Source organism: Caldimicrobium sp. SLHALR3, assembly GCF_058692735.1.
The window spans coordinates 1,531,743-1,589,413 of sequence record NZ_CP182484.1 but is presented as its reverse complement, the minus strand read 5'-3'; the positions used below and the strand labels follow the sequence as shown (position 1 = coordinate 1,589,413).

The 57,671-nt window shown below is 33.3% G+C and carries 54 protein-coding genes and 2 pseudogenes (2 of these 56 cut by a window edge); 39 read left to right on the top strand and 17 right to left on the bottom strand.

Going from position 1 to position 57,671, the window contains the following annotated elements:
* The 4 genes from ACLGLP_RS08360 to zapB form a co-directional block, all read right to left on the bottom strand.
* Window positions 1–309, bottom strand: the 5' portion of a protein-coding gene (locus ACLGLP_RS08360) for a TIGR00282 family metallophosphoesterase (protein ID WP_492112824.1). 480 nt of this gene lie to the left of the window's left edge; the window shows 309 of its 789 coding nt (coding positions 1–309); it begins with the start codon at window positions 307–309; the stop codon falls past the left edge of the window.
* Window positions 299–1,861 (bottom strand): ribonuclease Y, encoded by a 1,563-nt coding sequence (gene rny, locus ACLGLP_RS08355; protein WP_492112823.1) that lies wholly within the window; start codon window positions 1,859–1,861, stop codon window positions 299–301. The genes ACLGLP_RS08360 and rny overlap by 11 nt, the downstream gene beginning before the upstream one ends.
* A gap of 230 nt (window positions 1,862–2,091) precedes the next feature.
* Window positions 2,092–2,415 carry a cell division protein ZapA gene (locus ACLGLP_RS08350; protein ID WP_492112822.1) on the bottom strand — a complete coding sequence of 108 codons (324 nt, stop codon included), beginning with the start codon at window positions 2,413–2,415 and terminating at the stop codon, window positions 2,092–2,094.
* A 10-nt stretch (window positions 2,416–2,425) separates the two neighbouring features.
* Entirely contained in the window at window positions 2,426–2,644 is a 219-nt protein-coding gene (gene zapB / locus ACLGLP_RS08345) for a cell division protein ZapB (RefSeq protein ID WP_492112821.1), read from the bottom strand.
* A 161-nt stretch (window positions 2,645–2,805) separates the two neighbouring features.
* On the opposite strand from zapB, the gene ACLGLP_RS08340 reads away from it, so the two are divergent.
* Window positions 2,806–3,489: a peroxiredoxin gene (locus ACLGLP_RS08340; RefSeq protein ID WP_492112820.1), complete on the top strand. Its 684-nt coding sequence runs from the start codon at window positions 2,806–2,808 to the stop codon at window positions 3,487–3,489.
* Window positions 3,490–3,502: 13 nt separating this feature from the next.
* The gene (locus ACLGLP_RS08335) at window positions 3,503–3,739 is read left to right on the top strand and encodes an HVO_A0114 family putative DNA-binding protein (RefSeq protein WP_492112819.1); all 237 of its coding nucleotides are present in this window, start codon (window positions 3,503–3,505) and stop codon (window positions 3,737–3,739) included.
* On the opposite strand, the gene nadA is transcribed toward ACLGLP_RS08335, so the two are convergent.
* The 8 genes from nadA to ispD are packed head-to-tail and all read right to left on the bottom strand — an operon-like array spanning window position 3,725 to window position 12,550.
* On the bottom strand, window positions 3,725–4,639 hold the full coding sequence (nadA, locus tag ACLGLP_RS08330; RefSeq protein ID WP_492112818.1) for a quinolinate synthase NadA: 915 nt from the start codon (window positions 4,637–4,639) through the stop codon (window positions 3,725–3,727). The two genes, ACLGLP_RS08335 and nadA, sit on opposite strands and share 15 nt — an antisense overlap.
* A gap of 18 nt (window positions 4,640–4,657) precedes the next feature.
* A complete protein-coding gene (locus ACLGLP_RS08325; protein WP_492112817.1) occupies window positions 4,658–5,503 on the bottom strand; it encodes a PHP domain-containing protein in 846 nt (281 codons plus the stop codon).
* Between the two features lie 6 nt (window positions 5,504–5,509).
* Window positions 5,510–7,183, bottom strand: a complete 1,674-nt coding sequence (pyrG, locus tag ACLGLP_RS08320; protein ID WP_492112816.1) for a CTP synthase — start codon at window positions 7,181–7,183, stop codon at window positions 5,510–5,512.
* Between the two features lie 21 nt (window positions 7,184–7,204).
* A complete protein-coding gene (locus ACLGLP_RS08315; RefSeq protein WP_492112815.1) occupies window positions 7,205–8,371 on the bottom strand; it encodes a M24 family metallopeptidase in 1,167 nt (388 codons plus the stop codon).
* The gene (locus ACLGLP_RS08310; protein WP_492112814.1) at window positions 8,358–9,233 is read right to left on the bottom strand and encodes a lytic murein transglycosylase; all 876 of its coding nucleotides are present in this window, start codon (window positions 9,231–9,233) and stop codon (window positions 8,358–8,360) included. Before ACLGLP_RS08310 ends, ACLGLP_RS08315 begins: the two co-directional genes overlap by 14 nt.
* 2 nt (window positions 9,234–9,235) lie before the next feature.
* Window positions 9,236–11,173 carry an aconitate hydratase gene (locus tag ACLGLP_RS08305; RefSeq protein ID WP_492112813.1) on the bottom strand — a complete coding sequence of 646 codons (1,938 nt, stop codon included), beginning with the start codon at window positions 11,171–11,173 and terminating at the stop codon, window positions 9,236–9,238.
* A 14-nt stretch (window positions 11,174–11,187) separates the two neighbouring features.
* On the bottom strand, window positions 11,188–11,862 hold the full coding sequence (locus ACLGLP_RS08300; protein WP_492112812.1) for a hypothetical protein: 675 nt from the start codon (window positions 11,860–11,862) through the stop codon (window positions 11,188–11,190).
* Window positions 11,849–12,550 (bottom strand): 2-C-methyl-D-erythritol 4-phosphate cytidylyltransferase, encoded by a 702-nt coding sequence (gene ispD / locus ACLGLP_RS08295; RefSeq protein WP_492112811.1) that lies wholly within the window; start codon window positions 12,548–12,550, stop codon window positions 11,849–11,851. The genes ACLGLP_RS08300 and ispD overlap by 14 nt, the downstream gene beginning before the upstream one ends.
* An 80-nt stretch (window positions 12,551–12,630) precedes the next feature.
* Here ispD and aroC point away from each other — a divergent pair, with 80 nt between their 5' ends.
* Window positions 12,631–13,728: a chorismate synthase gene (gene aroC / locus ACLGLP_RS08290; protein ID WP_492112810.1), complete on the top strand. Its 1,098-nt coding sequence runs from the start codon at window positions 12,631–12,633 to the stop codon at window positions 13,726–13,728.
* Here the strand turns inward: aroC and ppcA are convergent.
* The 3 genes and pseudogenes from ppcA to ACLGLP_RS08275 form a co-directional block, all read right to left on the bottom strand.
* Window positions 13,725–15,188, bottom strand: coding sequence for a phosphoenolpyruvate carboxylase (ppcA, locus tag ACLGLP_RS08285; RefSeq protein ID WP_492112809.1), 1,464 nt, complete (start codon window positions 15,186–15,188; stop codon window positions 13,725–13,727). The two genes, aroC and ppcA, sit on opposite strands and share 4 nt — an antisense overlap.
* Before the next feature lie 51 nt (window positions 15,189–15,239).
* The gene (locus tag ACLGLP_RS08280; protein ID WP_492112808.1) at window positions 15,240–15,452 is read right to left on the bottom strand and encodes a DUF4911 domain-containing protein; all 213 of its coding nucleotides are present in this window, start codon (window positions 15,450–15,452) and stop codon (window positions 15,240–15,242) included.
* Window positions 15,453–15,564: 112 nt separating this feature from the next.
* Window positions 15,565–15,765: pseudogene (locus ACLGLP_RS08275) on the bottom strand (cold-shock protein); the annotation flags it as partial.
* A gap of 116 nt (window positions 15,766–15,881) precedes the next feature.
* On the opposite strand from ACLGLP_RS08275, the gene ACLGLP_RS08270 reads away from it, so the two are divergent.
* The 16 genes and pseudogenes from ACLGLP_RS08270 to flgL all read left to right on the top strand — a co-directional run bounded on the left by ACLGLP_RS08270 (window position 15,882) and on the right by flgL (window position 34,762).
* On the top strand, window positions 15,882–17,108 hold the full coding sequence (locus ACLGLP_RS08270) for an MFS transporter (protein WP_492112807.1): 1,227 nt from the start codon (window positions 15,882–15,884) through the stop codon (window positions 17,106–17,108).
* Between the two features lie 64 nt (window positions 17,109–17,172).
* A complete protein-coding gene (locus ACLGLP_RS08265) occupies window positions 17,173–18,924 on the top strand; it encodes an ATP-binding protein (protein ID WP_492112806.1) in 1,752 nt (583 codons plus the stop codon).
* Window positions 18,921–19,826 (top strand): site-specific tyrosine recombinase/integron integrase, encoded by a 906-nt coding sequence (xerA, locus tag ACLGLP_RS08260; protein ID WP_492112805.1) that lies wholly within the window; start codon window positions 18,921–18,923, stop codon window positions 19,824–19,826. The genes ACLGLP_RS08265 and xerA overlap by 4 nt, the downstream gene beginning before the upstream one ends.
* 60 nt (window positions 19,827–19,886) lie before the next feature.
* Window positions 19,887–21,380 (top strand): lysine--tRNA ligase, encoded by a 1,494-nt coding sequence (lysS, locus tag ACLGLP_RS08255; protein WP_492112804.1) that lies wholly within the window; start codon window positions 19,887–19,889, stop codon window positions 21,378–21,380.
* A gap of 15 nt (window positions 21,381–21,395) precedes the next feature.
* Window positions 21,396–22,613, top strand: a complete 1,218-nt coding sequence (locus ACLGLP_RS08250) for an FtsX-like permease family protein (protein WP_492112803.1) — start codon at window positions 21,396–21,398, stop codon at window positions 22,611–22,613.
* Window positions 22,614–22,617: 4 nt separating this feature from the next.
* Window positions 22,618–23,157, top strand: a pseudogene (locus ACLGLP_RS08245) (ABC transporter ATP-binding protein); the annotation flags it as partial.
* 170 nt (window positions 23,158–23,327) lie between these two features.
* The gene (gene bamA / locus ACLGLP_RS08240) at window positions 23,328–25,973 is read left to right on the top strand and encodes an outer membrane protein assembly factor BamA (RefSeq protein WP_492112802.1); all 2,646 of its coding nucleotides are present in this window, start codon (window positions 23,328–23,330) and stop codon (window positions 25,971–25,973) included.
* Window positions 25,974–26,152: 179 nt separating this feature from the next.
* Window positions 26,153–26,917, top strand: a complete 765-nt coding sequence (gene flgF / locus ACLGLP_RS08235; protein WP_492112801.1) for a flagellar basal-body rod protein FlgF — start codon at window positions 26,153–26,155, stop codon at window positions 26,915–26,917.
* 8 nt (window positions 26,918–26,925) lie between these two features.
* Window positions 26,926–27,708: a flagellar basal-body rod protein FlgG gene (flgG, locus tag ACLGLP_RS08230; RefSeq protein WP_492112800.1), complete on the top strand. Its 783-nt coding sequence runs from the start codon at window positions 26,926–26,928 to the stop codon at window positions 27,706–27,708.
* Window positions 27,709–27,710: 2 nt separating this feature from the next.
* A complete protein-coding gene (flgA, locus tag ACLGLP_RS08225; RefSeq protein WP_492112799.1) occupies window positions 27,711–28,415 on the top strand; it encodes a flagellar basal body P-ring formation chaperone FlgA in 705 nt (234 codons plus the stop codon).
* Complete coding sequence (locus tag ACLGLP_RS08220) at window positions 28,415–29,116, top strand: flagellar basal body L-ring protein FlgH (protein ID WP_492112798.1); 702 nt, start codon at window positions 28,415–28,417, stop codon at window positions 29,114–29,116. Before flgA ends, ACLGLP_RS08220 begins: the two co-directional genes overlap by 1 nt.
* 12 nt (window positions 29,117–29,128) lie before the next feature.
* Entirely contained in the window at window positions 29,129–30,229 is a 1,101-nt protein-coding gene (locus ACLGLP_RS08215; RefSeq protein ID WP_492112797.1) for a flagellar basal body P-ring protein FlgI, read from the top strand.
* A gap of 10 nt (window positions 30,230–30,239) precedes the next feature.
* Window positions 30,240–30,563, top strand: a complete 324-nt coding sequence (locus ACLGLP_RS08210) for a hypothetical protein (protein ID WP_492112796.1) — start codon at window positions 30,240–30,242, stop codon at window positions 30,561–30,563.
* A gap of 15 nt (window positions 30,564–30,578) precedes the next feature.
* Entirely contained in the window at window positions 30,579–30,908 is a 330-nt protein-coding gene (locus ACLGLP_RS08205) for a hypothetical protein (protein ID WP_492112795.1), read from the top strand.
* Window positions 30,909–30,918: 10 nt separating this feature from the next.
* Window positions 30,919–33,804: a flagellar hook-associated protein FlgK gene (gene flgK / locus ACLGLP_RS08200; RefSeq protein ID WP_492112794.1), complete on the top strand. Its 2,886-nt coding sequence runs from the start codon at window positions 30,919–30,921 to the stop codon at window positions 33,802–33,804.
* A gap of 16 nt (window positions 33,805–33,820) precedes the next feature.
* Window positions 33,821–34,762: a flagellar hook-associated protein FlgL gene (gene flgL, locus ACLGLP_RS08195; RefSeq protein ID WP_492112793.1), complete on the top strand. Its 942-nt coding sequence runs from the start codon at window positions 33,821–33,823 to the stop codon at window positions 34,760–34,762.
* Here the strand turns inward: flgL and ACLGLP_RS08190 are convergent.
* Both ACLGLP_RS08190 and ACLGLP_RS08185 read right to left on the bottom strand, forming a co-directional pair.
* Window positions 34,757–35,986: a TolB family protein gene (locus ACLGLP_RS08190; RefSeq protein ID WP_492112792.1), complete on the bottom strand. Its 1,230-nt coding sequence runs from the start codon at window positions 35,984–35,986 to the stop codon at window positions 34,757–34,759. The genes flgL and ACLGLP_RS08190 overlap by 6 nt on opposite strands.
* A complete protein-coding gene (locus ACLGLP_RS08185) occupies window positions 35,976–37,778 on the bottom strand; it encodes a triose-phosphate isomerase (RefSeq protein ID WP_492112791.1) in 1,803 nt (600 codons plus the stop codon). Before ACLGLP_RS08185 ends, ACLGLP_RS08190 begins: the two co-directional genes overlap by 11 nt.
* A gap of 167 nt (window positions 37,779–37,945) precedes the next feature.
* On the opposite strand from ACLGLP_RS08185, the gene ACLGLP_RS08180 reads away from it, so the two are divergent.
* The 20 genes from ACLGLP_RS08180 to ACLGLP_RS08085 all read left to right on the top strand — a co-directional run.
* The gene (locus ACLGLP_RS08180; RefSeq protein ID WP_492112790.1) at window positions 37,946–39,148 is read left to right on the top strand and encodes an aminotransferase class I/II-fold pyridoxal phosphate-dependent enzyme; all 1,203 of its coding nucleotides are present in this window, start codon (window positions 37,946–37,948) and stop codon (window positions 39,146–39,148) included.
* Window positions 39,149–40,513 (top strand): L-seryl-tRNA(Sec) selenium transferase, encoded by a 1,365-nt coding sequence (selA, locus tag ACLGLP_RS08175; RefSeq protein ID WP_492112789.1) that lies wholly within the window; start codon window positions 39,149–39,151, stop codon window positions 40,511–40,513.
* Complete coding sequence (locus tag ACLGLP_RS08170) at window positions 40,510–42,054, top strand: tetratricopeptide repeat protein (RefSeq protein ID WP_492112788.1); 1,545 nt, start codon at window positions 40,510–40,512, stop codon at window positions 42,052–42,054. The genes selA and ACLGLP_RS08170 overlap by 4 nt, the downstream gene beginning before the upstream one ends.
* Window positions 42,051–42,809, top strand: coding sequence for an MBL fold metallo-hydrolase (locus ACLGLP_RS08165; protein WP_492112787.1), 759 nt, complete (start codon window positions 42,051–42,053; stop codon window positions 42,807–42,809). The genes ACLGLP_RS08170 and ACLGLP_RS08165 overlap by 4 nt, the downstream gene beginning before the upstream one ends.
* A 24-nt stretch (window positions 42,810–42,833) precedes the next feature.
* The gene (locus tag ACLGLP_RS08160; protein ID WP_492112786.1) at window positions 42,834–43,052 is read left to right on the top strand and encodes a hypothetical protein; all 219 of its coding nucleotides are present in this window, start codon (window positions 42,834–42,836) and stop codon (window positions 43,050–43,052) included.
* A gap of 2 nt (window positions 43,053–43,054) precedes the next feature.
* Window positions 43,055–44,446, top strand: coding sequence for a threonine synthase (gene thrC, locus ACLGLP_RS08155; protein WP_492112785.1), 1,392 nt, complete (start codon window positions 43,055–43,057; stop codon window positions 44,444–44,446).
* A 22-nt stretch (window positions 44,447–44,468) separates the two neighbouring features.
* Window positions 44,469–45,293: a rod shape-determining protein MreC gene (gene mreC, locus ACLGLP_RS08150; RefSeq protein WP_492112784.1), complete on the top strand. Its 825-nt coding sequence runs from the start codon at window positions 44,469–44,471 to the stop codon at window positions 45,291–45,293.
* Window position 45,294: 1 nt separating this feature from the next.
* Window positions 45,295–45,807 (top strand): hypothetical protein, encoded by a 513-nt coding sequence (locus ACLGLP_RS08145; RefSeq protein WP_492112783.1) that lies wholly within the window; start codon window positions 45,295–45,297, stop codon window positions 45,805–45,807.
* Complete coding sequence (gene mrdA, locus ACLGLP_RS08140; protein WP_492112782.1) at window positions 45,804–47,720, top strand: penicillin-binding protein 2; 1,917 nt, start codon at window positions 45,804–45,806, stop codon at window positions 47,718–47,720. Before ACLGLP_RS08145 ends, mrdA begins: the two co-directional genes overlap by 4 nt.
* The gene (locus tag ACLGLP_RS08135) at window positions 47,710–48,795 is read left to right on the top strand and encodes an FtsW/RodA/SpoVE family cell cycle protein (RefSeq protein WP_492112781.1); all 1,086 of its coding nucleotides are present in this window, start codon (window positions 47,710–47,712) and stop codon (window positions 48,793–48,795) included. The genes mrdA and ACLGLP_RS08135 overlap by 11 nt, the downstream gene beginning before the upstream one ends.
* Before the next feature lie 105 nt (window positions 48,796–48,900).
* Window positions 48,901–49,326, top strand: coding sequence for a F0F1 ATP synthase subunit B family protein (locus tag ACLGLP_RS08130; RefSeq protein WP_492112780.1), 426 nt, complete (start codon window positions 48,901–48,903; stop codon window positions 49,324–49,326).
* On the top strand, window positions 49,323–49,916 hold the full coding sequence (atpF, locus tag ACLGLP_RS08125) for a F0F1 ATP synthase subunit B (protein WP_492112779.1): 594 nt from the start codon (window positions 49,323–49,325) through the stop codon (window positions 49,914–49,916). Before ACLGLP_RS08130 ends, atpF begins: the two co-directional genes overlap by 4 nt.
* A 5-nt stretch (window positions 49,917–49,921) precedes the next feature.
* Complete coding sequence (atpH, locus tag ACLGLP_RS08120) at window positions 49,922–50,461, top strand: ATP synthase F1 subunit delta (protein WP_492112778.1); 540 nt, start codon at window positions 49,922–49,924, stop codon at window positions 50,459–50,461.
* Entirely contained in the window at window positions 50,462–52,006 is a 1,545-nt protein-coding gene (atpA, locus tag ACLGLP_RS08115) for a F0F1 ATP synthase subunit alpha (RefSeq protein ID WP_492112777.1), read from the top strand. It begins immediately after the preceding gene.
* Between the two features lie 33 nt (window positions 52,007–52,039).
* The gene (atpG, locus tag ACLGLP_RS08110) at window positions 52,040–52,921 is read left to right on the top strand and encodes an ATP synthase F1 subunit gamma (protein WP_492112776.1); all 882 of its coding nucleotides are present in this window, start codon (window positions 52,040–52,042) and stop codon (window positions 52,919–52,921) included.
* A gap of 44 nt (window positions 52,922–52,965) precedes the next feature.
* Window positions 52,966–54,387, top strand: a complete 1,422-nt coding sequence (gene atpD, locus ACLGLP_RS08105; RefSeq protein WP_492112775.1) for a F0F1 ATP synthase subunit beta — start codon at window positions 52,966–52,968, stop codon at window positions 54,385–54,387.
* A 13-nt stretch (window positions 54,388–54,400) separates the two neighbouring features.
* Entirely contained in the window at window positions 54,401–54,829 is a 429-nt protein-coding gene (locus ACLGLP_RS08100) for a F0F1 ATP synthase subunit epsilon (protein ID WP_492112774.1), read from the top strand.
* Between the two features lie 35 nt (window positions 54,830–54,864).
* Window positions 54,865–55,446 (top strand): 5-formyltetrahydrofolate cyclo-ligase, encoded by a 582-nt coding sequence (locus tag ACLGLP_RS08095; RefSeq protein ID WP_492112773.1) that lies wholly within the window; start codon window positions 54,865–54,867, stop codon window positions 55,444–55,446.
* Window positions 55,424–56,119 carry a YggS family pyridoxal phosphate-dependent enzyme gene (locus ACLGLP_RS08090; protein WP_492112772.1) on the top strand — a complete coding sequence of 232 codons (696 nt, stop codon included), beginning with the start codon at window positions 55,424–55,426 and terminating at the stop codon, window positions 56,117–56,119. The genes ACLGLP_RS08095 and ACLGLP_RS08090 overlap by 23 nt, the downstream gene beginning before the upstream one ends.
* A protein-coding gene (locus ACLGLP_RS08085) for a ComEC/Rec2 family competence protein (protein ID WP_492112771.1) crosses the window boundary here: on the top strand, window positions 56,103–57,671 show its 5' portion. 804 nt of this gene lie beyond the right edge of the window; 1,569 of the gene's 2,373 nt are visible here — the first part of the coding sequence; the start codon lies at window positions 56,103–56,105; its stop codon lies beyond the right edge, outside the window. The genes ACLGLP_RS08090 and ACLGLP_RS08085 overlap by 17 nt, the downstream gene beginning before the upstream one ends.

Sequence of the window (57,671 nt, the reverse complement as noted above, 5' to 3'; positions counted from 1 at the left end):
CCATCCTTTTCCTGGTGCTCCTTCTCCATAATTTGCCGGTCTTAAGACTTTATCGGTTTTTTGAAGGTAGGGAAAAAATTCCTTTTTCCAGATATGATTACCAGAGGTTAAGACATCTATTCCGTAAGAAAAAAGTTCTTCAGCAACCTTTTCAGTAAGACCATATCCACCTGCTGCATTTTCTGCGTTTGCAATTATAAAGTGGGGTTTATACTTCTTAATCAGTTCAGGTAAAAAGATTTTTATGGCTTTTCTTCCTGAGCTTCCTACAATATCTCCGAAAAAAAGTATTTTTACTTTATTTTGCATATTCAATAGCCCTCGTTTCTCTAATTACGGTAACTTTGATGATTCCTGGATAGGTTAATTCTTTTTCTATTTTTTGAGCAATTTCACGGGCAAGTATATAAGCTTCTTCATCGCTTATTTTTTTGTCATCTACAATAACCCTTATTTCTCTCCCAGCCTGTATGGCAAAGGCTTTTTCCACTCCTTCAAAAGAAGAAGCAATGGCTTCAAGTTCTTTTATTCTTTTAATATAGGCTTCAAGCAGTTCTCTTCTTGCTCCAGGTCTTGCACCTGAGATCGCATCAGAGATTTGAAGTATTATTCCCAAAATACTTGTTACAGGAATATCTTCATGATGTGAGGCTATGGCATTAACAATATCCTCTTCTTCTCCGTACTTTCTTGCTATTTCAGCTCCTATTAGTGCATGTGGACCTTCCATTTCATAGGAGGTTGCCTTTCCTATGTCATGTAGTAAGGCAGCTCTTTTTGCCTTTTTAACATCTATTCCAAGTTCTCCTGCCAGAGCTCCAGCAATTATAGCAGTTTCAATGGAATGCTGTAATACATTTTGACTGTAACTTGTTCTATATTTTAATTTTCCTATAAGCTTAATAAGTTCAGGATGAAGTCCGTAAATACCAAGTTCAAAGCAGGCTTTTTCTCCAACTTCCATTAGATGTTGTTCCATTTCTTCCTCAACCTGTTTTACAACCTCTTCAATTCTTGCAGGGTGTATTCTGCCATCTGCTATGAGTCTCTCTAAAGCAATACGAGCAATTTCCCTTCTTAAAGGATCAGCACAGGATAAAACAACAACCTCAGGAGTATCATCTATTAAAAGATCAACCCCTGTTAAGGTTTCAAAGGTTCTAATATTTCTTCCTTCCCTTCCAATTATTCTTCCTTTCATTTCTTCGTTTGGAAGCTGAACAACCGAAACAGTTTTTTCCGTAACAAATGGAACGGCAGCTTTTGCTACGGCATAAGCTAAAATTTCCTGAGACCTTCTTTTGGCTTCTTCTTTTACTTCGTTTTCAATTTTCATAATAAGTTTTGCCTTTTCTTCCCTAAGTTCTTCTTCCACTTTTTTGAGAATGAGTTCTTTAGCTTCCTTTTCAGAAAGACCAGAAATTCTTTCCAACTCCTCCTTAGTTTGCTTTAATATTTCTTCAATCTGCTTTTTTTCATTTTCAAGAATAGTTTTTATCTCTTCAATTTCCCTAAACTTTTTTTCCAAAATTTCTTCTTTCTTTATAAGATTTTCTTCTTTGTGAAGAATTCTTTCTTCTTTTAAGGAAACTTCTTTTAATCTCTTTTCAAAATCCTTTTCCAGAGCCTGTTTATGAGCCAGGATTTCCTCTTTTATTTGAATTTCTGCCTGTTGAAGTTTGAGTTTTGCTTCATTCTCAGCATTTTTAAGAATTTCCTTAGCCTTTTCCTCAGCTTCTTTTAAAATAGTTTCTGCTGTTTTTCTTGTTTCTATTTCTTTCTTTTTCAGAAAGTATATATAGCCTAATGCCAAAGTTATGCCAATTAAAATTCCTACAAGAATACCCCAGAGAAGACTCATGTTATTCCTCCCACAAAATAAAAATTTTTTATTAAAAATTTTGGGAGGGAGGAAGAAAGAAGAGGTTTTAAAATGATTTTTATAGAAAAAAAGAGATCCCGGGATGCCGTGAGGACTGCCTGCTCCAAGCTCTATTGAAAATACTTTTAGGGTGGGGTCTGGTCAGCCCTTGACGCCTTTTTACAGGCAAAAGAGCCCCAGAACCACCTTGCCCTTTCATTTCAATAGTGTCAGCTTGGCAGGTCCTTATCATCCTCACGCACACCCCAGGATATTATTTCCCTTTCTAAAAACTCTCCCACTTTATTAAGTTGTGTTTTAATACACCTTTCCAATGCCTCTTTCTCTTTTTTTACTTTTATATAATCGTGTGCAACTTGTAAAAGAAGCCATACAGCCAATTTAAAAGTAGGAACCTTTTTAAAACTTTCTACTTCTCTTTTTTTATCCTCTAAATATTCTAAAACTTCTTTAACCTCCTCTTCCGGAACAAAAGACCGGAAAAGGAAGGTTTGCCCTAAAAATTCAAAACTGATTTCCCTTACATTTTGCATTTTTACCATACTATATTTTGGAGAGTTTTTCTATTAAACTACCAATTCTTTCTTTTATTATTCTTCTTTCTTCCTCCCTCCTATTTATTTCTTCTAAAAGTTTTGTATTTTCTTCTTCTTTTTCCTTTAATTTATTAAGTAACTCTTCCTTTTCGTTTTTTAACTTTATTACCAAGGAAATAAGAGCATCTATTTTTTCCTCTAAACTTACAATTTCTTCAAAATCCATTATCATCCTCCTGCAAAAGTACTTAAAGATTCGTTTAATTTAATAAAATCTATTTTAGGACATTTGTCAAGGGTTAAATTTTGAAAAATTGTTCTTGACAAATAAAAAATTGGTATTAAAATTAATTTTCAGTTAAATAAAAATTAAAAAGGAGGGGGAAGATGGAGGAGGTAAGAGAAGTTCAGGCTATGCCAAGAATAGGGGATCAAGCACCAGCTTTTGAAGCGATGACTACTATGGGACCAATTTCTTTTCCAGAAGATTTCAAAGGTCAGTGGGTGGTGTTTTTTTCACATCCCGCTGATTTTACCCCTGTTTGTAGCACAGAATTTTTAGCCTTTGCTCAGATGAAAGAAGAGTTTGAGAAAAGAAATGTTCAGCTTCTTGGATTAAGTATTGACAGCAATTTTTCGCACATTGCCTGGGTAATGAATTTAAAAGAAAAGACAGGAATTGAAATTCCATTTCCAATTGTAGCAGATGTTGATGGCAAAGTTGCTAAGCTTTATGGAATGCTTCATCCTAAAGAAAGTAGCACAGCTACAGTAAGAGCGGTATTTATAATAGATCCCAATGGCAAGATAAGAGCAATTATTTACTATCCTTTAAGTTGTGGTAGAAACATGAGAGAAATTTTGAGACTTATTGATGCTTTGCAAACTGCAGACAAGTACGGTGTTGCAACTCCAGCCAACTGGGTGCCCAATCCGCAAACTTGGGAATTTACAGAGGAAAACACTAAAGTGATTGTGCCACCTCCCACAACATACGAGGAAGCAGTTAAGAGATTAAAAGAAGGATATGAATGCATTGACTGGTATTTTTGTAAAAAGTCTTTAAAATAATTAGGGAAAATTTATGTCTCAAGGATGCATTTCTCCAGATGGTAGACTTTCAGAAAGGGCTTTAGAGTTATTGAAATTGCTTTTAGAAAGGGGAGGTCTTCCGGATACAGAAATTGCTGAAGCTCTCGGAAGACCTCTCTTTCAGGTAAGAAGTAGCTTGAGAGAACTGCTAAATGCTGAGTTTTTAGAGAAAAAAGAAGAAAATTACTTTATCTCTGATAAAGGAAAAAATTATTTAAACAATCTCTAACATTCTCTTAACAGCGCTATAGGCTTTTTTAATAACCTCTTCAGGTAGTATTATTTCGTATTGCAAATTTTCAAGGGCATTGAGAATATCCTCCAAAGAGATTTTTTTCATAGAAGTACATATCATTTTTTCTGGAGATGGATGATAAAACCTTTTATTTGGGTTTTCCTTACTTAAGGGATAGAGAAGCCCGATCTCAGTTCCTATAATAAACTCTTTATTAGGAAGTTCTCTTGCAAGCCTTAACATTCCACTTGTTGAGGCTACATAATCTGCAAGGTCAATTACTTCGGGACGACATTCAGGATGGGCAATGAAAACTGCTTCTGGATACTTTCTTTTAGTTTCTAATACTTCCTCAGGAGTTAAAAGATGATGAAAGGGACAAAACCCTTCAAAGTATACTATTTTTTTATCGGGATAAAACCTTTGCGTATATTGAGCTAAATTCATATCTGGAAGCATGATTATAGTCTTTTCTTTAAGTGTTCCTGCAACCTTTACTGCATTTGCCGAGGTGCAACAGACATCGCTTAAAGCCTTTATCTCTGCATAAGAATTTACATAGGTTACTACAGGAGCACCGGGATACTTATTTTTTAAATTAATTACATCTTCAGGGGTTATCATGTCTGCCATATCACAGGGAACTTCTTTTACTGGAAGGAGAACCTTTTTTTGAGGAGAAACAATTTTGGCAGTTTCAGCCATAAAAATAACACCGCAAAAAACTATAACTTCTGCATCGGTTTTACTTGCCTTTAGACTGAGTTCCAGAGAATCTCCTCTTAAGTCTGCTATATCCTGTATTTCAGGAGGTTGATAATTGTGAGCAAGAATTATAGCCTTTCTTTTTTTCTTAAGCTCTAAAATTTTTTCTACAAGCTTTTTTTTATCCATATATACTTTTTAAACTTATTAAGCTAAATTTTCAAGAGAAATTCTCAATTTTTCGTAGCATTCAAAGGGCACATTAAGATTTCCAAAACCTCTTCCCAGCTTTATGTCAGGTTTATTTTTGCCGTGAAAGTCACTTCCACCAGTTATAAGAAAACCTAATTCTTTTGCACATTCAATCAAAAATCTGGTAAATTCAGGACTGTGTTCTGTATAATAGGCTTCAATCCCCATCAAGCCATATTCTTTAAGCTTTTTCAAATAGTTTTTCAGCTCAAAATAATTTAACTTAAGAGTTACAGGATGGGCAAGAACAGGGATTCCCTTTGCAGAAAGGATAAGTTTTATGGCTTCTTCAGGTAAAAGAAGTGCCTTTGGTACATAGGCAACCGCTCCCTTTTTTAAATACTTTTCAAAAGCCTCATCGAAAGATTTAACCACCCCTTTCTTAACCAGAAGATTTGCTATGTGGGGTCTTCCTATTTCTCCCTTGGCTATTTCTTTTAATTCTTCCATAGTAATTTCAATTCCGAGACTGTTTAATTTTTCAATCATTTTTTTATTTCTTTCTTCCCTTGCTTTTTTAAGTCTTTTGAGCGTATTATCTAATTCTGGAATTTCTGGTTTGAGGAAGTATCCTAAAAGATGAAAATGTCCAGGACCATCAAATTTTATACTTATTTCCACTCCACAGAGAAAAGGAAGTTTTTCTTCTTTTGCAGTTTGATAAGCGGTTTCCAGTCCATCGATGGTATCGTGATCAGTAAGGGCAAGTGCCTGTAAACCTTCTTTTTTGGCAAGGTATATCAATTCTTGAGGAGAAAAAGTTCCATCTGATGCCGTTGAATGGGTATGAAGATCTATCAACTTTAATTAACTCCTACGATTGAGTTTGTATTGATAAGAAGCTTTAATAAAAGATTTAAATAAAGGATGGGGATTTGTGGGTTTTGACTTAAATTCAGGATGGAACTGGACTCCTATAAACCAGGGATGATCTTCTAATTCTACTATTTCTACGAGTTTCCCATCAGGAGAACTTCCCACAACTTTAAGACCTGCTCTTTCTATGTCTTCTCTATAGGCATTATTGAATTCATAACGATGACGGTGTCTTTCAAAAACCTGATCTTTTTGATAAGCTTCCCATGCTTTAGAACCAATTTTTAGAACACAGGGATAGGCACCAAGACGCATAGTTCCTCCAAGATCACATTCTTCATCTCTTCTTTCAACTTTTCCTGTTCTATAGTTATACCACTCCTTCATCAAGTAAATTACGGGATAGGGTGTATTCTTGTCAAATTCCGTAGAATTAGCCTCTTTCCATCCAAGCACATTTTTTGCAAATTCAATTACAGCAAGTTGCATTCCAAGACATATTCCAAAAAAAGGGACTTTATTTCTTCTCGCATAGTTTATAGCAAGGATTTTACCCTCAATCCCTCTTATTCCAAATCCTCCAGGAACAAGGATACCATCTACATCTCCCAAATAGCTATCTATGTTTTCAGGAGTGAGTTCATCTGCATTTACAAATTTAAGATTAACCCTTAATTTATTTGCAAGCCCTCCGTGAACAAGGGCTTCGTTTAAAGACTTGTAGGAGTCTTTTAAACTAACATATTTTCCCACTATTCCTATGGTTACTTCGTCTTCAGGGTTTTTATAAATTCTTACTATTTCTTCCCATATGCGCAAATCCGGTTCCCTTGTCCACATATTGAGATATTCAATGATCTTAGCATCAAGCCCTTCTTTATGAAAGATAAGAGGGATTTCATAAATACAATCTACATCCTTTGCAGTAATCACTGCGGATTCTTCTACATTACAGAAAAGAGCAATTTTTTTCTTTATCTCCGGGGGTAGAAATCTATCTGTTCTGCAAAGAATTATATCAGGCTGTATTCCAATGGCTCTCAATTCTTTTACACTGTGCTGAGTAGGTTTAGTTTTGAGTTCTCCTGCAGTTTTGATGTAAGGAACATAGGTAAGATGAATGTAGAGGGCATTTTCTTTTCCAAGTTCGTATCCGAGCTGTCTAATAGCTTCTAAAAAGGGAAGACTTTCAATATCCCCTACAGTTCCTCCTATTTCTACTATAGCTACATCAACTTGAGGACTTGCAAGCTCAAGAATACTTGTTTTTATTTCATCTGTAACATGAGGAATTATTTGAACTGTTCCACCAAGATAAACCCCCTTCCTTTCCTTTGTGATAACAGAATAATAAATTTTCCCAGAGGTATAGTTATTTTTAGCAGACATTTGAGCTGAGGTAAAGCGTTCGTAGTGTCCAAGATCAAGGTCTGTCTCTGCTCCATCTTCTGTAACATAGACCTCCCCATGCTGAAAAGGGTTCATGGTTCCGGGATCGACATTTATGTAGGGATCAAGTTTCTGTAAGGTTACCCTTAATCCACGAGCTTCAAGGAGAGCACCTATTGAGGCTGCTGCAAGTCCTTTTCCTAAGGAGGAAAGAACTCCACCTGTTATGAAAATAAACTTGGTGTGTAACTTTCTGATGTTTCTGGGAGATCTCATTTTAAAATTTAATTTCTAATTTTAGCATTTATTTAAAAAAATCCAATCTCGCGATGTTGTGTTTAATTTTTTGAGTCCCTCTTTTGTTACTAAAAAGGTTTCTTCAATTCCTATAACTCCAAGCTCAGGCACATGAAATTTTGGTTCAAGGGCAATAACCATGTTTTCTTCTAAAGGAATTTTTTGTCCGTAAGCTAAGACAGGAGGTTCATCAATTTGAAGCCCTACTCCGTGTCCTACAAATTTTAACTTTTCTCCATGAGCCATAAAAAATTCCTCTAATCCCTCTTTTTCTGCTATAGATAAACTCATTTCGTAAAGCATTCCGCTTTCAACTCCTGGTTTAATTTCTTTTTCTAAAGTAGTTAGGATTTTTAAAGCAGTTTTAAAAAAGGGCTCTACTTTTTTAATAGGTCTAAAACTTGCCATTCTTGTCTGATCAATGTAATAACCCTCAAAATATCCTGAAAAGTCAAGCAAAATAGGGTCTGACTTTCTAATTTTTTTTGTGCTTGCTCCGTAAGGAAAACCAAAAACACCTTTTCCTCCCTGTCCTGTTAGAGCATGAGAAGGAGTTAAAGCCTCTTTTCCTGAAATAAGGTGCCCACAGGTTAATTCAAAACCGTGTAAAGACCTTGTCATTCCAGGATGACCAAGTATGCGAAGCTCTTTTTCAAGGATTGCACTTGCCTGAATTTCACTCATTCCAGGTTTTAAAAAAGAAAGCCCCCTTTTAAGAGCTTTATCAAGCATTTTTCCAGCTTTTTTAATGCACTCTATTTCATAAGAAGTTTTTATCATTCTCGTTTCCATCAAAAGACGGTCTACACTTTCTATTTTCCACTCAGAAAGAAGCTCTTTATAACGAAAGTAACTTTCAGGATTCAAAAAATTAAATTCTAACCCTATGTTTTTTGGGGATAAGATTTTTATTTCAGCAGGAAGCGCTTTTAAACTTTTCAGAGGTTCACAGTATACAAGACTTTCCTTTTTTGCTCTTTCTATAGGTCTATTTACCAGAAGTTTTGCCTCAGAAAGCCCTATTAGTAAAACACCTCTTACGAAGGTTCCTGCAAAATAAAAAATATTTATAGGTGAGAAAATTAAGGCAAGCTGAAGGTTATTTTCTCTTAGCTTTTTTCTAAACCTTTCAATTCTTTGATAAACTTCTTCCTTAGTTAGAGACATTTTTAAGTTTTTCAGCTATGGTAAGAACTGTTTCTGCATAGGGCTCACTTTTGTTATACTTCATTATTATCTTCTTTTTGTATTCCCGGTCTCCTTCTTTTTTGTATCCTTCTTTTTTTAAGTAATTTGCTATACTTGCAAGAGCGTCTGAGAGATTGTATAAATCAACCTTTCCGTCTTTATCCCAATCATAGCCATAAATCAAGTAGCTCTTAGGAACGAATTGAGGATAACCAAAGGCACCAAAAATAGACCCTTTTATGGAAAAGGGATCCCAATTATTATGATAAGCTATTTGAATAAAATAAAGTAGTTCTTTGTACCCCCAATTGCTTCTTTTTTCCCACCTTCTTTTAATAGCTTCATTCTCTAAGGATATTTCTGTGCCTTGAATAAACTTTTCAAAAAGTTCCTTTTCCCCAGATAAAGCAAGACTGTAAAATACATTTATAACTGGAAAATTTCCTGTTTTTTTACCGAGATCTGTTTCTATAAGAAAAATAGCAGTTATAATTTCTTTTTCAACACCGAAGACAAATTCAATGTCTTCCAAAAGTTCTTTGTTTTCTTTTATAAAGGCTTTTGCTCTTTCAATTTTTTCTTCTTCTAAAAATTGATAGTATGGGAGTTCAACTTCTTTCCAGGTTAAACTTTTTATCATTATATCAGGGAGATAGGTTAACTCAGAAGAGGAAAAGAGGGTTTCTATATAGTTTTCAGGAACAACTCCCTTTAAATCTTTTTTTACCTTAATTTTTAAATTTTCAACATAAGGACTGAGAGATGGATCATTTGCATAAATTTTAAAAGGCACCACGGTAAAGAAAAAAAATGCTAAAAAAATTTTAAAAACTAAATTCATTTTTATTCCTTAGCTAAGTTTAAAAGAGAACCAGAAAGAATACACTTCCTCTCTCTTTCGCTCAGTTCCAATATGGCAGTTATTTCTCCCTTGCCTTTTACAGTTATTTTTACTCTTTTTTCTCCTTCAGAGAGGGCTTTTCTTAGATTTTTTATGATAAAAGTATCTCCAGGTTCAATGCTATTGTAGTCCTCTTTATTTTCAAAGACAAGAGGAAGTATGCCAAAGTTAATGAGATTACTTCTATGAATTCTTGCAAAGCTTTTTGCAAGTTTTATTCTTACTCCAAGATATCTTGGAGCAAGAGCTGCATGTTCTCTTGAAGAACCTTGACCGTAATTTTCTCCTCCTACAATTCCCACAAAGAGCCCCTTAGATTTAATTTCTAAGGCCTTTTTTGAAAAATCGGGATCTACATTTTTATAAACATATTCACTTATAGCAGGAAGATTACTTCTTAAAGGAAGTATTTGTGCTCCTGCAGGCATAATGTGATCGGTGGTTATATTATCTCCCACTTTGAGGAGAAAGACCCCTTCAAGATTCTCAGGCAATGGATCAAAAGGGGGAAGAGGAACGATGTTTGGTCCTCTTACAATTTCTACCTTTTTAGCCTCATCTTCTGGTAAAGGGGGGATGAGTAAAGAGTCGTTTATGATAAATTTTTCGGGAAGTGTTATTTCAGGATAATCTCCCAGTTCTCTTGGATCAGTAATGACGCCTTTTACTGCAGAGGCAACAGCTGTTTCAGGTGAAACAAGGTATACAAAATCAGGTATAGTTCCTGATCTACCCGGAAAATTTCTGGTAAAAGTTCTAAGGGAAATGGAATTTGTTGGAGGAGCTTGTCCCATTCCTATGCATCCTAAGCATCCACATTGATGAATGCGGGTTCCACCCTGTAAAATGCTTTTTAAAGCTGAAAGAGAAAGCAAATTTTCTAAAACCTGAAGAGAACCAGGGTTGATTTCAAAAGATACATCAGGATGAACTTTATATCTTTCTAAAACCTTAGCAACGATTAAAAGATCTTTTAAAGAGGAATTAGCGCAAGATCCTATGATAACCTGAGAAACGGGTTTTCCTTCTTCTTCTGCAACCCTTTTTACATTATCAGGAGATGAAGGACAGGCACAGAGGGGTTCAATTTTTGAAAGGTCAATCTCAATAATTTCATCATACTTAGCATCCTCATCAGCCTTTAGTTCAATAAAGTCTTTTTCTCTATCCTGAGCCTTAAGCCAGGAAAGGGTTAATTCATCAGAGGGAAAAATACTTGTTGTTGCTCCCATTTCTGTTCCAAGATTGCAAATAGTTGCCCTTTCAGGTACAGTAAGATTTTTCACTCCTGGTCCGAAGTATTCAAAGATTTTCCCAAGACCTCCTTTAACGGTAAGTTTTGAAAGTAAAAAAAGTGCAACATCTCTTGCTGAAACCCAAGGCTGAAGCTTTCCATACAAATAAACTCCAACAATTTTAGGCATTCTCAAATAAAAAGGTTTACCTGCCATAGCCATGGCTACATCAAGTCCCCCTGCACCAATAGCAATCATTCCACATCCACCAGCTGTTGGAGTATGGCTATCAGAACCAAGAAGAGTTTTACCAGGTTTAGCAAATCTTTCTAAATGAACCTGATGGCATATTCCGTTTCCTGGTTTTGAAAACCAGATCCCATACCTTTTTGCTATACTTAAAAGAAACCTGTGATCATCTGCATTTTTAAAATCAGTCTGTAAAATGTTGTGGTCTACATATGAAACTGAAAGCTCAGTTTTTACTCTATCTATTCCTATAGCCTCAAATTCAAGATAAGTCATAGTTCCTGTTGCATCCTGAGTTAAGGTTTGATCAATTTTTATTGCTATTTCTTCTCCAGGAACGAGTCTTCCAGAAACTAAGTGAGCTTCAAGAATTTTGTGAGTAAGAGTTAACCCCATAATCCCCTCCACCCTTAAATTTCTCCAAAACAATCAGGGAAAAACACCTTTATAGACTCAAGAATATTTTCTGCCTGATCTTTCAAATCTTCTCTTTCTTTAAGTTTTAAAAGAAAAATCAGAGCCTCTGAAATAGAAAAAGAAGTGAAAACCTGATAGGGAGTTTCTTCTTTAATCACATAGTTATTTGGAAAAAGAGAGAAAAGGATTATGAGTTCTTCACAACTACCCTTTAAATGAAAAGTAAGGATAAAATGTTTTGCTTTTAAAAAAGAAGGAAGCTTTGCTTTTTTCTCTTGAGAGAGGAGTTCAAGTATTATATCCTGGGAAGCTAAAATAGAATGCTTAGGGGAAACATCCTTAAGAAAATCCTTGGGCAATTTCTTAGAAAGAAAGGTGTATAAGTTTTTCGTAATTTTTAAATCTAAGTGCTCTTTTATAAGTTCTCTTAAAGTATAAATAGAAAGAGTTAATAAATATTCTCTTTTATCAATTTCATCAAACTTTATACCTGGAATAGTTCTTTCCAAAAATTTATAAACAGGGCTGTCACTAAGGGCTTTAAATTTAAGAGTTATGTAAATTAGTTTAAAAACTTCATCCTTTGGCAAATTGTATTCCTTTTTAAAAAAGCTTAAAAAATCTTGAGGTTCAGCTGGAACACTATTTAACCATTTAATTTGCATCATTTAAGTCCTCTATTTTACAATCAATTAACTTTTCTGCAAGAAAAAGATCTTCGGGATAGGTTATTTTGAAATTGAGAAAAGAGCCTTCAACAAGTTTTACTCTGTATCCGTAATGTAGAAGAAGGGTGCTTTCATCAGAAAAGGTAAGATTTTCTTTTTTAGCTTTTTCAAGAAGTTTTTTTAGAAGATCAGCCTTTATTCCTTGGGGAGTCTGTATGCAAAAAAGATTTGTTCTATCAATATTTTCAATTATTTCATCATTTAAAGCTTTATTTAAGGTATCTCTTACTGGAATTGCAGGAACACTTGCTCCAAAAAACTTTGTAGCTTCAATAATTTTACTTATAAGCTCAAAGCTCACAAAGGGTCTTACAGCATCGTGAACAAGAAAGATTTGGGTATTCTCTGGAGCTACCTTTACACCTTTAAAAACAGATTCTTGTCTCGTTTCTCCACCCTCTGTAATTTTTATTATTTTTTTAAAATTGTAAGAGATTAAAATTTTTTCAGTATAATTTATAAAATCAGAGGGAACACTTAACACAATTCCATCTATTTGGGGATGTCTTTCAAACTTTAATAAGGTATAAACTAAAATAGGGATACCTTTGATTTCGAGAAATTGTTTTGGTTTTTCAGCTCCGATTCTTTTCCCCTTACCTGCTGAAGGAATAACAGCAACAATCATATTTCAAAAATATAGCATTTTTAAAAAATTTTGTCTATTTATGAATTTGAGTTTATAATTTAGACAAAAAGGGGAAAAGAATGAGTGGAAATACCATTGGCAGGCTTTTTAGGGTTACGACCTTTGGAGAATCTCATGGTAAGGCTCTTGGTGCAGTGGTAGATGGATGTCCTCCTGGACTATCTCTTACAGAAGAATACATTCAAAAAGAACTTGATAAAAGAAGACCTGGTAAGAGTTTAGGGCAGAGTCCAAGAAAAGAAAAAGATAAGGTAGAAATCTTATCAGGAGTTTTTAGGGGCTATACGATAGGAACTCCTATAGCCCTTGTTATTTACAATGTTGATGTTGACTCTTCAGCTTATGAAAGGCTTAAAGATGTTTTTAGACCAGGACATGCTGATTTTACTTATTTTGTAAAATATGGAGGTTTTAGAGATTACAGAGGAGGAGGAAGAAGTAGTGGAAGGGAAACAGTTGCAAGAGTTGCTGCAGGTGCCATAGCCAAAAGAATACTTGAAGAATACGGAATAGATGTTGTCGCCTATACCATAGCTCTTGGAGGTATTGAAGTAAGAGAAAGAAACTTAGAAGTAATTTATAGCAATCATCTTTTTTGTCCAGATATGAAAGCCTATGAAGAAATGTGTAAAAAAATTGAGGAGACAAAAAAGGAAGGAGATTCTTTGGGAGGAGTGGTTGAGGTTCTCGCAAGAGGAGTTCCTGCAGGTCTTGGTGAGCCAGTTTTTGATAAACTAAGTGCAGACTTAGCTAAAGCTGTCTGTAGTATAGGAGCAGTAAAAGGAATAGAAATAGGAGCAGGTTTTAAAGTGGCTCACATGAAGGGTTCTGAAAATAACGATCCTATAAGTCCTAAGGGTTTTATGAAAAATGACGCAGGAGGTATTCTTGGAGGTATTTCCTCAGGACAAGACATTATTATAAGAGTTGCTGTAAAACCTATTCCAAGTATAAGAAAAATTCAAAAAACTATAAATGAAAAAAAAGAGGAAGTTGAAATTTCAATTGGAGGAAGACACGACATTTCTGCCATTCCAAGAATTGTTCCTGTAATAGAAGCCATGGTAAGAATTGTGCTTGCAGATCATTTATTAAGACAACTTGCTAATCTTGCTTTTCAAAAAAGACTTAAATTTCCCGACTTTTTTGAAGGTTAACCCAAAAACCTTCTTAAGTGAGCCCCCTCAATGAGAAGCTCAGTTAAGTTTGAAGTAATTCCTCTTTTCAAGTTCTTCAAAATATTATTAGTAACTTCTTTGTGTTCCATATTGATTGTATATCTTATATCAAGAGAATTGAGAGTTTCTAAAGATTTGATTATCTTATTTTTCATTTCCTCATCTAATAGTTCTAAGCATTTGGGATTAAAATATTGTAAGGCTACGGAATAGTCATAATCAAGGTTTTTATAAATGTTTTTAAGCTCTTTTAATTCCTCCTTACTTAGACAATTTAAACCCAGTATTTCTGGAGGGAGTCCTATGGAATAGCAGGCAGCACAAAAGCTTATAACTCTTGGAAGTGTAACTCCTCCAATACTTCTTGAATATCCAAAAAGTCCTATATGGAGTTTTCTCATTCTTCTTTTTGGCACATACTTAGCAAGTTCATTAATAGCTGGAGCAAGAACAATTATTAGTGTATGATATTCTTTTACAAACTTTTCTATAATTTTTTTACAAAAATTTTCGTCAAAATCCTCTAAAGGATAACGAACAAAATTTTTAAGTTTTTTTATTCCTGTGATAACATCCTCAATGGGAAAGTCGTATTTAAAGGCAGACTGAACCGTAAAAGTTTCAACAGAGGGATATTCGTTAAGAACTTTATCCACTGTGTAAGGAGAAAGGTTTCCTCTAAAAGGAGGGGTTCCTGCACCCAAAATAGGATAAATTTCAATTTCTTTTTCTGCGGAAAGTTTTTCAAGTTTCTTAAGAGCAATTTTGAGAGCAAGCACAGCACTTATCATTCCGTAATTCATTGCAGGATCAGACCTTGCCAAAAAGACTCTTAAATAACTGAAGTTTTTATCTTTTAAATATTCAGATAAAATCTTATCCACATTAAAAAGGGTATTTATGTCTTCAAAGAGAGGAATTACGTTAATTGTTTCTGGTAGAAACTCTCCTACCCACTCAGCTAAGGTTATATCATTTTCATATATCTTTTGATATTGTTTGCCAGAAATAAAATTTTTGTAAAAGTAGTAAACTCTGTTTAATTCCTTTGCTGAGGTAGTCATGGGAAGAATTACTTCAAAAATTGGAGGATAAGGGTTTTCATAAAAAACTTTTGCAGCATCCATGGAACGAGGAATACTTTCTAAAGCCTCAACAAGAACCTTTGCTTCTTCCTTTTCTACTGAAGGATTGGGGATTCTAAGGGTTATGAAAAGGTCTTTTCCCAATTTTTTAGTTTTAAAAAAATTGGGATATTTAGTGAGAAGTTTTTTTACTACAAAATCGTCAACCTCTTTTCCTTCGCTATCACACATTTGTTCATCACATCCAAGATGAGAGAAAGCATAGTAAGCTTCCTGAATTTCGTCTTCTCCTGACATATCTGTATGTTCAGCAAAAAAGGGAATGGACACATTATCAGGATGTTGGGTTGACATAACTCTCGGAATCTTCATCAAGAAGTAATATATCAGTAGTTTTTTATTTATTCAAGAAATTAATTCAAAAGAGAGTTCACTTTTTAAATCTTCCAAAATTTCTTCAACTAAAGATTTTTCCTTTTCAAAAAAATAAATTTTTACTAAACCCTTTTCTGGCTCAAGAACACTTAATATCGCTAAATGATCATATCCTTCGAGCACGAATCTCAAATAGGCTAACTTTTGAGGATCAACCTTTAGCAAAATGAAGGAACTATTCATAAAGAAGGAAAAAATAAAAAGGGGAGGAAGCCTCCCCAATTAGTCTTAGTTGAGAAGCTTAACTCTTTTCTTTTCTGGGAGCTCTTCTCTGAGACCTTCTGGGATTTCCAGCATCTAAAACCCTAACCTTTGATGCTTGTTCACCCTTAGGACCCTGAACCACCTCAAACTCAACAATTTGCCCTTCTCTGAGAGTCTTAAAACCAGGCATGTCGATAGCGGAGTAATGCACAAAAACATCTCCGCCATCGTCCTTAGAAATGAAACCATAACCCTTCTTCTCATCAAACCACTTAACCTTACCTCTAAACATGTTACTAAAACCTCCTTAAAAGTTTTTTCTTATAACCTCAGCCTACACCTAAAAAAATTTTTGTAAAGAGGTAAAATTTAAATTTTTATAAAAATTTAAAAATTGAAGTTAAAAACATGAAAGAACTTAAACTAAATCTACATTTAGAAGATAATCCTTTAAAAATTAGAAACTTCAGGCTTTTTATTATAGGGCACTTTCTTTCCTTTACAGGTTCTTGGATTCAAAATACGGCACAGATCTGGTTAGTTTATGAGTTAACTCTTTCTTCTCTTTATTTGGGAATTTTCAGTTTTCTTAGTTCCTTTCCCACAATTGTTTTAACTTTTATCTCAGGAATACTTACAGATCTTTTTGATAGAAAAAAACTACTCAGCCTAATTGCTTTTTTCTCCATTTTTCCGCCTTTGGTTTTAGGAATTTTAACCCAATTTAAACTGGTTACCTTCTGGCAGGTTACTTTACTTGCCTTTTTGTCTGGATGTCTTTCAGCTTTAGATACACCTTTTAGGCAAGTATTTATTGCAGAAATAGTTCCCGTAAAGTTTTTGACTAAAGCCATCTCTTTTCAATCTTTATCCTTTAATATGGCTCGAGTTCTTGGCCCATTTCTTGCTGGCTTAATTATTTCTTACGGAAATTTATATCAATGCTTCTATATTAATGCTTTTAGTTTTCTACCTTTTTTTGTATTCCTAACCTTTTTTATAGAAACGCAGAAAAAAAGAGAAATCAAGAAAGTAGAAAAAAAAGAAATTAGCAGATCCCTTGGAGAAACCTTTAAATTTCTAAAAGAAGAAAAAAAGATTCTTATTGTTATTTTTTCTGTTTCTATTTTTACTATTTTTGGTGCCTCTGTAATGGTTCTTTTACCCATAATTGTGCATAAATTTCACGGAGGTGGAGGGAAGGAGTTCGCCTTTTTATCTTCAGTTCTTGGCATGGGTGCAATATTTGGAGCATCTTTCATAATTTTTAGGAGACCAATAGAAGATAAGGTAAAACATCTTTTTAAAACAACTTTTATTTTAGGAGCAGGACTTTTAGGATTAGAACTTTTTAAAAATTGGTATCTTACTTTAGTTTTTTGTTTCTTAATAGGATTTTCTTTTACCAACTTTTTCCCTGTTGCAAATAGCTATCTCTTAGAAAATACACCTGATTGTTTAAGAGGAAGAATAATAAGTCTTTTTACCCTTTCTTTTTTAGGAATGCATCCAGTTGGGAGTTTTATAGCAGGATTTTTAGCAAGTAAGATCAGTTTAGATGCGATTCTCCCTTTTTATGTTATACTTCTGGTTTCTCTTAACTCATATTTGCTTTTCTTTAAGTTTAAAAGCTAAAACTTAAAAATTTCTAAACTTTTTAGCTCTTTGGACGATATATATAGTGTGAGGAGTTTTGTGTATGGAAATAAGGTTTGATCACATATTAGATAAATTAGATTTAGGGGTATTAATTTTTGATAAAAACTATTTAATAATTTATGCTAATAAAAAAGCAAAAGAACTCTTTAACTTAGATCTAAGTTCAGCTCCTACTTGTTACTCCCTTTTTTATCAATACCCTGATCCCTGCTCAGGATGTATAAAAGAATTTTTAGGACCTGAAAAACCAAAGGTTAAATTAACCCTTCCTTTTGACAAAAAACTATTTCTTATTGAATACTGCTACTTTTCTGAGGATAAAGTTCTTGTTATTGTTAAAGATACTGAAGAAGAGACCTATTATAAAAATTCTTATTTTACTCTGCTTGAAAACTTGCCAATCCTTGTATTCTTTATTAAAAAGGGAAAAATCAAATATTTAAACAGATTTTCTGAGAAAAATCTTGGTTATGCTAAACAAGAACTTCTTGAGAGAGCTTTTACAGAGGTTTTAGTGCCTCCAGAAGAAAAATTTGGTACAGAAAAGATTTTAAATGAAGTTTTGATGAAGGAAAAAGAAGAAGAGATAATGCTAACGCTTATTAATAGAGAAGGAAAGAAAAAAAGCTACTTAGGAAGATGCTTTGTCTTAAGAGATCTTGACAAAGAAAAGGGTCTTATTTTAACTGGTATAGACATTACAGAATTTTTAGACTTAAGGCAGAGATTAGATAGTATACACAAAACACAAAGTTTTGGGAGTTTTTTAAGAAGCTTGGTTCACGATTTTAACAATGTATTGCAACAAGTTAAAGATTACTTAGGGGAAATAGAAAAAAATTTAGATAGTCCGCAGAAAATAAAAAAGTATCTTAACCTAACAGAAAAAACCCTTTCTTCTTGGATTGATTTAAATAAGCTTCTTTTAGATTATACAAAAGAATTTAAAGAAATAGAGGCTAAAAGAACAGAAATTATAGGATTTTTAAAAAATAACTTAGAGCTATTTCAGCTTATAGCTGGCTCGCACATATTTATTCAGCTTGACTTTAATTATCTTTCTTCAGCCTGGGTTCCTGGTGATGAATCGTTTTGGAGGTATATTTTTCTCAACTTTATAAGCAATGCAAAAGATGCTATAGAAGGAGAGGGAATTATTTCTATTATCCTTAGATCAAAGATGGAAGAAGGGAAAAAATACCTGACTATTTTCGTTAAAGATACAGGGTGTGGAATTCCGGAAGAATATCTTGATAAGATTTTTCAACCCTTTTTTACTACTAAAGAAAAGAGTAGCGGTTTGGGTCTATTTTTGGTAAAAAGCCACATAAACAATATTGGAGGAAAAATAGAGGTTGAAAGTAAAGTAGGTAAAGGAACTACTTTTAAATTAATCGTTCCTTTGATTGAGGTTAAAAAAGTTGAAAAAGAAAAGAAAAAACCAGAAGAAACTTATATAATATTAGTTGAAGATGAAGAGGAAATAAGAGAAAATTTAAGAAAGGTTCTTGAAGAAGAGGGTTACAAAGTTTATGCTTTTTCATCTGGCAAAGAAGTGAAAGAAAATCTTGAAAAAATAAAGAAGGCAGACCTTTTAATAAGTGATTTTCATCTTCCCGATATTAAAGGTGGGGAACTTTATCAAATGTTAAAACAAAAATTTCCCAATATTGATGTAATTTTTCTAACAGGTGATATATTTGGATTAGCAGAACTTCCAACAAATAGAGTAATATTAAAGCCGTTTAGCATACATGACCTTTTCTTAAAGATAAAAGAACTTTTGCAGTGATTGAGAGCCTTTTAAAGGATTTTTTAAATTACTTAGCCTTTGAGAAGAACTATTCAGCTAATACTTTAAGAAGTTATAAAAAAGACTTAGAAGAGTTTTTAAAATTTTTAAAAGATCAAAAGATTAATTCCTTAGAGTTTTTGGAACCTTTCCATTTAAGAGTCTATCTTTTTTCTTTAAAAAGCAAAAAGAGGGAAGCAACCACTATTGCAAGAAAATTAAGTAGTATTCGTAGTTTTTTAAAATATCTTTTAAAAAAGAAAAAGATTAAAAAAAATTTATTAAGTTATCTTTCCAGTCCAAAAGTTTCTAAGAAAATCCCTTTGGTTCCAACAGAAGAAGAGCTCAATAATTTTATAGATAATTTAGAGGAAGATAAAAACAAATTCTTATTTCTCAGAGACAAAGCTCTATTTGAAATTGCCTATGGATGCGGTTTAAGAGTTAGTGAAATAGCTAATCTTACCCTTGATCAGGTCAATTTAGGATTGCAAATTTTAAGGGTTATGGGTAAGGGGAAAAAGGAAAGAATCGTTCCCTTTGGCAAGAAAGCCTTAAAAGCTTTGAAAGGATATTTAGAGATAAGAAGTTTTCTTCTTTATAAATTAAAAAAAGAGAGCCCCTATGTATTTTTAAACTTAAGAGGTGAAAAGTTAACTGAAAGAGGAATAAGGTATGTGATTAAAAAAAGAGGAGAGAAAAGGGGATTGCCCTATCTTCATCCTCATGTTTTAAGACATGCCTTTGCTACTCATCTTTTAAATGCAGGAGTTGATTTAAGAAGTATACAGGAGATGCTTGGGCATTCTTCACTTACCACAACAGAGATTTACACCAAAGTCAATTATGAATACCTTCTGAAAACCTATCTCAAGGCTCATCCAAGAGCTAAAGAAGATTAAGAGTTGGAAAAAGGTATTTTCGTAATAAAATAGGAAAGAAATTTTTTGGAAGGAGGTTCTATGGTGGAGGAGCATCAAGTTATTAAGGTGAGATACGAAAAACTTTCCGCTATAGAAAAGATGGGTATAAAAAGTTATCCTAATGATTTTCGCCCGAAGGATAAAGCCAAATACCTAAAAGACCTTTATAAAGATTTTTCTCCTGAAGAACTTGAAAAAAGAGAGCTTGAATTTAGTCTTGCTGGCAGAGTTATGGCAAAAAGAGAAATGGGAAAGCTTATCTTTTCCCATATTCAGGACGAAACCGATAAGATACAGATTTTGATAGCTAAAAATGAGATTTCAGAAGAAGATTTTAACTTTTTTAAAAAATACATAGATATAGGAGATATTATAGGAGTTAGGGGAAAACTTATCAAAACAAAAACTGGAGAAATAACCGTTCTGGTAAAGTTTTTCAAACTTCTTACCAAGGCATTAAGACCCCTTCCTGAGAAATATCACGGTTTGAGAGATACAGAACTAAGATACAGGATGAGATATTTAGACCTTATAATGAATCAGAGAGTAAGGGAAATTTTTAAGACAAGAACTCAGATTATTCAGTATATCAGGGATTACTTTATCTCAGAGGGTTTTTTGGAAGTGGAAACTCCTATGATGCATCCCATTGCAGGAGGTGCATTGGCTAAACCTTTTGTTACTTATCATAATGCCCTTGGTATGAATCTTTACCTAAGAATTGCACCTGAGCTTTACTTAAAAAGACTTATTGTGGGAGGATTTGAAAAGGTCTTTGAGTTAAATAGGAATTTCAGAAACGAAGGAGTTTCAAGCACGCACAATCCGGAATTTACTATGCTTGAATTTTATGAAGCCTATGCTACTTATGAAGACCTTATGAAAAGGACAGAAGAGCTATTTTATGGTTTAGCCTTAGAAATTAAGGGAAATCCTGTTATAACTTATCAGGGAAAAGAAATTGACCTTACTCCTCCTTGGAAAAGAATAGAATTTCTCAAAGCCTTGGTAGAACTTGGAGGAGTTCCAGAAGAAATATTGAGGGATAGAGAAAAACTTTTGAACTTTGCCAGAGAAAAGGGAATTGAGCTTAATCTTAAAGATCCTAGAATTGGTAAGTGGTGGACAAAACTCTTTGAGGAACTTGTTGAACCAAAGCTAATTCAGCCAACTTTCGTAATCAAATTTCCTATAGAAGTTTCTCCACTTGCAAGAAGGTCTGACGAAGATCCAGAATTTGCGGATAGATTTGAACTCTATATTGCAGGGAAAGAAGTTGCTAATGCCTTTTCCGAATTAAACGATCCAAGAGATCAAAGAAAGCGTTTTGAAGAACAAATAAAATTAAGAGAAATTGATGAAGAAATCCCTCCAGAAATAGACGAAGATTTTATAAGAGCTCTTGAATATGGTATGCCTCCGTGTGCAGGAGAGGGAATAGGGATAGATAGAGTAGTAATGATATTTACGGATAACCCATCCATTAGAGAGGTTATATTGTTTCCTCATTTGAGAAGAAAAGAAGACCTTTGAAGAAGGACTTTAGAAGTGTCTAATCTTAATTGGGAACTTTGGATAGCTCTTAAATATGTTTTTTCTTCTAAAAGAGAAAAATTTACAAGTATAATTTCTCTAATTGCTCTTGTCGGAGTAGCCTTAAGTGTGGGAGCCTTAACAGTTGTTAATTCAGTAATAACAGGTTTTAAAGAAGCAGTCTCAGAAAAAATTTTAAGCCTAAACCCTCACCTAAGTATAACCTTTAGTAATCCAGAGGATAAAAAGAAAATTTTGGAAATTATTAAAAAAGAGATACCCTCTGAGGAGATTTTAAGCCTTCAAGAAGTTTCAACTTTACAAGGTTTAATAATGCTTCCAGAACAGCCTGTAGGAATTATTTTAAAAGCAACAAACTTAGAAAACCTGAAAAAAGAAAAAGGATTTAAAAAGTTTGAAGTTGACAACATATATCTAAACAATAGAGACCTACCTATAGTAATTGGAGAGAAATTAAAAGAAAGATTAGGTTTAAGTCTTGGAGAAAGAATAAGGTTTATAAGTGCAGAAGGGATTTACACTCCCTTTGGATTTTTTCCTAAGATTACCACATTTGTGGTGGCAGGAAGCTTTGAAACAGGAGTTTATGACTACGATTTAAACCTTGTTTTCACATCCTTTGATGCTTTTTTGCGGAAGTTTAATCCTAATAATTATTCCCTGGAAATTAAGTTGAAAGATCCTTTTAAGTCCCGTGAATTTAAAAGAAAACTTCTTTCTCATCTTGGTTTTGGTATAAATATATTTGACTGGCAGGAGTGGAACAGAAACCTTTTTGCTGCTTTAAAAATGGAAAAATTCGGGCTCTTTGTAGTTTTAACTCTTATGATCATAGTTTCTCTTTTTACTATAATTGCAGCTATGATTATGCTCGTTTCTGAGAAAAAGATGGACATTGCTATAATGAGAGCTTTGGGGTGTTCTCCCCAGAGTATTTTAAAGATATTTTTCTTTTGTGGCTTAATACTTTCTCTATTAGGAGTTTTGATAGGTTTAATATTGGGTAGTTCTCTTTGCCTTATACTTTCACATTATCCCATAATTAAACTTCCCAGCGAGGTTTATCCAGTAGAGTATATGCCTGTTAAATTAAAAATTTTTGATATCTTTATAATAAGTTTAGTTGCGGTTTTTATAAGTATTCTTGCATGCTTGTATCCAGCTAAGAAAGCTTCAGAAATTGTTCCAGCAGAAATCTTGAGACAAGGATAATTTTATGGAAAAAGATGCAGTTGTAGAGCTTAGGGGTATTACTAAAAAGTATTTTTATCCTCAAGGAGAGGTTGAAGTATTAAAAGGAATAGATTTAAAAGTTGAAAAAGGAGAAAAAATAGCTGTAGTTGGTCCTTCTGGAGTTGGTAAAACCACTTTGCTTAATATTATAGGAACTCTTGATTATCCCACATCTGGAGAAATTTATCTCTTCGGGGAAAAACTTGATTATAGAAATGATGCCACTCTTACGAAACTAAGAAGAGAAAAAATAGGATTTATTTTTCAGCTTCATTATTTGATGCCAGAATTTACAGTCTTAGAAAATGTCATTTTGCCTGGTTTGATTTCTCAATGGAAAAAAGAAGATTGTTTGAGAAGAGCCTATGAGCTTCTTGAGAAGCTTAATCTTTCTGGAAAAGAAAATTACAAACCTTTCAGACTTTCTGGAGGAGAAAGACAAAAAGTAGCTATTGCAAGAGCTCTGTTTTCAAACCCAGCTCTTCTTCTTGCTGATGAACCTACAGGAAATCTTGATCAAGACAGCGCCAGAGAAGTGGTTGACCTATTTTTAAAAATAAGTAAAGAAATGGGAGTTACAGTAATTATGGTTACCCACAACTGGGAGCTGGCAAAAAAAATGGATAAGATTTTTTTGCTAAAAAACGGTTCTTTGGTAAAATTAAAAAATACTTAAAAATGAGAGACCTCTTTTTGAAAAGAGCTATATCCTTTTTTATTTTTCTTTTATTGGGATTTTTAAGTTTTTCTGACTTTCTTTTTGCTCAAAGTAATTCTTTCCTTATTTATTCAACCAAAACTTACGGAGATTACTTACCAGAAAGCATTTTAAAAACCTATTTTGAAGGCTTAAAAAAGCAATTTACAGAGGAAAAGAAAAATCTCGAAATAAAGAGTTTTAGAAAAGAGGAAGCACTTGATTTTCTTAAAGCAGGAGCCTACATCGGAATTGCAGAACTTAAAATAATAACCATTAAAAATAACTTAAGCATAGAGTGGAAACTTTATCAGTCTGGAAAAAAGGAACCACATTATTTTTATGTTACTGGGGAAAAAGAAAAGATAGACGACTTAGTAAAGGAAACCATAAAATTGGTAAAAAGTATTTTAGAAGAAAAAAAGATAATTGAAAAAATTAGAATTGCCGGGAATTTAAGAATAGGAGAAGATGTCATTTTACCTAACATAAAAACCAAGGAAGGAGATATCTTTGATCCACGAAAGCTCAATGAAGATTTAAAAGCTATTTATAAAATGGGATATTTTGAGAATGTTGAGGTAAAGGTTGAGGAAGGAACAAAAGGATTAATTGTAACTTTTGAAGTTAAGGAAAATCCGTCAGTTAAAGAAATTGTGTTTAAAGGAAATAAAAAAATTAAAAAGGAAGATCTTCTAAAGATTGTTGAAATTAAAGAAGGACAGATTGTTACTGTAAAAGAGCTTGATAAGGCAATAGAGAACATAAAAATGTATTACGAGCAATCAGGATATTCAGGAACTCAGGTTTCTGTAGAAACTGAAAAAGCACCTCCTGCACAGATAAGACTTGTTTTTCACATTAAAGAAGGAGAAAAGAAATACATTAAAAGGATTGAATTTACAGGAAACAAAGCCTTTTCTGAAAAAGAACTTAAAAGTTACCTTTCTATCTCAGAAAAAACGGTTTTTTCACCAGTTAAGAAAGTAACTCAATACTTAAGAGCTTTTATTCGTCCTGAACCCTTAGCAGAGCCAGGGGTTTATAATACTGCCTTTCTTTATAGAGATATTGGAAAGATAGAAACAGCTTATAAAAATAAAGGTTACATTGATGTAAAGATAGGAGATCCCATAGTAAAAGAAGAGGAAGATGGAGTGGTTATAACTATCCCTATAGAGGAGGGAGCCCAATATAAAGTTGGAACTGTGAAAATTAATCAAGATCTTTTCCCGCAGGAAAAAGTTTATAAAAAAATTCAAACTGCTCCTGGAAAAGTTTTTAGTCTTAAAACTTTAAAAGAGGATGAATCCATTCTTACTCACCTTTTTGCTGATTATGGTTATGCCTATACAAAATTAGATACCAAGATAGATAAAGATCCTGAGAAAAAACAGGTTAATGTTACCTTTAATGTTGATAAAGGACCGGTTGTTTATATAGGAAGAATAGAGATTGAAGGAAATACTAAAACGAGGGATAAGGTAATAAGAAGGGAACTTAAAGTAGCAGAAGGCTGGCCATATAGTGCTTCTCGTTTAGAGGAGAGTGAAAATAGACTTAGAAGACTTGGATATTTTGAAGAAATAAACATTGACAAAGAAAAAGGAGCAAAAGAAGAAGAACTCAATTTAAAAGTTAAAGTAAAAGAAATGCTTACAGGTTCTTTTGCCATAGGAGGTGGTTACAGCTCTTATGATAAGTTTGTTATCATGGGAGACATTACTGAGAGAAACTTTTTAGGAAAAGGTCAAAGGCTCACCCTTTCTGCAAGGTTGGGAGCAAGAACTACAAGGTATGCTTTAACCTTTTTTGATCCCTATTTCAGAGACTCCCGTTATTCTTTGTGGACTTCCCTTTATAACTACGAGTTTGTATATGATGCCTTTACCAAAGATAGTACAGGCGGATCTATAAGATTTGGATATAGCTTTACTTCCGAATTTTCAGCCTATGTAGGATACAGATATGATGACACAAAGTTAAAAGATCTTTCTGAAAATGTAGCTCAGATAATTCTTGAATCAAAAGATATAAACATTACCAGCGCAGTTCTACTTGGGGCAACTTATGATTCTCGTAATAGATACTTTTTGCCAACAAAGGGATGGTATCACAGAATTGAGGGAGAATACGCTGGAGAATACTTAGGAGGAGAAAGTAATTTTTTTAAGATAGAAGGTGAGCATCAGGTTTACTTTCCTATTTTTAAACTTACAGGACACATAGGTCTTGGTTATGGTTACATAACTGAAGGAGGAGCAAGAAAGGTTCCAGTTTATGAAAGATTTTTCCTTGGGGGTTTAAGATCTGTTAGAGGATTTAAATACGGAGATATATCTCCTAAGGATCCCAAAACAGGTGATAAGATTGGCGGAACAAGGATGTTTTATCTTCAGACAGAAACCATATTTCCCCTTATAAAGAATATTAATCTTAACGGGGTTGTCTTTTTTGATATGGGTAATGTTTGGGACTTAAAAACAGGTTTTCAAAGTTCGGATTTGAGAAAAAGTGTGGGATTTGGTTTGAGATGGCTTTCTCCCTTCGGACCTTTAAGAATTGAATGGGGATATAACATAGATAGAAAACCAGGCGAAGATTCAAGTAACTTTAACTTCCAAATTGGCGGAGAATTTTAATTACCAATTAGTTGACTTTTAGTCAAATTTTTGACAGGGAAATTTCTTCATCTTTTCTCATTTTCAAATAGGAATTTATTTCCTACGGGTTTTTTAAAATTTATTTCGTAGGTCCTTTTTTATAAAAGTTAAGAATTAAAAACTTTTAGGCACAATTTTTGATAATTTAATGAATGAATATGAGTGGAATAAAAATAAATCCTCATCTTGGATTGCTTGAAGCACTTGAGGCAGCTCAATTGATGGATAGATGGCTAACTATTACTGCTAATAATTTGGCAAATGTTGATACTCCTGGTTATAAATCAGATGGGATAGCCTTTATAGAGGTTTTAATGAAGAAAATAGGACCTAAATATATGAAAGCTTACAAGGAAACTCAAACCTTTATTAAAAAAGATCAGGGAATTTTAGAATATACAGGAAATCCCTTAAATCTTGCTATAGTTGGGGAGGGATTTTTTAAAGTGCAAACGCCAAATGGAATTGCTTATACTAGGGCTGGAAATTTTACTTTAGACAAAGAAAGAAGACTTGTAACCCCTGAGGGATATCCTGTTCTTGCCAACGGAACTCCTGTAGTTGTAGATCCTGGTATGACAAGAGAGGGTTATATCACTATGGAAAATTCAAAACTTCAAGTTTCACCAGAAGGTATCCTTTCTATAGATATGACTGAGATTGGAAGACTTGATGTAGTGACTTTTGACGATTACAGCAAATTAAAAAAAATAGGAGAAAATCTTTACATTTCAGAAGGTGCTCAAGAGCTAAGGGCTGAAAATTATGAAATAAAACAGGGTTATGTTGAAAAATCTAATGTAAACCCTATAAGAGAAATGGTTGATCTTATTGAGATTCACAGAACTTTTGAGGCAATACAGAGATCAATTAGAAGTTTGGATGAAGAAACAGAAAGGTTGATTACAACTATACAGAGATAGGAGGAAGTATGATTAGAGCGCTTTGGAGTGCAGCAACAGGAATGCAAGGTCAACAGCTTCAGCTTGATGTTATTGCTAATAACCTTGCTAATGTAAATACTCCTGGATTTAAAAAAAGTAGGGTTGATTTTGAAGACCTCTTTTATCAAAATTTAAAACTTTCTGGTGCTTTAACCTCAGAGGGAACTTTAACCCCGGTTGGAATGCAGATTGGGCTCGGAGTAAGACCAGTTGCAGTGGCTAAGCTTTTTACCCAAGGAGAATATCAACTTACCAATCAGGAATTAGACCTTGCTATAGAAGGAAGGGGATTTTTTAAAGTAACTCTTGGTGGAGAAGAATATTATACCAGAGCAGGAAACTTTAAAATTGATAGAGACGGATATATAGTAACTGCAGACGGAGCAAGACTTTATCCAGAGTTTACCGTTCCCACCGGAACTGTAAAGATTGAGGTTACAAGGGATGGAATTATTACAGCTCTTGATTCCAATGGAAAGGTTTTGGCTCAAAGTCAAATACTTTTATACGACTTTCCAAATCCAGCTGGACTTTATGCAGTAGGAAGAAATCTTTTTAAAGCTTCAGACGCTGCAGGAGATGAGATAGAGGGAGTTCCTGCTCAGAATGGCTTTGGAACTATAGCTCAGGGATATCTTGAAATGTCAAATGTAGATGTTGTTGAGGAGATGGTAAAGATGATCATCACTCAGAGGGCTTATGAGGCAAATTCTAAAGCAGTTCTTACCGCAGATAATCTCTTAGAAATGGCAAACAATCTCAAGAGGTAGAGATGAAAAAATTAGCTACTTTTGCTTTATTTTTCTTGCTAATATGTTTTAATGTGGATTTAAGTTTTGGAGAAAGTTTTTACACTTTAGAAGACTTTAAAAGTATTTTCCTTAAAGAAGTTAAAAATAAACTTTCCTGGGTAAATGGAGAGATTTATTTAAAAGAAATAAGAATAGAGCCAGAATTAGTATTAATTCCAAAAACAACTCCTTATAAAGCTAATTTTGTCGCTCCTCCCAAGATAGGCTCAAACCTCATTGTTCTTGACTTTAAAAAAGGGGATACTCTTGAAAGGGTAAAAATTTGGGGGTATGTGGAAGCTAATGTTCCGGTAGTAGTATTGAAAAGACCAGTCCTCAATAAAGCTATACTGAGCCAAGAGGATATAACCATAGAATTAAAACCACTTTCAAGGCTTCCCCAAGATGTAATTTTGGATAAAGATTTTGTGATAGGAAAAGAGGTAAGAATGAGCCTAAAGGCAGGAACTATCCTTAGATATTCTCATATTGAAAGACCAGTAGTGATTAAAAGGAATCAGATGGTTTATATAGTGGCAAGGGGTAAAAATTTTATTGTTAAGGCAAAGGGCATAGCTCTTCAAGATGGAAGAAGCGGAAGTAGCATTAAGGTTAAAAATATAAGCAGTAAAAAAATTTTATGGGGAAGAGTAATATCTTCTGAAGAAGTGGAGGTAACACTTTAATGAGAGTTAAAAAATTATTAATTTTTGCAATAATTTTAAATTTCCTTTATGGATGTTTTGAATATAATCCTAAAACTCCTCCACCTCCTCCACCGCCACCAAAGGTAGAAATTCCCTACGAAGAACCTAAAGCTTTAAGTAAGGGCTCTCTTTATAGAGAAGGTTCTCCAGCAATAAATTTTTCTGATCTAAGAGCAAGGAATGTAGGAGACATAGTTACTATTAAGATTGTTGAAACCTATCAAACCTCTAACACTGTAAAACAACAAAGTGGTAAAACGAGTTCTGCAAAGGCAGGTATAGATAAATTTTTGGGATTTGAAAATAGAATTGAAGGCGTATTTAAGGATGCTACACCTTCTGAGCTATTTAAAGGTGGAATGGAAAGTTCTACTTCAGGTCAGGGAAGTTCTTCAAGGGAAAGTAAAATCATAGCTACTATGACTGCAAGAGTAATAAAAGTTTTACCCAACGGAAATCTTGTTATTCAAGGCACAAGAGCTATCAAAAGAAACAAGGACTTGGAATATATAACTCTTACTGGAATAATAAGACCTGAAGACATAGCCTATGACAATTCGGTTCTTTCAACTCAAATTTCAGATGCTTATATAGAATACAGTGGCAAAGGACCAATAAGTGAGGTGGCAAGTGGTCCAGGGATTATTACGAGACTATTACATCTTTTCTGGTTATTTTAGGAGGATTTAAGTATGAAAAATACTAAAGCAATTATTTTAGTCATCTTTTTAATAATTTTTAATACTATTTCGGGCAATTCCGCAAGATTGAAAGACATAGTTGATGTAGAAGGCGTGAGGGGAAACTATCTCATAGGATATGGACTGGTTGTTGGGCTTAAGGGAACAGGAGACGGGGTTTTGAGTAAGTTTACGGTTCAGTCAGTAGTTAACATGCTTGAGAGATTTGGTATAAAAGTTCCCAAAGAGCAGATTATTCTTAAAAATGTAGCTGCTGTTCTTGTTACTGCCTATCTTCCTCCTTTTGCCGTTCCTGGTCAAAGAATAGATGTAGAGGTTTCTTCCCTTGGAGATGCTAAGAGTCTTCAAGGAGGAACACTTCTTTTAACACCTCTTTTAGGACCAGATGGAAAGGTTTATGCCCTTGCTCAGGGACCTCTTTCTCTTGGAGGTTTTGCAGCAGAAGGAGCAGGAGCAAGGATACAAACAGCTCATCCCACAGCAGGTAAAATACCAAATGGAGCAATAGTAGAAAGAACTGTAGAAGAGGGACTTAATCTTAATCCCAAAATAACTTTATCTTTAAAAGAAGCTGATTTTAACACAGCCTATCAGATTGTAGAAGCTATAAATACTTACTTAAAAGGAAATTATGCTAAGGCAAAGGATAGCAGAAATGTTGAAGTTATTATTCCCCCTTCTTACAAGGGAAAAGAAGTTAAGCTTCTTGCTGAGATCGGAAATTTAGAGATTTTTCCAGACACCACTGCTAAGGTAGTTATTGATGAAAGGACAGGAACAGTGGTTATGGGAGAAAATGTTAGGATTTCAAAAGTTGCTATTGCTCACGGAAATATCAGTATAGAGGTTAGAGAACAACCAGAGGTATATCAACCCTATCCGTTTTCCCCTGGAGAGACAACAGTTGTTCCGAGAACAGAGATAACTGCAAAAGAGAAAAAGGCAAAAGTTGTTATTTTGGAAGAGGGAGCAACCTTGGGAGAGCTTGTAAGAGCTCTTAATGCAGTTGGAGCAACTGCAACAGAGCTTATCTCAATTTTGCAAGCTATAAAAGCTGCTGGTGCACTACATGCTGAACTAATAATTATTTAGGAGAAAAGAAATGAAAAGCTACGCAATTAACTATCAGAACCTTAATGAGCTTATAGCTCTTAGCAAAAAAGATAAAGAATTGGCTTTAAGAAAAGCCTGTGCAGAATTTGAATCTCTTATATGGTATGAAATTTTAAAGGGTCTTGATAATACCATTATAAAGAGCAACTTCTTTCCAGAAACCTTAGAAAGAAAAATTTTTCAAGACTACCTATATCAAGAAATAGCAAGATCTGTTTCAGGAAGACCTGGTAGTTTGGGAGATTACTTATATCGGAGTCTGATAAAAAGTGCTTACTTTAAGAAAAATATTAATAATGCCGATAATAAATAAAAGAGGAGGAAATTTATGGTGAGAAAGGAACTTTTAGAATTAAGGGAAGTTTTAGAAAAGGAAAAAGATGCCCTTATTAATGGTGCAGTGGAAGAGATCTTAAAGTGGGCATCTTACAAAGCAAGACTGGCAAATTATCTAAAAGACCAAGAACTTTCTCCTGAGGAAGAACAGTTATTAAAGGAGATAGCAGTTATTAACGAAAGAAACAAAAAAATTATTGAAGCAGGACTAAACTTTGTAGAAGAAGCTTATAAGTTTTTAACCCAGATTCTCTATGAAAGAGATTTTTATGGCAAAAGAGTAGTTAAAATGGCTTCCCATCTCATTTCAAAATCAGCTTAAAAAAAGAGCTATGGCAGGTTTAACAGCAGCTTTAAACATAGCCAAAAATGCACTTCTTACTTTTCAAACCGCCACTCAGGTGGTGAGCCATAATATTGCCAATGTAAGCAATGAAGCTTACTGCAGGCAAAAGCCTATAGAAACCACCTATCCTCCGAGTCCCTCTCCTGTTGGTCCTATAGGAAGTGGTGTAAAAATAGAGATGATTCAGCGTTATTTTGACGCCTTTCTGGAAAAAAACATCAATCTAAAAAGAACTGATTATGGACTTTTTTCTGCTGAAGAAACAGGTCTTACCATTCTTGAAACCCTTTTTAATGAAGTTGCAGATGAAAGTGGGCTTATAAAGATAATGCAGGATTTTTGGACAGCCTGGCAAAATCTTTCAAGTTATCCAGAAAATCTTTCTGCAAGAACCCAAATTATAGAAACGGGAAAACTCATAACAGAGGCTTTAAAGGCAAAATTTAAAGGATTACAAGATTTAGAAACCCAAATAGGACTTAAACTCAAAACCATCGTTGATAGAATAAATTCTTTAAGTTCTCAAATAGCAGAACTTAATCTTCAAATAGCAGCTATGGAAACAGGTGGAAGACAAGCTAATGACCTCAGAGATCAAAGGGATAAACTCGTTGGGGAGCTTTCTCAGCTTGCAAACATCCAATACTTTGAAACCAAGGAAGGAGCTTATAATATAGTTCTTGGTAAAGGATTTAATCTTGTTGAGCTTGGAAGAACCTGGAGACTTGAAGTTTCAGGAACGGATGTTTACTGGGTAAATACCAATGGAGAAAGGATACCCATCACAAGCGAAAAAGTAAGCTCAGGAGAGCTTGGAGGCTGGTTAAGACTTCTTGAACAGCTCTCAGATGAGTTTAATTATGAGTATGTTTCAGGGAATAAAACGGTTTTTAATAATTCAGGAAAGCTGATAGGTGAAGGTGATAAATTAGTAAGTGATCTTGGTTTATCTGTAGGAGATACTTTTTCCTTTTCTGGAAAGGATCACTTTGGCAACTCTATTTCAGGAAGCTTTACTATTAATACGGGAAATGAAACGGTAAGGGATTTACTTAATGAAATAGAAAGAGCTTTTAATTATACAGTTGAAGCTTATATTAAGGATGGAAGACTTTTTGTTGAGGATAAATATAGAGGTCCTGGAAAGCTTAGCTTTTCTATTTCAGGACCTATAGATTTTGGCTCCTTTGACAATCCTGATTATCAGAGAAGGGTAACTGAGCTTAACCTTGCAGGAAGACTTAAACTTTTTGGAGAAGAACTTATAAAAGCTGTAAACGAACTTCATACCCAGGGAGTAGGCTTAAGTTTTTACGAAAAAGAATTAGAAGGAGCCTATTCAGTAAGTCAATACCTCAAAGAATTACCCTATTTTTTAGATCTCTCCAAAACCTCTGATGGCAAAGCACTTACAGGCTTTTTTTACCTTTGGATAAAAGATCCTACTGGTAAAATAACTCCTATAAAGATATCCTTAGAAGGATTGAGTGTTGACGCAACCTTAGACGATCTTAAAGATAAAATAAATTCAGCTTTAGATTCTTCTTCCTGGAATGTTAGGGCTTTGGTAAGAAATGGAAGGCTTGTTTTTCAAGCTCAAGATGGATATTCCTTTGCCTTTTCCAATGACACATCAGGCATCCTTCTGGCAACAGGAATAAACATTTTCTTTGTAGGTTCGGACCCTGCTAACTTTCAGGTAAATCAGCTTCTTGTTAACAAGCCAGAGCTAATTGCCTCAGGAAGAATGGATGTAACTGCCTTTAGAAGTGAAGAACCACTTTTTGGAATTTTTAAAAGCAAAAATACTGTTGATTCTTCTCAAACCTTTAACATAACAAGTTTTTATATAAGGTTTTATGATGATAAGGGAAAGGTAATAACTTCTCCTCCTGTTAATTTAACAAGTGAGGGAATAACCTGGGATGATAGCTTAAATGCCTATGTTATAAACATTGACAACAATTCTAACACTTTACAAAATATACTTGAAAAACTTAACAGTCTTCCCTTTTTAAGAGCTTACCTTGATGCAGATGGAAGAATGGTTTTAGCTCTTGAGCCGAATCAAACAACTGTTTACGGCTTTGAAATAGGAGAAAATTATGGAGCTGGTAATTGCTTTGTTGATTTATTAAAAAAAGAAGAAATGTATGTTCCTGCTTTTAGACTTAACGGAAGTTCTGAAGAAAGGGTTATAACTGGCTTTGAAAAATTTAAGCTTAATAAAACAAATAATTATCTATCCTTTTATCTATTTGATGAAAATGGAAATCTTATAAATGGGGAGCCCTTTAGAATAAATCTTGATCAAATAATAAATGATGGAGGAACTATTTTTACGCTTCTTCAGGAAATAAATTCTCCTTCCAATGCAGTTTACGGGCTTTCTGCAAGACTTGACAGAAGCGGAAGACTTATTATTGAGACAACAGGGCTTTATAACACAAAAACCTTTATTATTCAGGATGAACTCCTTGATGGAGGAACTTATACCCAAGCAACTTATAATTATGGATTTATTAATAATCTTAAAGGGTATGAACTTGATAGAGGGGACAACAGAACCGCTCAAGCAATTGCAGATTCAGCAAGAGTAACAAGATCCGCTTTAAATTATTCAACCCTTCAGGATTACTATTCCAGTATGGTTGGAGAAGTTGGTTCTGCTACCCAATCTGTTAAAGACAGTAAAAGCTTTTTAGAAACCCTTATTTCTCAGCTAAAGAGTATAAAAGAAAGTATATCAGGAGTTTCCTTAGATGAGGAGATGGCAAATCTCATAAAGTATCAGCAAGCATTTGTTGCCTCTGCTAAGGTTTTAACTACTGTGGAAGATATGTTTGAAGCCCTAATTTCTGCAAAAAGATAGTTTAAAGGAGTAAAGCATGAGAATAGGTTTTAACACGAAATTTAGAAATATTCTGGCAGATTTGAATCGCCTTTCTTCTGAAATAAACCTAACTCAGCTCAAAATTTCTTCTGGTAAAAATTATTCTCGTCCTTCTGACGATCCTTTATCTGTGGTGGTGAGTCTTAATTACAAACAGGGAATTTCCAATATAGAAAAATATCAGAGAGCTATAGATGATGCTTTGAGTGTTTTAAGATCTCAGGAATCAACTCTTGGAAATGTTCAGGATCTTATTGCCAGAGCAAAGGTGCTTGCTATTCAGGCAGCTAATGATACCCAGAACTCTCAGTCAAGGCAAGCTATTGCTAACGAAATAGACGGGATAATTTCTTCCATTTTGGCACTTGCTAATTCTCAGCTTGGAGAAAAGTACCTTTTTGCTGGAAAGAAAACCAGTGGATATTTACCAAAAGAAAAACCCTTTGAATTGACAAAAGAAACCCTACCAGATGGACAAATTATAGAAAAGGTTATTTACAATGGTTCTGTTGAAGACTTAGAGGTGGGATATGATGAAGGTATGACGATTAATCTTGGCGGAAGTGGTCAAAAAATCTTTATGGATTCTGGTCTTTTTGAAACACTTTTTGCCTTAAAACGCACTCTTCAGGCTAACAATACCGTAGATTACGAAAAAGAGCAGTATAATATTCAGGAGTTCATAGGTAAGCTTGACAGTATTTATAATTATATTTCTGCTGAAAGAGGAAAAATAGGCTCTCAGATTTCACACTTGGAGACCAAGAAAAATCTTTATCAGGACTTTAAAGAGACCCTTGAGACTAATCTCGGGAACATTGAAAGTGCAGACCTTGCAGAGCTGGCAACAAAGCTTCAGAGTCTTATCACAGCCTATGATGCAGCACTTAGAGCAACAGCCTTAGTAAGTGACCTGAGTTTGGCAAAGTATTTATAATTCAGCCCAATCAACGAATACAAAATTTTTACCGGGAAGATAAAGGTAAGTAAGTGAAGAGTCAAGATGAATGAGGTAAAGCCCCTTTCCTTGGTTTCCTTCTCCATGAGCCAAAATATAATCTCCTGTAGGAGAAAAGGCAGGATCCTCAAGTTTTCCTGGAAATTTTAGTTCTTTTTCACCTTTGGTTTTCAAATTATAGAGAAAAACAGAAGAAATTCCCCCGCTTCTTGAAAGAAAAAGCAATTCTTCTCCATTTGGAGAAAATCTTGGAGAAGTATTATAGGCTTTTCTCTGAGGAATTTTATAGGTTTTTAAGGTTTCAAGCTCAAGTAAGTAAATTTGTGGTTCTCCGGCTCTTTTTCCGTATACATAGGCTAAGAATACCCCTCCAGGTGAAACACTTCCTGCTTGAAGAATACCTTCTTGTTTAATTAAAGGGGTAAGTTCTTTGGTATCTAAATTTAGACGATAAAGAGCCATGGAATTTTTTTCTTCTACGGTTATGATTAACTCTCTTTCATTCGGTAACCATACGGGAGCAGAGCAGATTCCTTTAATAGGAAAGCTATCCTTAGCTGATTTTTTTAAATCATATACTTCAAGAAAATACTTGTTATTCTCATAAACAAGATAGGCAAGTTTATTTCCACTTTTAGAAAATTTTGGGAAAAGTATTAGAGGGGCAGTTCTTAAAAGATGAGGATTTTCTTTGGAAAAGTGAGCTATGTAAAGTTTGTCCCCTGTTGAGGTTCTTTTAACAAAAGCTATTTTTGTAGAGGCGATACCTTTATAGTTAGAAATACTTTCTACTAACTTGTCGCATAAGGCATAAATAACATTTTGAGAGTAACTTAAGGAGCCTGAAACTTTAAAAACTTTTAAAACCTTGTTTTCTAAAGTATCTATTAGTTCAGCTTTAATTAAAACCTCATCTCCGGTTTTCTCTATAACTCCCTTTAGGTAATATTCCTTAAAGGGAGAATTTGATAAGGGAGGGTTTTTTAAAGCTAAAATAAATAAATGATAATTTAAAAGTCTTCTCAAAAGAGGAGTAAGCTTTGCGGAAAGCTCGCTATTTCCCTCAAAGTCTGGAACCCTTATTACTGTTTTGCTGAAAGATGTAGGTTCTATAGTGATAGTAGGTATTTCTTCACATAAAGAGACCTTGAAAAAAATCCAAAAGAAAAGAAAGACCAATAAAAAGGATTTTTTATCTCTCATAAGATCCATTCTCCATCTTCACCACATCTTCAAATCTTATATCCATTCCAAGGATACCAATTATTTCCTCGTATTTATTTCTTATAGGAGTTGAAATAGTAATGCATAGATTGGAAGTGATTCTTGAGGTGTAAAATTTGGAGGTATAGGTTTTTCCAGTTTTCATAGGATTTATAAACCAATCTCTATTTTCAAAGGTTTCTTTTTCTAAGAGTTCATTAAATTTTTTGGCGTATTCAAAATCGTTGGTTAATCCTATAATTGGTTTTCCTTCAATATCCACTACATAAATAAATTGCACATAGGGATGATCTTCCAAAAATCTTTTTAAAACTTTTTTCATATTTTGTAAATCTAAAGAAACTATGGAAGAATCTTGAGCTAAATCTTCTATATATTTTGTCATAAGTTCTATTACATAATCTCTCAGATGATCAAGTTCAGATACAAAAAGTTCAGGGATATATTTTTTCACATAGGCAAGCATTTCTTCATTGGAAATAGGAGTAACCCTACCGTTTTCATATTCTTCCAAAATTTTTCTATAAATTCTTGCAACCCCGGGGTGTCTTTTATCAATTTTTTTATCTCCCTCAAGTCCAAAATGAGTATTGATCCAGTAGGCAATTCCTGCTGTTCCGCTTTTATCTGTAATAATGATTTGGATAGGTCTTTTAAGAAGTTTCCATGTGTCAAAGGGATTATAGATTTCTTCATTTTTAATGATTCCATCAATATGTATTCCTGCTTTTGTAGCATTGAATTCTTCACCTACAAAGGGTTGTCTAATAGGTATTTTTTCATGTAAGACATTTTTATAGTAATTTACTATTTCTGTAATTACCGTAGTATCCATTCCATCAGCAGTTCCTTTTAAACACATGTATTCAAAGACCATGGCTTCAAGCGGTGTATTTCCTGTTCTCTCACCTATTCCGAGAAGAGAGGTATTTACATAGGTGCATCCATATAACCAAGCGGTTGTAGCATTAATTACAGCTCTATAAAAGTCATTGTGTCCATGCCATTCAAGGAGTTCTTCAGGAACTCCTGCCTCTTCAATCATGGCTCTTATTAATTTGGGAACACTTATAGGAAGACATGCTTCTGAATAAGGAACTCCAACTCCCAAGGTATCACATAATCTAATTTTAATATCAATTCCACTTTCTTCTCTTAATTTCATTAATTCAATGGCAAAGGGTATGACAAATCCATAAATATCTGCACGAGTTACATCTTCAAAATGACATCTTGGTCTTATTCCCAAAGATAAAGCTTCTTTAACAATAGCAAGATAATCTTCCAAGGCTTCTTTCCTTGTCTTTTTTAGTTTCAAAAAGATGTGATAATCAGAGCAAGAGGTTAAAATACCTGTTTCTTTAAGCCCAGCTTCTTTAACCAGTTTCAAGTCTTCCTTTTTGGCTCTTATCCAGCCCGTAATTTCTGGATATTGATATCCAAGAGAAAGACATCTTTCCAGAGCTTCTCTATCTTTATTGGTATATAAAAAAAACTCAGTTTTCCTAATTATTCCCTTTGGTCCACTTAGTCTATGTAAAAATTTGAAAAGGGTTTCTATTTGTTCCGGTGTATAGGGAACTCTTGCTTGTTGTCCGTCTCTAAAAGTTGTATCTGTTATGTAAAAGTTTTTTGCAGGCTGAGGTGGTATGTATTTTCCATCAAAGAAAATTCTTGGAGGCTCAACATAAGGAAAAAAGTCTTTTAATAAATTGGGTTCTTCGGTTTCTATCAAAGTGTATGTTTTTTTTGAAGGTCTATATTTGAGCATTATTTTTGACCCTCCTTTTTGTTAATCAGTCTTAAAAATATTAATTGATTTTTAGGTAAAAACAAGTGAATAAAATACCTTTAAAAATTTCTGTAAAAGGATTGACAAATAGATTTTTAGGAGAATTATTAAACTTAATTAGCTTTTAGTTTGAGGGTTAAATCAAAATGGGATACTATAAAATTAAGCCAGCTTTTAGAACACTTCAAGTAGAGTATGCTATAAGGGATATAGTTGAAGCTTCAGAGGAAGCTAAAAAACGAGGAAAAGACTTAATTTATTTGAACATTGGTGATCCTGTAAAATATGGATTTAAAACCCCTGAACTTGTAGTTGAAGCAGTATGCCAAGCACTAAAGAAAAATTACAATTCCTATTCTGATTCTGTAGGAATACCTGAAGCCATAGAAGCAATTAAAGCTTATGCTATAAAAAAGGGTATAAAACCTATTGACATTTACATTACTCAGGGGGCAAGTGAAGCCATAGAATTTGCTATCTTAGCCTTAGTTAATTCAGAAGAAAATATTTTACTTCCCTGTCCTTGCTATCCTTTATATCAAGCTATTATTTCTAAATTTAGAATAGAACCGAGATATTATTTCCTTGATGAAAGCAAAAACTGGGAACCTGATGTTGATAGTATTGAAGCTTTAATAGACAAGAAAACCAAAGCCATTGTAATCATAAATCCAAATAATCCTACAGGGACAATTTATTCTAAAAAAACCTTAGAAAAAATAGTAGAAATAGCTAAAAAATACAATTTAGTAATTTTTTCAGACGAAATATATGATCAGTATATTTTGGAGGATGATTTAGAGCATGTTTCAATAGCATCTTTAAGTGATGAAGTTCCAGTTGTCACTTTTAATGGACTTTCAAAGAACTATTTTGCTCCTGGTTTTAGAATAGGTTGGGGAATTGTTTCAGGTCCAGAAGAAGTTTTGAAGGAGTATATAGAGGCAATTCATAAACTTGCAAGAATTCGTCTCTGTGCTCCCCATCCACTTCAATTTGCAATCCCAGTAGCATTAAATAACGAAAACTGTTATATAAAGGAAGTAATTGCAAAATTAAAAAAGAGAAGAGATATTTTGGTAAAAGGATTAAATCAGATACCATTTATTTCCTGTGTAAAACCTTTAGGAGCTTTTTATGCCTTTCCAAGGATAGAAATTCCAGATATAGATGATCTTGAATTTACTAAAAAACTTATTTTGGAAGAAGGTGTAGTAGTGGTTCATGGAAGTGGTTTTGGACAAAAACCCGGAACTAAACACTTTCGCATAATCTTCTTACCTGAAGAAAAAATCCTTGAAGAGGCTTTAAGAAGAATTGAAAGATTCGTAAGAAGACTTACTTCTTAAATGAGAATTCCTTCAGTAAACGAACTAAAAGAAAAATTTATAACACTTTATCCCTTGTATCCAGCCTCTTATTTTACTGAACCTGCAAGAAGGGTAACTCAGATTATAAGAGAAAAGTGGCAAAAAGGTGAACTTAAGGAGCTTGAAAGTTCTTATTTAGAATCTTTAATGAAAGAAGTTTTTGAGGAATACGAAACTCCTTCTTTAAAAAGAGTTATAAATGCTACAGGAGTTGTTATTCATACAAACTTGGGAAGGGCTCCACTTTCTAAAAAAGCTATAGAAGAAATAGTAAAGGTAGCAAAATACTATTCTAATTTAGAATATGATTTAAAGGAAGGAAAAAGGGGTAGCAGATATATTCATGTAGAAGAAATTTTAAAGGAAATCACTTCTGCCGAAGGTGCTCTTGTTGTAAACAATAATGCAGCGGCTGTTTTGATCTCTTTAAATACCCTTGCATATGGAAAGGAAGTTATAGTTTCCCGTGGAGAACTTGTGGAAATAGGAGGATCCTTTAGAATACCAGAGGTAATGAAGTGGGCTGGTTGTATTTTAAAAGAAGTGGGAACCACAAATAAAACCCGTCTTTCTGACTATGAAAATGCAATTACTGAAAACACTGCTTTGCTTTTAAAGGTTCACAAAAGTAATTTTGAGATAGTAGGATTTACTGAAGAGGTTTCCATTGAAGAGTTAGTAAATTTAGGTAGAAAATTCAATCTCCCTGTTATGAAAGATCTGGGAAGTGGTTGTTTTGTTGATTTTTCTAAGTATGGATTAAAAAAAGAACCTACAGTTCAGGAGGTTTTAAAAGCAGGAGTTGATATCGTTACATTTTCAGGAGATAAACTATTAGGAGGACCTCAAGCAGGAATAATTCTTGGGAAAAAAGAATATATAGAGAAAATAAGAAAAAATCCCTTAAACCGTGCTTTAAGAATTGATAAACTTACCTTAGCAGGATTGGAAGCTACTTTGAGATTATATAGAGATGAAATTCTTGCCATAGAACATATTCCAGTGCTCAAAATGATACTTACCTCAAGAGAAGAACTTAAAAAAAGAGCAAAAAATCTTTTGAAAAAATTGAAGGAACTTAAGTTAAAAGATTTTAAGTTTGATTTAGTTGAAACTATAAATAAAACTGGGGGAGGAGCACTTCCTACGCTTGATTTGATTTCCTATGCAGTTGCCGTAGAAGCACCTTTTTCTCCTCAAATCTTACAAAAAAAATTAAGAGAATATAAGCCTCCCATTATAACAAGAATAGAAGAAGATAGGGTCTTAATTGATGTTAGATGCCTTTTTGATGAGGATTATAAAATAATAGTTGAAGCCTTTGAAAGTTTAGAAAAACTATGAAAAACTTACCCCTTAACATAAATTGGTTTATCGAAAATTTAAAAGATTCTGAAATCTTTAAAAATGCACCTTTTGACCAAGTTTTTAAATACTCAACTGAGGAACTCACTAAAAACCTTCAAGATTCCAAAAAATTAACTTCCTTGCTTTTATTAGAAAGATTTTTTTGGGAAAATATAGAGGAAAATTTTTTTTCTTACAAATTACTAAGTCCTATTTTAGAAAAAAAAGATGTTTCAGGTTATTTATTTTATTTTCCAGAAAAAGGTTTTTTTAGAAAAAAACAAAAATTCTTTTCTGAATTTACATTTATAAAAATTGACGAAAATTATTACTTTTATCCTTTAGAATGGGGAAACATTTTTAAAATTTTTCTTACCTTATGGAAAAATAAGACAAAATTTTTTTCTGTAGAAATAAATTTAAGTAAAGAAATTTCTATAGAATTAATTAAAGAACATGTAGAGCTTGCTAAAATTTTAGACTTTACCTGTCTTTCTAAGAAGACTTTAGAAACTCTAAAAGAATATTTACCAACCTTAAGTATTAAAGCACTTTCAGAAATTACTCACAAATTTTTAAAAACACCTGACAGCACTTTAATTTTGTCTTCAAAAGATGGAATAGAGGATAATCTCAAAGAAAACGGAGCAAAAATAATAAAAGCAATTTCTAACGAAAAAAATAATCTATTTTTAGTTAAAGATCTTAATTTAGATAGATTTATCTCTTTATGTAAAAAATTTTTTGAGGAAATTAAAGTAGGTATTTTACCAAAAAAGATTTGGGAAAGATTTAAGAAGAAGGGATTATCTCCTATGATGTTTTTAATAGGTGCTTTTGAACATGCAAAAAGGGTTAATCACATAAAAATTAAAGTTTTTGAGGGGTTTACCTATCATGTAATAGGTGATCTTTATTATGAGTGGAAAGATTTTGGGAAAGCTCTAAAATATTATTTAATTGCTAAAGACTATACTATGCAACCTGTGGAGTTAATTTTGAGTGAATCAGCTATTTATTATACCTTTGGTGAAATTGATAAAGCTGAAAAAACTTTAAGGGAAGGTTTGTGTTCTTGTAAAAAAGAAGACCCTCTTATCCATTACAATCTTGCCCTGATTTATTTGAAAAAAGAAGAAAATGAAAAGGCAAAATATCATCTTTATAAAGCTCATCTTTTAGATCCTGAAAATAAAATTTTTAGTGAAACCCTTGCTAAGTGTCTTTGGGATTACGGAGAATACGAAGAACTGGAAGAATTTTTAAATTCTCTTAAAAATCTTTCTGTAAAAGAAAAGATATATCTTGGAAAATTACATTTTTTAAAAAAGGATTACAGAAAGGCATTCGAATATCTCAAAGAGATTCTCACTTTTAAAGAGAGAGATGGGGAGACCTTGATTTTTTTAGCGTGGTTATATCTTTATTTTAACAAAGAAAAGGAAATCTCTCAGGTATTGTTGAGGGAAGCAAAGGAAATTCTTTCTGCTGAAGAAATAGAAAAGATAAAAAGAAACTTTGGGTTAGTTATAGAATGAAGATTATTGTCCTCGGTTCCGGAACTGGATGGATTCGTTTAGAAAGAAACTCTCCTGGTTATTTACTTGAGATAGAGGATTTTTGCCTTCTTCTTGATCTTGGTCCAGGTGTTTTAAAACAAATTTTAAAAATAGGGAAAAAACTTGAGGATATTTCTGCTATATTTATATCTCACTTCCATCCTGATCATGTAACAGATCTTATCCCTTTCTTTTTTGCTACTCGCTACAATTTAGGATATAAAAGGGTATTACCCTTTAACCTTTATGCTGAGGAGAGTTTTTCTCAATTTTTTGAACTTTTAAAAATGGCTTTTAGAGGATGGGTTGAACCACCAGAAGGTCTGTTAAAAATAAATCTCCTTCCTAAACTTAAAAAATATGAATTTTTTATAGGACCCTTTAAAGCTTATACTTCTCCGGTTAAACATAATTCTGAAAGTTTAGCTATAAGACTTGAATATCAAAATAAGAGTCTTATTTATTCGGGAGATACAGGTTATTGTGAAGAACTGATAGAACTTGCAGAGGGTGCAGATTTACTGATTGTAGAATGTGCTAATTCAAAAGATATATATGTAGAACATCATTTATCTCCAGAGGATATTGCACTTATTTCAGAAAGGGCTAAAGTAAAACGAATAGTTCTTTCTCATTTTTACCCCCATAGTGAAAAGGTAGATGTAGATATAATAAAAATGAGATTTAAAGGAGAAATTATTTTAGCTGAAGATCTTATGGAAATTGAGATATAAAAGAAAACCTAAAGGAGGCAAGTTTTGGAGGGAATTGATCCAAAAATTTTAAATATTTTAAAAGAGAAAGTGCAAAAGGAACTCATACAGAAAGAAAAAGAAACCCTTGAATACTGGATGAATGAACTTATAAAGATTTATCAAAAAAATCATCAAACTTTGGCAGAATTTAAAGCTGATATAAGAAAATACATAGATAGAATGAAAAACAGACTGGAAGTAATTAAAACTAAAGGGTTTTGAGTATGAAGTATATAAGCACTCGTGGTGGGATGTCAAAGATTGATTTTAAGGATACTATTTTTGAAGGACTTGCTCCCGATGGTGGTTTAATCGTTCCTGAAAAAATTCCAATACTTTCAGAGGATGAAATAGAAAAATTAAGAAAACTAAGTTACCAGGATCTCGCTTTAAAGATTTTTAGCTATTATGTTTCTGATATAGAAGAAAGAGAACTTAAAGAGCTTATAAAAAAAGCTTACAAAAGTTTTAGAGCAAAGGACATAACTCCTGTAGTTAAAGTAGGAGACGTTTACATACTTGAACTTTTTCACGGTCCTACATGGGCTTTCAAAGATGTGGCACTTCAGTTTCTGGGAGTATTATTTGAAAAACTACTCTTAGAAGAAAATAAAAAGATTAACATTTTAGGAGCAACTTCAGGGGATACTGGTTCTGCTGCGATTTACGGAGTTAGAGGAAAAAAGAATATAGCTATTTTTATTTTACATCCCCACCAAAAAGTTTCAAAAATTCAAGCCTTAATGATGACAACTGTAACAGATCCCAATGTTTTTAATCTTGCTATAGAAGGGACTTTTGATGATTGTCAAGCTATAGTAAAAAGTATTTTTATGGATTTAGAATTTAAAAGAAGATTTAGATTAACCACGGTTAACTCAATAAATTGGGCAAGAATAATGGCACAAATGGTTTATTATTTTTGGGCTTATTTTAGAGTTTCAGAATTAGAAAACTGCAAAAGCGTTAGAATTTCAGTACCTACCGGAAATTTTGGAAATATATTTGCAGGATATTTAGCAAGGAGAATGCTGGGGGAAGAAAGGATAGAAAGGCTTATTCTTGCAACTAACGAAAATGATATACTTTGCAGATTCGTTAACCATGGGGACTATTCCTTAAAAGAAGTAAAACCAACTATAAGTCCTTCTATGGATATTCAAGTAGCAAGCAATTTTGAAAGGTATCTTTATTATTTTTATGGAGAAAATCCTAAAAAAACTAAAGAAATTATGGAAAAGTTTGCTAAGGAAAGGGCTATCAGATTTACAGAAGAGGAGGTTAAAAAAGTTCAGAAAGATTTCCTTTCGGCTTCAGTAAACCAAAAAGAAACACTTGAAACTATAAAGGAATTTTACGAAAAAACAGGTTATATTCTTGATCCGCATACTGCAGTAGGAGTAAGAGCAGGATTGAGGTTTAAAGATGAATATCCTCTTATCTGTCTTGCAACTGCCCATCCTGCAAAATTTCCCGAAACGGTAAATAAAGCTTTAGGAGTCCCTATTAAACTTCCTGAGGAAATTGAGAAACTTTTTGAGCTTCCTCAAAATTGTTGGAAATTTCCTGCTGAGGTAGAAAAAGTAAAAGAATTTATTTCTCAAAAAGCTATTTAAAATTTATTTTTAAACCACTTTAATGATAAAGGATAAAAAACTTTTTGGTATAGTTATTATAATAGTTTTTGTAAGTGGGTTATGGTATTTTATAAAAAGAACCAATCTTTTTAATGAAATTCTTGGCTTGATAGTTTCACCATTTTTAAAAGGATCTACCTATTCAGGAGCTAAGACAAGAAGTTTTTTTGAAAACTATTTGCTATTAGTGGACTTAAAAAAAGAAAATGAGAGATTAAAAAGGGAAAATTTGCTTTTAAAATCTCAACTTGCTTATTATAAAGAAAGAGAAAGGACTTACAGAGTATTAGAGGAGTTTTTTAAGCTTTCATCAGAGTTTAATTATCCCAAGGTTGCAGCTAAAATAATTTATAGACCTATGGATCCTTTTTCAAGAGTAATTTTTATAGATAAAGGAAGTAAAGATGGTATTTTACCTCAGATGCCTGTTCTTGCTGGTGTAGAAGAAGAAGGAGTAGCTTTAATAGGTCAGGTAGTTGAAGTTTACAGAAGCTGGAGCAAAGTAATACTTATTACGGATCCTTCATTTTCAGCAGATGTAAAAACAGAAAGGGAAGGAATAAGAGGAATTTTAGTAGGTAAGGCAGAGAAATACTGTAGCCTACAATATTTACCCTCTGCTTCTCAGATAAAACCAGGGGATGAAGTTTTAACTACTGGACAGGATGCTTTTTTCCCTCCAGGGTTACTGATAGGAAAAGTGGTTTCTGTAAGTCGTGATTCTATTCAGGGAATGTTTAAATCAGCAGAAGTTGCACCTATAGTTGATTTGGCAAATCTTGATTTAGTTTTTGTTTTGTTAAAACTGCCAGAAATTCCTCTCTGAAATGGAATCTGTTATAAGTGTAGAAGAATTCTTTAAAATTATTTTGCCCTTTTTATTTTTAATATTAATTTTTAAATCTTTTATCTCCAGCTCTTTTCTTATCTATCCTGGAGATGTAATACTTGCCTTTGCAATAGCAATTTTAACTTTCAGAAACTCTGGGTTCTTATTATATTTTCTACTATTTGTTTTGGGTTTATTAGAGGGCTTAGATTTTTTAGATAAAGAAATCTTTTTGGCAATCTATTTTGTGGTTTTAGGATTTACATGGAAACATCTAAGAAAATTCTTTGTTTTGGAAAAATTGGGGTCAAAGATAATAATTTGGGTCTTAAGCATCCTTTCCTTTCTTCTTCTTAGATACATATTCTTTTTTTACAAGCTTAATGTCCCTTTAAACTGGATGATAATTTTAAATCTTGCAGTTAAAAGTTTTTATTATATATGTACAACTCTTATTTGGGTTTTAATTTTTCACAAAGTTTTAGCTGTATTTTTTTATAAAGAAACATGAAAAACTTTAATGAAAACAGATTCTTTATAAGAGATTTTTTAAAGACAAAACAAAAAATTCTGAAAGTTTTTTTTTGGGAAAAAAGACTCTTTTGGGCTAAAATCATAATTATTTTTACCTTTGGGATTTTATGGTTAAGATTTTTTTATCTTCAAGTAATTAAACATTCTTATTACTATAAAAAAGCCAAAGAAAGATCTGTGGTAAGTTATGTGATAAAGGCACCAAGAGGAGAAATTATCACTTCAGATGGAGTGGTTGTTGCAACAAACAGAGCAGTTTTTCAGCTTTACTTAGATCCTGATTTGATAAAAGATAAGGAAGATGAAGTTTTATACAAATTAAGTAAAATCTTAGGAGAAAGTTTTGGAGCACTTAAAGAGAGATATTATTTAGCAAGGAAAACCTCTTTGGGAAGGGTTTTGATAAAAAGAAATCTCAATTGGGATGAAGTAGCCAAGATAATGGTTAGAAGGTATTATCTTCCAGGAGTAAAGATAGAGGTAGAAGCAGAAAGGTATTATCCTTATGGAGAGGCTTATTTTCATGCTTTAGGTTATATTTCAAAAATTACTCTTGAGGAATACAAAGAGCTTAAAGATGAAGGATATTCTATGGAAGATTATATTGGAAGAATCGGAATAGAAAGAGCGTTTGAAAAGGTTCTAAAAGGTAAAAACGGAGCTATAGAAATTGAAAGAGATGCTTATGGTCGCTTGGGTAAGGTTATTAATAGAATTGAACCAGTGCCGGGAGAGAGTTTAATTATTACTATTAATCATAATTTACAGGTTAAAGCTTATGAGCTTTTAAAAGAAAAGAGAGGAGCTATAATTGCTCTTTCTCCAAAAGACGGTTCTATTTTAGCTATGGTAAGTTCACCTTCTATAGATCCTCAGAAATTTATTGATGGGTTTACCAAAGAGGAATGGGAAGAAATAAATTTAAGTCCTGAAAGACCTTTTTTAAATCGAACTTTGCAAGCTTATCCACCTGGCTCTACTTACAAAGTAATTACAGCTATTGCTGGACTTAAATCAGGAATTATTAAAGATTTCAATTATACTGTTTATTGTCCTGGATATTTTAGATATGGCACCCGTGTTTTCAGATGTTGGGAACCAAAAGGACACGGATCAGTTAATCTCATTAAAGCTATAGCTTTTTCTTGCGATACCTATTTTTACACTGTTGCCTCTAAGCTTGATGTGGATTATTTAGCAAGCATTTCAAGAGAATGGGGACTTGGCAAACCTACAGGTTTGGGGTGGAAAGAAGAAAAAATAGGTTTAGTTCCAGACAAAAAATGGAAAGAAAAAACATTTAAACAACCCTGGTATCAAGGGGAAACAGTAGTTATGGGAATAGGTCAGGGATATTTGCTTGTAACTCCTTTACAGATGGCAAGGGTTTATATGGCAATAGCTAACGGAGGATATCTATATAAGCCTTACATAGTAAGAGGAATAAAAAAACTCAACGGAAATGTTATTGAGATAAATCCTCAGTTAGAGAAAAAATTGGTTTTAGATGAAAGACATTTAGAATGGATAAGAGAGGGTCTTTTAGAGGTTGTTAGAATAGGAACTGGAAAAGCAGCTTATATTCCAGAACTTACAGTTGCAGGGAAAACAGGAACAGCACAAGTGGTGAGTTTATCAGTTAAAAGAGGTAAATCCTTAGAACATCATGCTTGGTTTGTAAGTTATGCTGGTCGTTCTCAACCAGAAATAGTTTCAGCAATTTTGGTAGAACACGGAGGGCACGGAGGAGCTGTGGCAGCTCCCATTGCAAGAGAATTATATAGGAAATATTTTGGTATTGAAATACCTAAAATCACTCCTAAAAATGAAAAAGGAAGTGAAATTGGGAATGAAACCGGGAACGAAACGGGTTTAACAGATGAAAACTGAAAATGTAAGGAAAACTTTAAGAGAAGATTTAATAGGAATTTTAATAGTTTTTATTCTTGCTCTTTTGGGGATTTTGAATCAATGGATAATTGCAGAAACTTCTTCTTTATTTTGGAAAAATTTGTTTTGGCATCTTGTGGGATTAACTCTTTTTCTTTTTTTCTCTTTGTTTATGGATTATAGAAAAATTTCCTTTCAAATTGTTTGGTATTTGTATTTATTTTTGGTATTCGTTTTATTTGTGATGTTTATTTTTAAGAAGCGTTGGTTTAATTTGGGACTCATTGTTATTCAACCTTCTGAATTTGTCAAACCCGTGCTTGTTTTATTGATAAGTTTAATTGCTTCAAAGGATCCCCATCCTTATTTAAACTTAAAAACTTTAGCTAAGCTTTTCATAATAATAATCATTCCTATGATACTTATTCTTCCGACTGATTTTGATTATCCACTTATTATGACCACTATGTTTTTGAGTTTTCTTATTTTTATAGGAATCCCAAGAAAAGTATTTATTTCTGCAGTTCTTATAGGAATGATAGTAATTTTACTAATTTTTCCTGTTGTTTGGGAAAAATTAAAACCTCATCAAAAGGGTAGAATTTACGGATATTTATATCCAGAGAAATATGAAAAAACCTGGGGATATCAGTTAAACCAAGCACTTATTGCTATAGGTTCAGGAGGTATAAAAGGGCATGGATTTAAAAAAGGCTGGTCAACAAGGCTTTACTATCTTCCAGCTAAACATACTGACCTTGCTTTTGCAGTATGGGCAGAAACATGGGGTTTTATTGGAGTAAGTTTGATTCTCTTTTTATACGGGTATTTACTTTATTTTTGTGTAAAAATTTCTTCTGTGGCTAAAGACTGGCTTGGCAGGTATCTCAGCTTGGGAGTTGGAACAATCCTTTTCTGGCAGGCTTTGTTTAACATAGGTGGTTGTTCAGGCTTACTTCCCATGACAAGCATACCCTTTCCTTTTTTAAGTTACGGTGGATCTATGACGATTTCTGTTTATTTTTCACTTTCTTTGGTTTTTAATGTAGCTTTAAAAAGGCATTTCTTTAAATAATTGTAATTTTTGCAACTTTTTATAACTTGACTTTTTAAAAATTTATAATACAAAAGAGTGAATACTGAAAGGATATAAATAAAATTCTGAAAGTGAGGGATTAGTATGATTAAGTTTGACATTACTTTATTTATTCAAATTGTTGAAGCCTTAATAATGACTTTTGTGCTTTATTATATTCTTGTCAAACCTGTAATGTCGCATATAAGAGAAAGAGAAGCTCATTTTCAAAGTCTTGAAAAGGAAACCAGAGATTTAATTCTTTCAGCTGAAGAGGCAATTAGAAAATATCAAGAGGAATTAAATAAAGCAAGAGCTGAAGGAATTCAGAAAAGAGAGCTCTTAAAAGAGGAAGCTCGTAAGATAGAAAAAGAGATTTTATCAAAAACAATGAAAGAAGTAGAAGAATACAAAGCCAAATGGGCAGAGCAATTTTCTAAGCAGTTAGAAGAGGTAAGAAAAGAACTAATGGGTAATGTAGAATATTTTGCTTCTCTTATGGTTGAAAGACTTTTGGGGAGGAAAGTATGAAAGGCTTTAAAAATTTGGGATTTTTTGTTTTATTTTTTGTATTAATTTTTGTCTCTTTAGGATTTGGAGCTGAGGTTGAGGGTGAGCATCACGGGGTTACACCTACTCAGTTAAAGAATCTTTTCTGGTTCACACTTAATTTTATAGCTTTAGTTTTAATTTTATACAAGTTTCTTAAAAAGCCGATAGTAGATATGTTTAAGTCTCGTCAAGAGAGCATTTTAAAACAGTATAATGAACTTTTAGAGAAGAAAAAAGAGGCAGAGGCAAGGTATGTGGAACTTCAGGAAAAGATTAAGAATTTAGAAAAAGAAGCTCAAGAGATTTATCAGAATTATGTAGAGCAAGGAATGAAAGAAAAAGAAAGGATTATTGCTGAAGCTAATGCTCAAGCTGAAAGAATTAAACAGCAAGCAGAGCTTTATATAAAGCATGAATTGGAAAAGGCAAAGGCTATATTAAGGGAAGAAATTGCGGAAGCCTCTGTGAAATTAGCAGAGGAACTTTTGAGAAAAAGCATTACTGAAGAAGATCAGAAAAGAATTGTTAAAGAGTTTATAAATGAAATTAAAGGGAGGGTGCTACATTGAGAGCAATGGCAATTGCATTTAAATACGCAAAGGGTCTTTTTACTGCAGCAAAAGAGTTGAATAAAACCAAAGAATTTGGGGAAGAGTTAAATCAGATAAAAAATCTTTTAAATTCTATGCCAGAAGTTTTGTCAGCTCTTCAAAATCCCATTTATCCTCCGGATTTGAAGATAGAAATTATAGAGGAAATTTTAAAAGTAGTTAAAGTAGATCCTGAGATTGAGAGATTTTTAAAGTTATTGGTTGAAAGGAGAAGAATCCAGTATATTAATGAAATAGTGACTATGTATCAAGAATTGTTAGATGAAGAGTTAAACATCGCAAGAGGAGAGGTTGTTACAGCGTATCCACTTAGTGAAGAAGAAAAAAGGGAATTAGAAGAGAGTTTAAAAGCATATTTAAAAAAAGAGGTTATATTAGAGCCTAAAGTAGATGAAAATATAATAGGAGGACTAAAGATAAGAGTAGGGGATTTAATATTTGATGGAACTTTAAAGACCCAGCTGAATAAATTTAAAGAAATTATAAAAGGGGAGGTGCTATAAATGGAGGCTATAAGAGCACAAGAACTTAGTGATTTGATTAAAAAAAGAATTGAGGAGTTTGAGAAAAAGATAGATCTTGATGAAATGGGAGTAGTAATTTCAGTTGCTGATGGTATCGCTCGTGTTTTTGGTCTTAGAAATTGTGAGTATATGGAGCTTATTGAGTTTCCTGAAAGTGGAGAAGTAGGGATAGCCTTAAACCTTGAATTTGATAATGTTGGTATTCCTATTATGGGAGATTATACAAAGATTTTAGAAGGACACATTGCCAAAAGAACAGGTAAAGTTGCTTCTATTCCTGTAGGAGAAGCGGTTATTGGAAGAGTTATAGACCCGGTAGGTAGACCTTTAGATGGTAAAGGACCCATTGAGGCAAAAGAATTTAGAAGAATTGAATTAAAAGCACCTGGAATTATTAAGAGAAAACCTGTTCATGAACCGATGTATACTGGTATTAAAGCTATAGATGCTATGACTCCTATTGGAAGAGGGCAGAGAGAATTAATACTTGGAGACAGACAGACTGGTAAAACTGCTATTGCGATAGATGCTATCCTTGCTCAAAAAGAAACTGATGTGTATTGTATTTATTGTGCTATCGGGCAAAAAAAGTCTACAGTTGCTCAAATTATTGAAACTTTGCGTAGATACGGAGCTATGGAATATACTACAGTAGTTGCAGCCTGTGCTTCGGATTCAGCTGCTTTACAGTGGATTGCTCCTTATTCAGCCTGTGCTATTGGAGAGTATTTTAGAGATACGGGAAGACATGCCCTTGTTATATATGATGACCTATCTAAGCAAGCAGCAGAATACCGTGAAATTTCTCTTCTTTTAAGAAGACCGCCTGGAAGAGAGGCTTATCCAGGAGATATCTTTTATAATCACTCAAGACTTTTAGAGAGAGCAGCAAAACTTGATGATAAATATGGTGGTGGTTCATTAACAGCACTACCTATTGTTGAAACCCAACAGGGTGATGTTTCAGCCTATATTCCTACTAATGTTATTTCTATTACAGACGGACAGATTTATTTAGAGCCGGGTCTTTTTTTTGCTGGTATTCGTCCAGCAATCAATGTTGGACTTTCTGTATCTCGCGTTGGAGGAGCAGCTCAGATTAAAGCTATGAGACAGGTTGCTGGAAGATTAAGACTTGAACTGGCTCAGTATAGAGAACTTGCAGCCTTTGCTCAATTTGGTTCTGAACTTGATAGAGCTACTCAAAGGGTTCTTCATAGAGGAGCAAGACTTGTTGAAATCCTTAAGCAACCTCAATATCAACCTCTTCCTGTAGAAAAACAAGTTTGTATACTTTTTGCAGGAACAAGAGGCTTTTTAGACGAAATGCCTTTAGAAGTATTAGCTCAATATGAAAATGAGCTTTATGAATTTATTGGAAGCAAATATCCAGAAATTTATAAAGAAATTAGAGAAAAGAAAGAGATTAGTCCTGAATTAGAGGAAAAGATGAAACAAGTTTTTAGAGAATTTAATGAAGAATTTAAGAGAAGAAACAATATAGAACCTGTTCCCATACCATAGAAGTTTTTGGTTAATTTTTGAGGAGGATAAAATATGCCAGCTTTACGAGACATTAGAAGAAAGATTGAGGCTATAAAAAGAATTGGGCAAATTACTAAAGCGATGAATATGGTTGCCTCAGCAAAATTACGCACCCTTCAACAAAGATTGGAGGGCTTTCGTCCCTATAGAATAAAGTTTGAAGAAGTAATAGATAATGTGCTTGCTTGTGGGACTATAAATACTCAAAAAATTCCGCTTTTACAAAAAAGAGAGGTTAAGAAAGTAGGTATAATTTTAATAACTGCTGATAAAGGATTATGTGGTGCTTTCAATTCCAATTTAATAAGGGAGGCAGAAAAGGCTATAAATAGGTTTAAAAAGGAGGGAAAAGAAGTAGAACTTATTTGTGTTGGTAGAAAGGGAGCAACCTATTTTAGAAAGAAAGCTCCTGTAAGAGAGCAATATGTAAATATAATGGGAAAGGTTCTTATGCAGGATGCTCGTAAAATTGCTCGTTCTGCTATGATGGCATATCTTGCAGGGGAGTGGGATGAAGTTTATGTAATTTACGGTTATTTTGTGAATGTGGTGAAACAAATTCCTAAGATGGAAAAAATAATTCCTTTAAGTTTGGAAAAAGCTTCAGAAAAAGAAGAAAAGAAGATGACTTATGCATATATTTATGAGCCTGAAGAAGAGGAGCTTTTATCTCAGATTTTACCTCTTTATATAAATACTCTTGTATTTTCGGCTATGCTTGAAACTGCGGTTAGTGAACAGGCAGCTCGTATGACAGCTATGGATAATGCTAATAAGGCTTGTGGAGATATGGTAAAACAGTTAACTTTATTTTATAATAAAGTAAGGCAGGCAAGTATTACCAAAGAATTAATGGATATTGTAGGTGGTGCAGAAGCTATCACTAAAGGTTAAAAATACAAAAAGATAATAAAGAAAGTTTAAAGGGGGGTTATAATATGGCTGAAGAAAAGGTGATAGGTAGAATTGTTCAAATTATGGGATGTGTAGTAGATGTAGAATTTCCTCCTGGAAAGGTTCCTAAGCTTTTAGAGTGTTTAAGAGCTACTAATCCTATGATAGATGATAGAGAATGGAATTTAGTATTGGAGGTTGCTCAGCAATTAGGAGATAATATAGTGCGTTGTGTGGCTATGGATTATACTGATGGATTGAAAAGAGGAGATCCAGTATGGGCTACAGGAGCTCCCATAATGGTTCCGGTTGGTAAAGCAACTCTTGGAAGAATTATGAATGCTACAGGAGATCCTGTGGATGAGGCAGGACCTATAGTTTCTGATAAATACTATCCCATTTTTAGACCAGCTCCTCCTCTTACTGAACTTGATACCACCATTAGGGTTTTAGAGACAGGAATTAAAGTATTTGACCTTCTTATTCCATTCCCTCGCGGTGGTAAAATGGGAACCTTTGGTGGAGCAGGAGTTGGAAAAACAGTTGTTATGATGGAAATGATTCATAACATTGCTATGGAGCATGGTGGAATTTCAGTTTTTTGCGGTGCAGGTGAAAGAACCCGTGAAGGAAATGAGCTTTATTTAGAAATGAAACGTTCAGGTGTTTTAGATAAAGCCGCACTTGTTTATGGACAGATGAACGAAACCCCTGGACATCGTGCAAGAGTTGCTCATACTGGTGTTACTATTGCTGAATATTTTAGAGACGAAGAAGGGCAAGATGTGCTTTTCTTTATAGACAATATCTATCGTTTTACTCAAGCAAACCAAGAAGTTTCTGCTCTCTTAGGTAGAATGCCTTCTGCAGTTGGATACCAGCCAACTCTTGCAACAGACATTGGTGCATTGCAGGAAAGAATTTGTTCTACCACTAAAGGATCTATTACCTCTGTTCAGTGTATTTATGTTCCTGCAGATGACTTAACAGACCCTGCACCTGCAACTACTTTTGCTCATCTTGATGGAACAGTTGTTCTTTCTCGTCAAATTGCAGAGCTTGGAATTTATCCAGCTGTTGATCCTTTAGATTCTCAATCTCGTATTTTAGATCCCAATATAATTGGATGGGAACATTATACTGTAGCTCGTCAGGTTCAGCAGGTTCTTCAAAGATATAAGGACTTGCAGGATATTATTGCTATTCTTGGAGTAGAAGAACTTTCAGAAGAAGATAAAATAATAGTTGCCCGTGCAAGAAAAATTCAGAGATTTCTATCTCAGCCCTTCCATGTTGCAGAACACTTTACTGGAACACCAGGAAGATATGTAAAACTTGAAGATACCATTAGAGGATTTAAAGAGATTTTAGAAGGAAAACACGATGATCTTCCTGAACCAGCATTTTACATGGTTGGAACAATAGAAGAGGCTGTTGAAAAAGCTAAGAAGATAATGGAAGGATAATGGAGGAGATTAAATGGCTAAAATCCTCTTAGAGATAGTAACACCTGATAGAGTAGTAGTAAGCGAAGAAGTTGATATAGTTACAGCCCCAGGAGTTGAAGGTGAATTTGGAGTTCTTGCCAATCATGCTCCTATGATTGCTGCAGTTAAGATTGGTCCACTTCATTATAGAGTAGGAGATAGAGAGGAGTGGGTAGCATTAAGTGGTGGATTTTGTGAGGTTTCAAAAAATAAAATCACTTTTTTAGTTGAGGCAGCAGAAAGAGCTTATGAAATAGATGTAGAAAGAGCTTTAAGAGCAAAGGAAAGAGCAGAAAAGAGAATTCAGGCATATCTTGCTCAGGCAGAAAAGATAGATTATGCCAGAGCAAAAGCAGCGCTTCAAAGGGCTTTAACAAGACTTCTTGTAGCAGAAAAAGCAAAATCAGGAACACCAAGATAAATTTAAAAATAGCCCCCTCTAAGGGGGCTATTTTTATGGAAAAATCTTCTAAATCTCAAATAAGAGACCTTATTTTTCAAATTAGAAGAAAATATTCCTCTGATACTTTAAAAGCTCTCAGTTTACAAATTTGTAAAAGAATTGAAGAATTACCTTTGTATAAAAAGGCTAAAAATATAGCTTTTTATTTTGCCAAAAATAAAGAAGTTTCATTAGAATATCTAATAGGTAAGGCTTTCTTAGAGGGTAAAAAAGTATTTTTACCTAAAACCTGGTTAAGAGATAAAACTCTGAGTTTTCACCAGATTTTTAGTTTTTCAGATTTAAAACCAGGACCTTTTGGTTTGCTTGAGCCTTCATCAGAAAATCCTAAATTAGAAGCTAAAGATTTTGAGATAATTTTTGTTCCAGGAATTGCTTTTGATTTGAAAAAAGGAAGAATTGGGTATGGTGGAGGATTTTATGATAAAATTTTAAAAAATATTCCTGCCTTTAAAATAGGAGTTGCCTTTTCTTTTCAAATATTTGAAGAATTGCCTTTAGAAAAACATGATCAAAGGGTAGATCTGATAATTACAGAGAATGGAATTATAAATGGATTTAAAAACGCAAATTAAAGAAAACTATTTAAAGATAATAGAAAGGGTTTACGAAGCTTGTGAAAAATCAAGAAGAAAACCAGAAGAAGTAAAAATTTTAGGAGCAGCAAAGAAACAAAGTCCAGAAAAAATAAAATTGGCTTTTGAACTCGGAGTTACACTAATTGGAGAAAACTATGTTCAGGAAGCAGAAAAGAAAATCTTAGCTCTTAAAGAGCTTCCTATAGAATGGCATTTTATAGGAAGACTTCAGACAAATAAAGTAAAAAAGGCTATAATTTTATTTTCTCTAATTCAAACCTTAGATAGAATAAGTTTGGCACAGGAAATTCAAAAACAAGCAGAAAAAAGAAATTTGGTAGTTCCTGTTTTTATTGAGGTAAATATTGGAAAGGAACCTACAAAAGGAGGTGTTGAGCCAGAAAAATTGGAGGAATTTATAGAAGAAATTAAAAAATTTGATAGGATAAAAGTAAAAGGACTTATGTGTCTTCCTCCATATGAAGAAAATCCTGAGAAAGTGCGTCTCTATTTTAAAAAAATGAGAGAGATTTTTGAAAAGGTAAAACCTTATATGAATTCAGAATTCAAAGAACTTTCCATGGGAACAAGCAATGACTTTCCCATTGCCATAGAAGAAGGTGCTACCATTATAAGAATCGGAGAAGCTTTGTTTGGTAAAAGAAGTTAAAGCACCTGTTTTTGTTATAACCTCTTCCTTTATTTTGGGTCTTTTTTTAAGTTTTTATAAATTTCCCTTTTATTTTCTTATAATTCTCTTTTTTGGAAGTTTAGTCTATTCTTTATTATACAAGAAACATTATTATTTTAGTCTGTGGATTACGGCTTTTCTTATTTTTTATTTTATTGGATATTTTTATTTCAGTAGGAGCTTTGTTGAAGAGGGAAAACTTGAGAAAGAAGCAGAACTTTTAACCATTATCAAGAAAGTTGAGCCTTACTATTATGGATATTTAAACACTGCTTTTAATGTCTCAATAGGTGAGTTTATATTTAAAACGGATAAAAAATATTTTTCTCCTGGACAAATATGTTTGATAAGTTTCCGGAGCAAAAATTATTCAGATTATCTTAATCCTTTCTCTATAGAAAAAAGAAAACTACTTTTTGTAAAAGGAGTTGATTCAGAATTAGAATTCATAAAAGAAAAAGGATTTATTTGTGAGGACGATAAATTTTTTAGTTTGGAGAAAATAAGGTTTAAACTTTTTAATTTTTCTGAAAAACTCTCTGGAACAGCAAAAGGGCTAATTCAGGCTTTGGTTCTTGGTGTGGAATATAATTTTCCAGAGGAATACAAAGAAAAACTAAAAAACCAAGGGCTTTATCATCAATTAGCAATCTCAGGATTTAACTTAGCCATTCTTTTTGGAATGTTCTATCAGCTTTTTTATCACCTTTTAAAGTTTACACCTTTAATAAGAGTTGGTTATCCCTTGCAAAATTTATCTTATTTATTAGCCTTACCTGGAGCATTTATAATCTTACTTTTTTCTGGTTTTTGCCCTCCAGCTTTTAGAGCTTTTGTATTTTTAACCCTTTTTGTTGGAAGTAAATTGTTTTTCAGAAATACTTCCTCTCTTATTTTACTTTTTTTAACAGCAACCTTGATATTGGTTTTTCAGCCATATCTAATAGGAAACCTCTCCTTTCAACTTTCATTCGTAGCAACCTCTGGACTAATAATAGGTGACAGAATAGTTAAAGCTTATTTTAAGGAGTATTTATCTTCCTCAAATAATTTTTATAAAATTTTAACCCAATTGATTTATCTTTTTCTAATTTCCCTTATAGTTAGTGTTTTTGTTTTTCCCTTTGTAATTTACATTAACGGAACATTTCCTCTTTCAACCCCTTTTAATAATGTTATAGCTACCTTCTTTTGGAGTTTTATCTTTATTCCTGGTTCAATTTTGGTAGCTATTCTTTCATTTTTTAACGAAAATGTCGCTATAAATTTAGCTAACCTTTTAGCTTATATTTTTGATTTTTATATTAAATTACCTTTCTTTGAATTTTTATACAAATTTAAACTTCCTGTTAATTTAGTTATACTTCTGGCAATTTTAAGTTTTATAACATTTGCTTTTTTCCATAAGTTTTTCAGAAGCTATAAAAAGTATTTTTATTGGATCATGACTGTTTTTCTGTTTTATTTTTTGTTTTATGTTCTTTATACTAAGGCTTTTTATATTTTAATTTTTGATGTAGGAAAGGCAAAT

Excerpts from the sequence above, each read along its gene's own strand:
- ACLGLP_RS08300 (WP_492112812.1), bottom strand. The coding sequence starts at position 11,862 with ATGATGCAAATTAAATGGTTAAATAGTGTTCCAGCTGAACCTCAAGAT.
- ACLGLP_RS08095 (WP_492112773.1), top strand. The coding sequence starts at position 54,865 with ATGGAAAAATCTTCTAAATCTCAAATAAGAGACCTTATTTTTCAAATT.
- ACLGLP_RS08165 (WP_492112787.1), top strand. The coding sequence starts at position 42,051 with ATGAAGATTATTGTCCTCGGTTCCGGAACTGGATGGATTCGTTTAGAA.
- pyrG (WP_492112816.1), bottom strand. The coding sequence starts at position 7,183 with ATGAGATCTCCCAGAAACATCAGAAAGTTACACACCAAGTTTATTTTC.
- zapB (WP_492112821.1), bottom strand. The coding sequence starts at position 2,644 with ATGGATTTTGAAGAAATTGTAAGTTTAGAGGAAAAAATAGATGCTCTT.
- mrdA (WP_492112782.1), top strand. The coding sequence starts at position 45,804 with ATGAAAAACTTTAATGAAAACAGATTCTTTATAAGAGATTTTTTAAAG.
- lysS (WP_492112804.1), top strand. The coding sequence starts at position 19,887 with ATGGTGGAGGAGCATCAAGTTATTAAGGTGAGATACGAAAAACTTTCC.
- ACLGLP_RS08270 (WP_492112807.1), top strand. The coding sequence starts at position 15,882 with ATGAAAGAACTTAAACTAAATCTACATTTAGAAGATAATCCTTTAAAA.
- atpA (WP_492112777.1), top strand. The coding sequence starts at position 50,462 with ATGGAGGCTATAAGAGCACAAGAACTTAGTGATTTGATTAAAAAAAGA.
- ACLGLP_RS08340 (WP_492112820.1), top strand. The coding sequence starts at position 2,806 with ATGGAGGAGGTAAGAGAAGTTCAGGCTATGCCAAGAATAGGGGATCAA.
- ACLGLP_RS08185 (WP_492112791.1), bottom strand. The coding sequence starts at position 37,778 with ATGCTCAAATATAGACCTTCAAAAAAAACATACACTTTGATAGAAACC.
- ACLGLP_RS08335 (WP_492112819.1), top strand. The coding sequence starts at position 3,503 with ATGTCTCAAGGATGCATTTCTCCAGATGGTAGACTTTCAGAAAGGGCT.
- ACLGLP_RS08145 (WP_492112783.1), top strand. The coding sequence starts at position 45,295 with ATGGAATCTGTTATAAGTGTAGAAGAATTCTTTAAAATTATTTTGCCC.
- selA (WP_492112789.1), top strand. The coding sequence starts at position 39,149 with ATGAGAATTCCTTCAGTAAACGAACTAAAAGAAAAATTTATAACACTT.
- atpH (WP_492112778.1), top strand. The coding sequence starts at position 49,922 with ATGGCAATTGCATTTAAATACGCAAAGGGTCTTTTTACTGCAGCAAAA.
- ACLGLP_RS08170 (WP_492112788.1), top strand. The coding sequence starts at position 40,510 with ATGAAAAACTTACCCCTTAACATAAATTGGTTTATCGAAAATTTAAAA.
- flgG (WP_492112800.1), top strand. The coding sequence starts at position 26,926 with ATGATTAGAGCGCTTTGGAGTGCAGCAACAGGAATGCAAGGTCAACAG.
- mreC (WP_492112784.1), top strand. The coding sequence starts at position 44,469 with ATGATAAAGGATAAAAAACTTTTTGGTATAGTTATTATAATAGTTTTT.
- atpF (WP_492112779.1), top strand. The coding sequence starts at position 49,323 with ATGAAAGGCTTTAAAAATTTGGGATTTTTTGTTTTATTTTTTGTATTA.
- flgF (WP_492112801.1), top strand. The coding sequence starts at position 26,153 with ATGAGTGGAATAAAAATAAATCCTCATCTTGGATTGCTTGAAGCACTT.
- flgK (WP_492112794.1), top strand. The coding sequence starts at position 30,919 with ATGGCAGGTTTAACAGCAGCTTTAAACATAGCCAAAAATGCACTTCTT.
- ACLGLP_RS08090 (WP_492112772.1), top strand. The coding sequence starts at position 55,424 with ATGGATTTAAAAACGCAAATTAAAGAAAACTATTTAAAGATAATAGAA.
- ACLGLP_RS08315 (WP_492112815.1), bottom strand. The coding sequence starts at position 8,371 with ATGTCTCTAACTAAGGAAGAAGTTTATCAAAGAATTGAAAGGTTTAGA.
- ACLGLP_RS08205 (WP_492112795.1), top strand. The coding sequence starts at position 30,579 with ATGGTGAGAAAGGAACTTTTAGAATTAAGGGAAGTTTTAGAAAAGGAA.
- ACLGLP_RS08215 (WP_492112797.1), top strand. The coding sequence starts at position 29,129 with ATGAAAAATACTAAAGCAATTATTTTAGTCATCTTTTTAATAATTTTT.
- flgL (WP_492112793.1), top strand. The coding sequence starts at position 33,821 with ATGAGAATAGGTTTTAACACGAAATTTAGAAATATTCTGGCAGATTTG.
- ACLGLP_RS08350 (WP_492112822.1), bottom strand. The coding sequence starts at position 2,415 with ATGCAAAATGTAAGGGAAATCAGTTTTGAATTTTTAGGGCAAACCTTC.
- ispD (WP_492112811.1), bottom strand. The coding sequence starts at position 12,550 with ATGATTGTTGCTGTTATTCCTTCAGCAGGTAAGGGGAAAAGAATCGGA.
- nadA (WP_492112818.1), bottom strand. The coding sequence starts at position 4,639 with ATGGATAAAAAAAAGCTTGTAGAAAAAATTTTAGAGCTTAAGAAAAAA.
- ACLGLP_RS08305 (WP_492112813.1), bottom strand. The coding sequence starts at position 11,173 with ATGGGGTTAACTCTTACTCACAAAATTCTTGAAGCTCACTTAGTTTCT.
- rny (WP_492112823.1), bottom strand. The coding sequence starts at position 1,861 with ATGAGTCTTCTCTGGGGTATTCTTGTAGGAATTTTAATTGGCATAACT.
- ACLGLP_RS08100 (WP_492112774.1), top strand. The coding sequence starts at position 54,401 with ATGGCTAAAATCCTCTTAGAGATAGTAACACCTGATAGAGTAGTAGTA.
- ACLGLP_RS08310 (WP_492112814.1), bottom strand. The coding sequence starts at position 9,233 with ATGAATTTAGTTTTTAAAATTTTTTTAGCATTTTTTTTCTTTACCGTG.
- thrC (WP_492112785.1), top strand. The coding sequence starts at position 43,055 with ATGAAGTATATAAGCACTCGTGGTGGGATGTCAAAGATTGATTTTAAG.
- ACLGLP_RS08190 (WP_492112792.1), bottom strand. The coding sequence starts at position 35,986 with ATGAGAGATAAAAAATCCTTTTTATTGGTCTTTCTTTTCTTTTGGATT.
- ACLGLP_RS08280 (WP_492112808.1), bottom strand. The coding sequence starts at position 15,452 with ATGAATAGTTCCTTCATTTTGCTAAAGGTTGATCCTCAAAAGTTAGCC.
- ACLGLP_RS08180 (WP_492112790.1), top strand. The coding sequence starts at position 37,946 with ATGGGATACTATAAAATTAAGCCAGCTTTTAGAACACTTCAAGTAGAG.
- aroC (WP_492112810.1), top strand. The coding sequence starts at position 12,631 with ATGAGTGGAAATACCATTGGCAGGCTTTTTAGGGTTACGACCTTTGGA.
- ACLGLP_RS08220 (WP_492112798.1), top strand. The coding sequence starts at position 28,415 with ATGAGAGTTAAAAAATTATTAATTTTTGCAATAATTTTAAATTTCCTT.
- ACLGLP_RS08130 (WP_492112780.1), top strand. The coding sequence starts at position 48,901 with ATGATTAAGTTTGACATTACTTTATTTATTCAAATTGTTGAAGCCTTA.
- atpG (WP_492112776.1), top strand. The coding sequence starts at position 52,040 with ATGCCAGCTTTACGAGACATTAGAAGAAAGATTGAGGCTATAAAAAGA.
- flgA (WP_492112799.1), top strand. The coding sequence starts at position 27,711 with ATGAAAAAATTAGCTACTTTTGCTTTATTTTTCTTGCTAATATGTTTT.
- ppcA (WP_492112809.1), bottom strand. The coding sequence starts at position 15,188 with ATGTCAACCCAACATCCTGATAATGTGTCCATTCCCTTTTTTGCTGAA.
- ACLGLP_RS08265 (WP_492112806.1), top strand. The coding sequence starts at position 17,173 with ATGGAAATAAGGTTTGATCACATATTAGATAAATTAGATTTAGGGGTA.
- ACLGLP_RS08135 (WP_492112781.1), top strand. The coding sequence starts at position 47,710 with ATGAAAACTGAAAATGTAAGGAAAACTTTAAGAGAAGATTTAATAGGA.
- atpD (WP_492112775.1), top strand. The coding sequence starts at position 52,966 with ATGGCTGAAGAAAAGGTGATAGGTAGAATTGTTCAAATTATGGGATGT.
- ACLGLP_RS08210 (WP_492112796.1), top strand. The coding sequence starts at position 30,240 with ATGAAAAGCTACGCAATTAACTATCAGAACCTTAATGAGCTTATAGCT.